Source organism: Pseudoalteromonas sp. '520P1 No. 423' (assembly GCF_001269985.1).
Taxonomy (GTDB): domain Bacteria; phylum Pseudomonadota; class Gammaproteobacteria; order Enterobacterales; family Alteromonadaceae; genus Pseudoalteromonas.
Genome location: NZ_BBZB01000001.1, coordinates 1211104 through 1268774, shown reverse-complemented (window position 1 = coordinate 1268774; position 57671 = coordinate 1211104). Strand labels below are relative to the sequence as shown.

Here is a 57671-nt window from a genome sequence, read left to right as displayed (position 1 = left end):
AAATAATCCTATTGATATTTTTGGTGACTCAGACCCATCGCGATATAAAAAAGCACTTGAAATTCTACTCAAAGCGCCTGAAGTTGAAAACTTATTAATTTTACATAGTCCGTCAGCACTGGCTCCAAGCGAAGATTATGCAAAAATAATTGTTGAAACTGTTAATAATATTCCAAAAATGCAGCGCCCTTATGTATTAACTAATTTTATGGGTGAAGAAGCCGCTTTTAAGGCAAGAAAAATATGTACACAAGGTGCTATACCCACTTATAGAACGCCAGAAGGTGCTGTAGGTGCATTTATGCACTTAATCCAATATCGCAGAAACCAAAAACATTTAACGCAAACACCAGAGTCTTTATTGGAATCATCTCATCACGATCCTATAAAAATTGAGGCAATAATAAATGATCACATCGCTAATAATGAACATTATTTATCTACTCATCAATCTAAGCATATTTTAGATCAATATGGGATCAATACCATAAATACAAAAGCCGCTTTAACACCTACTGATGCGAGAGAGCAAGCGATAGAAATAGGCTTTCCCATCGCTTTAAAACTCATTAGCCCAAGTATCTCATCTAAATCAGATGTGGGTGGTGTAGTCCTTAACCTTAATGACCCCGATGAAGTTGAACAAACCGCTTTTGCCATGTTATTAAGGATAAAAAATACCTATCCAGATGCCAAAATCGAAGGTTTTTCATTACAAAAAATGGCGCCCAGAGCAGGCTCACAAGAGTTACGTATCGCTGTAAAAACCGATCCTAACTTTGGCCCTGTAATCTTACTTGGCGAATCTGGTACAGGCTTAAATTATAAGCAAGCTGCCGTTGCATTACCGCCTCTCAATATGAACTTAGCCAAATACTTAATCGCAGCAGCACAAGATAAAGGTTTAATTAAAGAAAAGCACTTACCTGATAAAATAGACAAATATACTTTATGCGCCCTACTAACCCACGTATCACAACTGATTGTAGAACAAAGTAATATTAATAGTATTGAGCTTAATCCTGTACTGGCAAGTTGCGGAAAATTTTTAATACTAGATGCTGTGATTCAACTGAAAAAGTACCAACCTAAAATTGGCTTTAAACGTTTGTCTATTCGTCCATACCCAAAGGAGCTTGAGAGGCAGATCATACTTAAAAATGGCGAAACAGCGCTTTTAAGACCGATAAAACCAGAAGATGAAAAGTCTCATAGGGCTTTTGATCTGGCGCTAGATAAAGAGGATAGATACAAACGTTTTTTTGGTGAATTACCTGAATTCAGTCATGATCAATTAGCTAAAATGACACAAATAGATTATGACCGAGAAATGGCATTTATCGTCACACAAAAACTAGATGGTAAATCACATACTTTAGGCGTCTCTCGTGTATTAATGGATCCCGACAACCTTGAAGCAGAGTTTGCCATAGTGATCCGTTCAGATCAAAAAGGTTTAGGGTTAGGTCGCGTGCTATTACAAATTGCGATAGATCATTGTAAACATCAAGGTGTTGGTTTAGTTTCAGGTATTACCTTGCCTGAAAATACCGGCATGATTGAACTGGCTCGTAAACTGGGTTTTAAAATCGCCCGAGATTTTGAAGAAGGCACAGTGACAATGAATTTAAATTTAATGAAATAAATACTTCCAATCTTGTCCCCTTTGTCAAATAATGATGAGCGGTTTGATTCAAGTGAACAGCAATCTACTTGGACATTAAAGGGGAATGAGATGAAAAAAGTATTACTAACAGACTGCCCAGATGAAAAAGGTTTAATCGCCAAAATCACCGGGCTTTGTTATGAACATAAATTAAATATCATAAAAAATAACGAATTTGTTGATAATATCAATGAAAGATTTTTTATGCGCACCGAACTTCAAGGTGACTTTACCAAAGTTAATTTTCTTGAAGAGTTAAAAGCCCAACTACCAAACGATTGTAATCTAGAGTTGGTCGGCCAAGAAAAAATGCGTGTGGTCTTATTAGCAACTAAAGAAGCCCATTGCTTAGGCGGTGTTTTATTAAAGTATTTTGAAGATGCGCTCAACATTGAAATTGTTGCTGTTATCTCAAATTATGAAACACTAAAACCACTTGCTGTCGGGTTTAATGTGCCTTATCACTTTATTAGTCATCAAGATCTAACGCGAGTAGAACATGATGAAGCGGTTGCCAAACAAATAGAATTCTACCAACCTGATATTATAGGCTTAGCAAAATATATGCGTATTTTAAGCAGTGATTTTGTAAAACGTTTTAGCGGGAAAGTCATTAATATACACCACTCTTTTTTGCCTGCCTTTATTGGCGCCAAACCTTACCAGCAAGCCTACGAGCGCGGTGTTAAAATGATAGGTGCGACTGCCCATTATGTAACTGACGAGTTAGATGAAGGCCCTATTATTATGCAAGATGTCATTCATGTGACTCATGATGATGACGCTGAATCTTTAGCTAGATTAGGCCGAGATGTAGAAAAGACTGTGTTCTGTAAGGCGCTGCAATTAGCCAGTGAGCATAGACTGTTTGTTAATGGTAATAAAACAGTCGTCTTTAAGTAGGTTTTGATTAAAACTTTATAGATGTAGAAAAAACCAATATATTCCGTAAGGCGCTGCAATTAGCCAGTGAGCATAGACTGTTTGTTAATGGTAATAAAACAGTCGTCTTTAAGTAGGTTTTGATTAAAACTTTATAGATGTAGAAAAAACCAATATATTCCGTAAGGCGCTGCAATTAGCCAGTGAGCATAGACTGTTTGTTAATGGTAATAAAACGGTAGTGTTTAAGTAAGAGAATGTAATAAACATATCCCCGATTACAGTTCGGGGATAATTAAACTTTAGCACATTTTTAAGCCTCTACTGGCGATTCTAATTGTAACTTAGAGGCAATCAATACCGCTTGAGTGCGATTATAAACACCTAACTTTCTGAAAATAGCAGTAATATGCGCTTTAACCGTTGCTTCAGAGATATTTAATTCATATGCAATCTGTTTATTCAATAGACCTTCATGCAAATAACTCAACACTTTATATTGTTGTGGTGTTAAAGATGCAACTTGTGTCGCCACTTTAACTTCATCTCCTGATAATTGATTGACCTTATCTTTCATTGTTTCAGGTAACCAAGTTTCGCCTTCTAATATTTCATTAATTGCAACAGCAATCTCTACCGATGATAAGGATTTAGGGATAAAACCCAATGCGCCATATGCCATCACTTTAGATACAACACTGATTTCTTCACTGCCTGATACCACTGCAATAGGCAGTTCTGGGTGATCTTCACGGATCCTAATTAAGCCATATAAATCATCATTACCCGGCATATGTAGATCTAACAATAAGATATCTAGATCATCTTCTTTTGCTAAAATTTCAAGGGTGGATTTGAAGTTATCGGACTCAAATACAGCCAGCTCACTAAAAGCGTTCTGAAGCGCTCCTTTTAATGCTTCACGAAATAAAGGGTGATCATCCGCTATCAAAAACTTGCTCATAGTTTACTCCTAAAAAAATGGCTGTTATCTCAGTTAGACAACAGCCATTATACTACTCATTTAATTAATACTTAAGCAAGCTATTAACGATTAAGACGGTTTTCAATTAACTCTTCAACTACCGTAGGATCTGCAAGTGTTGAAGTATCACCTAATTGTTGATGTTCATTTGCAGCTATTTTACGTAAAATACGACGCATAATCTTACCTGAGCGGGTTTTTGGTAAACCAGGTGACCATTGGATCATATCTGGCGATGCAATTGGGCTCAGCTCTTTACGCACATGATTACGCACTTGCTTAGTTAGCTCATCTGTAATTGACACACCATCATTAGGCGTCAAATAAACATAGATGCCTTGACCTTTAATTTCATGTGGGTAACCAACAACTGCTGCTTCTGCGACCGCTTCATGTGCCACTAATGCGCTTTCAATTTCGGCCGTACCTAATCGATGACCTGATACATTTAATACATCATCAACGCGACCTGTGATCCAGTAATAACCATCTTCATCACGACGACAGCCATCACCTGTGAAATATACACCTGGATACGCAGAGAAATAAGTCTGTTCAAACCGTTCATGATCTCCGTATACAGTACGTGCTTGTGATGGCCAGCTGTCTAAAATCACTAAATTACCTTCAGCTTCGCCTTCTAATGCATTACCTTCAGCATCAAACAATGCAGGTGCGATACCAAAAAATGGCCTAGTAGCTGAACCTGGTTTCATTTGAGTTGCACCTGGTAATGGCGTGATCATCATGCCACCCGTTTCTGTTTGCCACCATGTATCAACGATTGGACACTGCCCATTACCAATATTTTCATAGTACCAACTCCAAGCCTCAGGATTAATTGGCTCACCAACAGAGCCTAAAATACGTAAACTGTCACGAGTCGAGCTCGCTGTCGGTTCATCACCTTTAGCCATGAGTGCACGGATAGCTGTAGGTGCAGTATATAAAATTGAGACTTTATGTTTATCGACCACTTCCCCCATACGACCCGCTGTAGGATATGTTGGTACGCCTTCAAATAAGACTTGTGTACAGCCATTAGCCAATGGACCATATGCAATATAACTATGACCTGTGATCCAACCTACATCAGCACTACACCAAAATATATCGTCTTCTTTTAAGTCAAATACATACTCATGAGTTAAAGAGGTATAAACTAAGTAACCACCTGTTGTATGTACCACACCTTTTGGCTGACCTGTTGAACCTGAGGTATATAAAATAAATAATGGATCTTCTGCATCCATCACTTCTGGCTCACAAGTTGCCGCTTCATCGGCAACTAAATCATGCCACCAAACATCTTTTTCATGCCAATCAACTTCTCCACCCGTTAATTGATGCACGATTACATGCTCAATAGAGGTAACAGACTCTTGTGATACTGCCTCGTCAACATTTGCTTTAAGCGGTACTTCATTACCTGCCCGTCGACCTTGATCTGACGTGATCACCACTTTGGCATTTGAATTATTAATGCGATCAGCAATGGCAGAAGGAGAGAAACCACCAAATACAACTGAATGCACAGCACCTATACGCGCACATGCTTGCATTGCATAAATTGCTTGTGGTGTCATTGGCATATATATGGCAACACAATCGCCTTTTTTAACACCTAGCTTTCTTAATCCATTTGCTAGCTTACACACTTCATCATGCAGTTTTTGATACGTAATATGTTCAACCGCTTCTGGATTATCACCTTCCCAAATAAGTGCCACTTTATCTGCTTTAGTTTCTAAATGGCGGTCAATACAGTTATAAGAAGCATTTAACTGACCATCTTGATACCATTTAATATCAATATGACCTTTATCAAAAGACGTGTTTTTAGCTTGTGTGTAAGGTTTAAACCAATCAAGTCTTTGACCTTGCTCTTTCCAAAAAGCTTCAGGGTCTTCAAGAGACCATTTATAAAGCTCTAAATACTTCTCTTCATTAATAATTGCAGACTCTTTTACTGAAGACGGTATCTGGTAAATACTCTGTGTCATAACTGTTTCCCTAATTTATTTGCTTCTTGCTTGCAGCAAGAATTACTCAGCTACCAAAGTTAAAACATTAGACTTTAGTATGAATCTCTAATTTATTCATTAAAGATCAAGTTGTTAAGTTATAATTGAACTCTAGACTCTATGCAATAATTACAAAATTCAGATATAAACCTTAACATTTAAATAACATTTTTTCTTTTTAAAAGTAAAAAATTAAGTTTCTGCCTGCAGCTTGTTACACCTTAGTCTTATAGACCAAAAGATAATTGAGCAATTACTGCTCACAAATGAATCTAGCGTTAACAAAAAGTGATATTTGTTTAAACGGGATACAACAATGAAAAATATAAAATTAATGAAATCTCTCACTGCTTTAGCGGTTTTATCTGCTATCTGTACATCTGCATATGCCGCTAACCTTGACAATACAGAAGTAAAATATGGTGGTTATGTAAAATTAGACTCTATGTGGACTGATTATTCTGATGCTTCTTCTGATGGCAGTGTATATGATGGTCTTGGCCGTGACTTTTATGTGCCAAGCACAACACCTGTAGGCGATGGTACTAATAGCCCAGATGCCGTTTTTGATATGCATGCTCGTCAATCTCGTTTTAACTTTGCGACACTGACTAAATTAGACAGCGGAAAAACAATCAAAACTAAAATCGAACTTGATTTTATTGTATCACCTGGTGGCAATGAGCGCGTTTCAAACTCTTATGCACCTAGAATACGACAAGCATTTGTAACTTATGATGGCTGGCTATTTGGTCAAGCTTGGTCGAATTTTCAAAATGTGAGCGCATTGCCTGAAACTTTAGATTTTGTAGGTCCAGCTGAGGGCACAATATTTGTGCGCCAACCGCAAATTAGATATACCACAGGTGGCTTATCTTTCGCTGTTGAAAACCCTCAAAGCACAGTGACTGTAAATGGCGCTCGTATGGAAACAGATGATACAAGTCTTCCTGATTTTAATGTTAAATATACTCATAAAACAGATTGGGGTCATATTACTGTAGCAGGCTTAGTAAGACAGTTAACCTACAAAGCAGCAAGTTATGATGCCGATCAAAGTGCTTATGGTATAAGTGTTTCTGGTCGATTAAATATGGGCAAAAATAACGTTAAATTTATGCTTAATCAAGGTGCCGGTTTAGGGCGCTATGTTGGTTTAAATATCGCTCATGGAGGCGTTTTAACTGAAGATAACAACATAGATACTATAGATTCAACATCTGGTTTTGCAGCTTATCAACATCATTGGAGCGACCAGTTTAGATCTACCCTAATGTACTCTTTTATTGATATAGATAATGATTCTGACTTACTTAATTTAACAGGTAATCCAACTAAATCAAGCATGAGCTACAGTGCTAATTTACTTTACTCTCCTGAGAAAAAACTCACATTTGGTATTGAACTAAAACATGCACAGCGTGAAGTTGAAAATGGAGTAAATGGTGATATGAACCGATTACAATTTTCAGCTAAATACGCTTTCTAATCATATTTAGCCCCCCTAAAGCGATCTATTTAGGTCGCTTTTACTATTATTCTGCCAACTTAACTTAGTTTGTATTTGTTTTTTTGTTGTATCTGCTGTATTTACTTTCAATATATCCGTTAATTTAAAGCTGCTACTAGTTTGAGTACGTGAATGAAACAAACTAAGCCGTTTGAAATCAACCTCCATTAAAAACTTTTGATTAAATAAAGCTGAATAAGTTGCAATATTATCACTTTCTATCAATTCTAATTCGAAAGTACTTTCATTTCCTTTTTTAAGTCTATCAATGCCAAAATCTTTATCATAAATAGCTAATAGCCCCCAAGCTCCCATCATAAAGTGACCTCCTACAGAAGCAGTCATTTCATTTTTTTTGATGCTGTTGATACCTTCTTTAATCCAGTCAAAACCGCCTACAAAAATATCTTTTCCTGGTATTAATCCCATTCTTTTTATTGCATTAATAGCCCCAAAAGCCATTTCATCTGATGCACACCAAAGAATAGATATATTTGGATACCTTTTTAATAATTAAAATGTTTTAGTATAAGCGTCTTATCTAGACCACTGTGCGTAGACGATTTGTTTTAATTCAGCTTGGTAAGAATCAACAACAGCAACTAAGCCACTATTTCGTATCGCTGATTCAGAACCAAAATGGCCACTGATCCCAGCTACAATTAAAGATTTACCTTTCTTTCTCGCCTTTTCAAACAGTCTACTAGCTAATAATTGCGAAGTTTTTTTATTATCATGAAATATTTCACCAACCCAATTCTTAAACTTTCCATTAGGATGTCCAATTGATTTTTTCTCTTTACCTGAGATAGTTTGTTCAAAAGTGATAATTTTAACTGGGTATTTCGTAAGAAAATCAAATGTATTTAAAGCGCCTCCAGGGTAATTGACTAACATGATATAGTCTGGGGTTTCATATTGAGACAAGTATTTTTAAATCACTTGTAGTTGAATAAACCGATTTCCATTACCGTAAATCACATCTAGTTTAATATCTAAATCTTCTGCAGTTTTTTGGTCAACGTTTCGACTTGATGCCAAAAAGGGTCATTTTCAATTGAAGGGTTTATAAGTAGCACATTTAAATTGTTTTTAGCTGCTAAGGCACTATTAAAAAAATAATACTGTTAAATAGAAATACTATTCTTAAATTCATACTCCTTCCCAGCTTTTTTTCATCTCATTTAATATTAGTCTTTAAAACAAAAAACGCAGACTGAGCTGCGTTTTATATTTACAAAGCTTTATTCAGCCATTTATTATACTTCTTCTTTAACATCAACCTCTTCATCATCAACCATAATTTCACCAGTTAATAATAAATTTCTAAGGTTAGTATCTAATTCATTTGCAGCTTCAGGATGTTCTACCATGTACTTCATTGCATTAGCCTTACCTTGACCAATACGCTCTGTACCATAGCTATACCAAGACCCCGCTTTTTGAACTAAGTTATGTTTCACACCTAAGTCAATTAGCTCACCTTCTCTTGAAATACCATTACCATAAACAATTTGGAATTCAGCCTGCTTAAACGGTGCTGATACTTTATTTTTAACAACTTTTACGCGAGTTTCATTACCAACAACTTCATCACCTTCTTTTATTGCACCTGTACGTCGGATATCCAATCTTACAGAGCTATAAAATTTAAGCGCATTACCACCCGTTGTTGTCTCTGGGTTACCAAACATAACACCAATTTTCATACGAATTTGGTTAATGAAAATCATCATGGTATTTGATTGTTTTAAGTTGCCTGTAATTTTACGTAGTGCTTGTGACATTAAACGTGCTTGTAGACCTACGTGATGGTCGCCCATATCACCTTCAATCTCAGCTTTAGGCGTTAATGCTGCTACTGAATCGACTACGATTAAATCTACTGCACCAGAACGTGTTAACATGTCACAAATTTCTAAAGCTTGCTCACCTGTATCAGGTTGAGAAATTAATAATTCGTTTGTATCTACACCTAGCGCACGAGCATAAATAGGGTCTAGTGCATGTTCAGCATCGATAAAAGCACATGTTTTTCCAGCTTTTTGTGCTTGTGCTATTACTTCTAGTGTTAAAGTTGTTTTACCACTAGATTCCGGTCCATAAATTTCAACAACACGGCCCATAGGTAAACCACCTACACCCAAAGCAACATCTAGTGCAAGAGAACCTGTAGAAACAGTTTCAACATCCATAGATTTAGTATCACCAAGCTTCATAATTGAACCTTTTCCGAATTGGCGTTCAATTTGGCTCATTGCTGCACTAAGTGCTTTTTGTTTGTTATCGTTCATTTAACTCTCCGAGATCTAGCGCATTTCTTAATCTTAATTGGGTTCAGTATACTGTATAGAATCACAGTATCAAGCGTATTTTAGAAATTTATATGTTTTATTAATTTTTTTAAAGCAAAAACAATAACTTGAAGTCTAACCTCAGCTCTTTCACCTGGGAATATTTCACAATATGTATAGTTTTCATCTAGATATCTAATACAAAACCATACAGTACCGACAGGTTTTGTCTCAGTCGCTCCACCGGGACCTGCAATGCCTGACACACTTATTGCTATATCTGCATTTGCAGCAATGCACGCGCCTTGCGCCATTTCCATTACTGTTTGCTCGCTTACAGCCCCATGAACTTGTAAAGTTGTTTCTCCTACATTTAATAATTCATTTTTTGCTGTATTACTATAAGTAACAAATGCACGATCTAAATAAGCTGAACTACCAGGTGTATCAGTTATTACATAACTAATGCCGCCCCCGGTACAAGATTCAGCAGTAGTGATCCAAAGTGATTTATCCGTTAGAATAGCCCCTAACTGAGCTGCGAGATCTATAATATCTTGTTGTAATTCCATATTTAGCCTAAATAGATAATTTTTATGTCAATCGATCTTTTTTCTGACCATACTATAAGCCAACAAACACCTATGATGCAGCAATATTTGCGAATTAAAAAAGATCATAGAGAGATCTTACTTTTTTATCGCATGGGTGATTTCTATGAATTATTTTTTGATGATGCTAAAAGGGCTGCACAATTACTAGATATATCACAAACTCATAGAGGCAAAGTCGGTGGTGACCCAATCCCAATGGCGGGTGTGCCCTACCACGCTGTTGAAAACTATTTAGCGCGCTTAGTACAAATGGGTGAGTCTGTCGCACTGTGTGAGCAAGTTGGTGATCCTGCCACCAGCAAAGGGCCTGTTGAACGTAAAGTTGTACGCATTGTTACGCCAGGTACTATTTCAGATGAAGCATTATTACAAGAAAGACAAGACAACTTACTCAGTGCTGTGTGGCAAAATGATAATGGTCATTTTGGTCTTGCATATTTAGATATCAACTCTGGTCGATTTAATATCCTAGAGGCTGACGATGAAGAAACGCTGAATTCTAGTTTACAACGTATTCAACCTGCTGAATTACTCTATCCAGAAGACTTTAAAGCATTTCATTTAATAGAAGGATTTAAAGGCTGCAGAAGACGTCCACTTTGGGAGTTTGATTTAGATACCGCCACTAAACTTTTATGCCAACAATTCGAAACTAAAGATTTAATAGGCTTTGGTGTTGATCAAGCTAAAACAGGCCTAATCGCTGCAGGCTGTTTAATACAGTATGTAAAAGATACTCAGAGAATTGCGCTACCACATATCAGATCCATCACTTTAGAGAAAAACGATCTTAATGTTGTACTAGACGCCGCCACAAGAAAAAACTTAGAGCTAACAATTAATTTATCTGGTTCTATTGAAAATACATTGGCTCAAGTACTTGATAAAACAGCTACAGCGATGGGATCACGTTTATTAAAACGTTGGATCCACACCCCTACACGATGCCATAAAACACTTAATAACCGCCTAGACAGCTTATCTGAATTAATTGATACTGGTTTAACGCCTGAGCTCCATCAATCACTGAGAAGTATTTCAGATATAGAGCGTATTGTTGCAAGACTTGCGTTACGTTCAGCACGTCCTAGAGATTTATCTCGCTTAAGAAATGCCTTACAAGAATTGCACCCACTACAGCAGCTGCTATCAGAGACTAGTAGTAAACGATTGCAAAAAATAAAACATAGCTCACCTGTTCTACCTGAATTACAAAGCCTATTAGAAAACGCGATTATTGATAACCCTCCTGTACTTATTCGTGATGGCGGTGTCATTGCTGAAGGTTATAATTCAGAACTTGATGAGTGGCGCGCTTTAAGTCAGGGTGCTACAGATACACTAGAAAAACTAGAGCAAAGAGAGCGTGAGCGCACAGGTATTGCCACACTTAAGATAGGTTATAATCGTGTTCATGGTTTTTATATCGAAGTCAGCCGCGCCTATTCTGAACAAGTTCCTGTTGAATATGTCAGACGACAAACGCTCAAAAATAATGAAAGATATATTATCCCTGAATTAAAAGAGCATGAAGACAAAGTGCTAGGCAGCCAAAGTAAAGCTTTAGCCCTAGAAAAAAAACTATATGAAGAGATATTTGATCTAATCGCGCCGGATCTTGAAAAGTTACAGATCATGTCTGCAGCACTCAGTGAACTTGATGTACTTAATAACTTTGCTGAACGTGCTGAAACGCTAAATTACAACAAACCGACATTAGTTGATGGACAAGTTATCGACATTCTACAAGGTCGTCATCCTGTTGTAGAGCAAGTGCTGAAAGACCCATTCATCTCAAATCCAATTCAGTTATCACCAGATCGTAAAATGCTGATCATTACAGGTCCAAATATGGGTGGTAAATCAACCTATATGCGTCAAACAGCTTTAATTGTATTAATGGCACATATAGGCTGTTTTGTACCTGCCTGCAAAGCTAAAATTGGCTTAGTGGATCGTATTTTTACGCGTATTGGTGCCAGTGATGACTTAGCCTCTGGGCGCTCAACTTTTATGGTTGAAATGACAGAAACCGCTAATATTTTAAATAATGCCACTAAACATTCTTTAGTTCTAATGGATGAAATTGGCCGTGGTACTAGTACTTACGATGGCTTATCTTTAGCATGGGCAACTGCTGAGTACCTAGCAAATAAAATTTCAGCTAAAACATTATTTGCAACGCATTATTTTGAATTAACTGAGTTACCAGAACATTTACCACAGCTAGCAAACGTACATTTAGACGCTGTTGAGCATAATGATACAATTGCCTTTATGCATAAGGTTTTAGATGGTGCTGCAAGTAAGAGCTTTGGCTTACAAGTCGCCTCGCTTGCCGGTGTGCCAAAATCAGTTATAAAACAAGCCAAACATAAATTACATATGTTAGAAAACCACCAAAGCATTAGTGAGATCCCAGCAGGATCAAATGAAAATCAAACTGTATTACCTTTTGAAGAGGTAACGCACCCTGCTATTGATGAATTATCTGGGTTAGATCTTGATAATTTAACGCCAAGAGAAGCGTTACAACAACTTTATAAGTTAAAAGATTTAATTTAATAACTAAAATACTTTCTCCTAGTTGCTAATTGTAGCTAGGAGGACTAATTTTAATGTAATTCAAAATATTAAACCTCAATTGCTTTACTTTATAATTATCTGAATTTTTGACACTTACACAAAACCTTACATCTTCAATCAAAATCATCATAAATAACTAACATTTTATTGATAAAAAAAATTACTTTCTTCTAAAGTTATATGCAAGTACACACTCACAGGAGAGGGAAAATGAAAAAATATTCACTAGTATTAACTTTAATGACAGTCTTAGGAGCATCAATCTCATTTGCTCATGCAGAAGCACCTATGACTGATTATATGAAAACAGCGTTAACTGAAACTTGTATAGCTGTTAAAAGTAATAGTATTTTGAAGCTAAGCGAAGAGCTTAGAGAATACAACTTAAAAATTGCCACTATCAGAGATAAACTTTGTGCAATGGCGAATCAGTACATCAATTTACTTTAACGCATAACGCAACTAAAACGGCAAATAAAATCAATAAAGGCTCAGTTTCTATTAAAGAAATAGCAAGTCTACCGCAAGAAAAGTAATGGTTTTGGGTAAACTAAACTTAATACAAGTATGTTTATTAACTAAAAAAAGTTTACTTAAAATAAGTAAACCTTTTTGTTTTACTAGTGACAGTAATTTAGCTGTTTATATGTCACATGATTTATTGTTGAAATAAAGATTCAATATTTAAACCTTGATGACTGAGTACTTCTTTTAGTCGTCTTAATGCTTCAACCTGAATTTGACGAACACGTTCACGTGTTAAACCTATTTCTTTACCAACATCTTCTATGGTTGAGGGTTCATAACCAAGCAGTCCGAAACGGCGTGCAAGTACTTCTCTTTGTTTCGAGTTTAGCTCTTCTAACCAATGAATTATATTGTCTTTAATATCATCTTCTTGAATACGTGTATCTGGACCACCGCTTTTTTCATCGGCAAGAATATCTAATAAAACTTTATCTGAATCTCCCCCTATTGGCGTATCAACAGAACCGATTCGCTCATTTAGACGGAGCATTTTATTAACGCTTTCTACGGGACGGTCAAGTTTTGCAGCTATCTCTTCAGCTGTGGGCTCATGATCTAAAGATTGTGTTAGTTCTCGCGCTGTTCTGAGGTAAACATTTAATTCTTTTACAACGTGAATTGGTAATCTAATCGTGCGTGTTTGATTCATAATTGCACGCTCAATGGTTTGCCTTATCCACCAAGTTGCATAAGTTGAAAATCTAAAACCACGTTCAGGATCAAATTTTTCAACAGCGCGGATCAGACCTAAATTTCCTTCTTCTATTAGATCTAACAATGCTAAACCACGATTATTATAACGACGGGCAATTTTTACGACTAGGCGTAGATTACTTTCAATCATACGTTTTCTTGAGGCTTCACAACCCTTAAGGGCTTTACGTGAAAAATATACTTCTTCTTTTGCTGATAATAAAGGGGAAAAGCCAATTTCACCTAAATATAGTTGAGTCGCGTCTAAATTTTTAACAACTTCAGTTTTTGACGCGCTCTCTTCTTTCGACTCTTCTTGCTCAACTTTTTCGAGAATCTCAGAACTTGGCTCGTTTTCAGTTATATCATCCATTTTGACGTCCATAGTTATCTCCTTAATAGTTTCAGTTATATCACCCATAAGCATTCTCCTAATCAGTGAATATACGTACAACACATTAAACTAACACTATGGCAAGTATTTCACAGGATTCACTGACTTACCGCGATAACGAATCTCAAATCTTAGCCCCGTCATTTTGGCATCACTACTACCCATCTCTGCTATTAATTGCCCAGCTTTTACTTCCTGTTTTTCCTTTACTAATAATCGTCTATTATGAGCATATGCACTTAGATAATCATCGTTATGTTTGACTATAATTAATTGCCCATAGCCTTTGAGCGCACTGCCTGCATATACTACAGTTCCATGAGATGCTGCATGTATTGCAGTACTACGTTTATTAGCTATCAGAATTCCTTTAAAGCCATTATCTTTATTCGAAAAACGTCTAATTACCTTACCTTTTGCTGGCCATTGCCATGCTACGTTTTTGGCATATTGCGTTTTTTTTGTTTTTGATAATTTATTGGCTTGTTTTTGAACATACTCCGGTTTTTTTGGCTGTACAAGATCTTTCTTTGATAACTTGTTACTTTTTTGTTTATAACTTGTAGTTAAGGCTGTTTTTTTAGCCTGTTTTGTTGTGTTTTTCTTGCTTGCTAACAAGCTCTTTAGTTTAAGTTTTTGCCCTGGATAGATCTTATACGGCTTAGAGATCCCGTTGATCTTAGCAAGATCTCTAAAATCCTTATTTGCTCGAAATGAGATCGAATAAAGGGTTTCACCTTTTTTTACAATATAGCTGCTACTTCTTATTTTAATTTTTTGCTTCGAAGTGGTCGGAGCAGTTGAAAGACTAGCAACAGGTGCAGGTGTAACTCTTTGAGTACAACCAATGGTTAATACGCATAAAAACGTCACAAAAATAATATGTATTATGCGAATCATAAAATAAATGTAATTCCCTATTTGGTGAATTTGTTGGTTAGCAAAAAGCTAATATTTATTATGCAAGGTCGCCAGGTATTAACGGAACAAACCTAACAGCTTCTAATGCTTGCTGTATAAAGTTATCACCTTGGCGTTTAAACATCACTAGCTTTTGCTCTCCAGCTCCAATAGGCGCGACTAAAATACCATTGTCAGATAATTGATAGAGTAACTCAGTGGGCACTTCAGATGCCGCAGCCGTTACAATAATGCCATTAAATGGCGCTTTACTTTTCCAGCCAAGCCAGCCATCACCATGTTTCATGGCTACATTATATAAATCTAGACTTTGTAATCGGCGCTTAGCTTGCCACTGTAACGATTTGATACGCTCAACAGAATAAACTTCACTAAATACCTTAGCTAAAACAGCACTTTGATAACCTGAACCAGTGCCTATTTCAAGCACTCTATCTGTAACGCCCTGCTCAATTAAGATTTGCGTCATCTTAGCTACAATATATGGTTGTGATATTGTTTGACCTAACCCAATAGGCAAAGCCGTATTTTCATAAGCTTTATGAGTTAATATGGAATCAACAAAATCATGCCTAGGTATTGAGGCTATGGCATCTAATACAGCTTGTTGGTTTATGCCTTCTTCATATAGTTTTTGGGCTAAAACATGGGCACTACGATTCACTGTTTGCTTATTTGTGTTCAACGCCTTTAAGCTCCATTTTATCGATCCATCCCTGCATTACTTGCAAACTACTTTTTGCTGTCATGTCTACATTTAGCGGTGTAATAGATGCAAAACCTTGGTTTACAGCAAAAAAATCCGTACCTTCTCCTGCATCCAATTCACCACCTAAAGTACCATACCAATATATATCCCTGCCCCAAGGATCTTTTTGTTTACTCATTGTTTCAGCTTTATGCCTTGAGCCCAGTCTAGTTACTTTTAACCCTTTTAGTTCTGACAGAGGAATATCTGGCACATTGATATTAATTATTTGATCACTTGGTAAAGGATGTGATGCCAATTCTGAGATCAAGTCAACCGTTACAGACGCAGCAGTTTCATAGTTATCTTCTTTTTTAGAACACAAAGACACCGCAATTGCAGGTAATCCCATATACCGGCCTTCAGTTGCAGCAGCAACTGTGCCTGAATATAAAGTATCATCACCTAAGTTTGCACCATTATTAATGCCTGCAACAACTAGGTCTGGTGTATGATCTAATAGCTCATTTAATGCTAAGTGAACACAGTCTGTTGGAGTGCCATTAACGGAAATAAAACCGTTATCTAAGGTTGTTGCTCTCAGTGGGTTCATTAAGGTTAATGAGTTACTGGCACCACTACAGTTGCGATCTGGCGCGACAACACTTACATCTGCAATTTTTGATAATGCCTGATATAAAGCAAGAATACCTTTTGCATGTACACCATCATCATTACTTAATAAAATTTTCATTGCTCATCCTTTTCAATATTTCTTCTTAAAGATGTATCCGTACAATTGGCTAATTCACGTAATACTGAAGTTGCAAAACATCCTTTATTAAGCTCAAACTCTAATACTAAATCAGTTTCATTTTCTTGTGTAACAGTCAGGCCTTTTGGAATCAATTTTAGCGTTCTTCTTTCTGTTTTTAAGCCTAGCTCAATTAAACCTTCTCGCCATTCTTTATAATCTTCAAGCCAGATCAACTCGAGATCTGTTAAACCTTTATCACCCATGCCAATTAAAGGCGCAGATAAACAAATATCACCACTCGCTAAACGGTCTATTGTTTGCGTATTAATATCTTCTTTGAAAAATGCATTACTACCACTGAGCATAAAAACTTCTTGTGGCAATGTTTTTGCTAATCCGTGTGCAGTTACTCTTAAGTCAACAATTTGATTAAAAACAAATGAACGTGCTGCTGAAATAATCAAACCTCTTAATTTTCGATCCCTGATCCTTTCACCAGCAAACATACGTTTTGCCATATCTAAGTTATGTCCACCATGTCCAAACCTTTGCGGGCCAAAATAATTAGGTACACCGCTTCTAACCGCATTGATCCGACATAAAACATCAAGTGGATCTGTGACGTTTCTCAGCCTAATTGTAAATTTATTACCTTTATGACAACCCGTTTTCAATTTCCGGCTATGCCTTTTTTGGGTTAATACAAATAAGCTTTCGCTATTTAGCTTAGAAAAGTCGATATCTTTTTTAATTGGTACCGGTACACTGAACCATTGACTACAAACACCATGCCTATCTTTTAAACCTGCATAGCTGACATTTTTTGGTGAAGTTTGGGCAAATTCAGCCAGTTTCTTAACAATAAACTGCGTATTTTCACCTTTTTTAACCACTTGCAAACACACATGTTCGCCTTCACCTGAAAGCTCAAAACCAAGTACTTCATCAACGATAAAGTCTTCAGCTTGTTGTTTAAAATCAGCTTGTGCTAATGGCTTTCCATATAAGTAATTTAGGTCGCAGAAATTTAACTCACTCATGATGTACTATTTAACTCTTTATCTATCTTTTGTAAAATCACAACAGCATGGCTTGAGATCCCTTCTTTACGACCTTCAAATCCTAGTTTTTCTGTTGTAGTTGCTTTGACATTAACTTGAGAAATATCAGCATTTAAATCACTCGCTAGAATTGAACGCATATTTTCTATATGAGGCAGCATCTTTGGTGCTTGTGCTACAATTGTAATATCAGCATTACCTAAACAATATCCTTTATTTTCAGCTAGATTAACTACATGGCGTAATAATATTCTACTATCTATATTTTCATATTCACTGGCAGTATCAGGAAAATGTTTACCAATATCACCTAATGCCAGTGAGCCTAAAATGGCATCACATAAGGCATGTATTGCCACATCACCGTCAGAGTGCGCTATAAAGCCTTGTGCATAATCAATTTTAACACCTGCAATTGTTAAAGGTCCTGTGCCACCAAATTTATGTACATCAAAACCATGTCCTATGCGTAGCATTGTTACTCCAATATATTATGTGTTTGTGATAAATAAAAACTCGCTAATTGCAAATCTTCGGGTGTTGTAATTTTGATATTGTCAGAACGGCCTGCCACTAGCATAACCTCAAACCCAGCCCATTCCATTGCAGAGGCTTCATCAGTAATTTCTATATTTTGTGCAAGAGCATCACTAAGTGATTTATGTAATACTTCAAATTTAAATATTTGCGGCGTCATAGCTTGCCATAAAGCATCTCGAGGCACAGTCTCTAATACCAAGTCTAGCGGCCTATTATTTTTAGATTTTTTGATAGTATCTTTAACTTTAGAAGCTAAAATTCCGCCATTTTGATTAATAATGGCCGTATCAATCAATTTATTTATATCATCAGGGGAAACCAATGGTCTTGCGGCATCATGAACTAAAACCCAATCAATTTTGTTGTTACTATTTTGTTTTAGATTATCCAACGCATTTAACACAGAGATAGCCCTAGAACTGCCACCTATTACAGTGCTAATTTTTACATTATTGATTTTAAGCTGATTATAAAATCCGTCATCAGGACTAATCGCAACACTTATTTGATTGATATCTTTAATTTGAGCGAGTTTATCTAAGGTATGTTCTAATACAGTTTTATGATTAATTTTTAAATACTGCTTAGGTAAGTCACTTTGCATTCTGCTACCAATACCAGCAGCAGGAACAATCGCGGCAATATTAAAATTCGCTTTATCAGTCATTTTTATTCTTTATATGTATTTTTATTCGGTAATAAACGGAAAAAAGTTTCGCCCGGTTTAATCAAGCCCAGTTCGTTACGAGCGCGTTCTTCTACGCCTTCTAAACCGGTTTTTAAATCCTTAATATCCGCTTCTAATAATTTATTACGTTTTATTAGCTGCTCATTCAATTTTTGGTGTTTAGTAACAGCAGTTTGTAAGCGGGTATAATCTTTTACGCCATTATGTGCAAACCATAATTTATACTGTAATAGAATAAGTAAACACAGTAACCCTATCTGAAATAGCCTCATTTGATTTGGGTTCTCCGATTATTTAGGGCTAGCCTAAGTGAGTGGTTTAGCAAAATTATGCCAATTAATTCGAGCTGCTAATAACATTTCTCGTAAAGATAACAAGCGTGGCGTCACTCTTTTACCTTCACGCCATCGGTGCCCACAACAAGCCGCCGTCATAACAGATTTTGTTGGTTTTAAAATATATGCGCTCTGGCTATCTAATTGTTGGCCTGATAAATCAAACCAACCATGTTCATTACAATGAATTTTATCTTTATAGACTTGATCTAAGCAATCTATTTTAACGACTAATTCACCTTTGTTTAGTACAGCTAAAGGTAAAATAAATCCAGGAAACGACTTTTTTGTATAAAACCGACTATTTTTCTCTTTATCAAGACATGGAAACTTTCTACTTTGCTTTGCAATCCAACAGCCATTTTGACCATCCAGTTGCAAGGGGCTATTTCCTTGTAAAATATGCTCAGACGCACGCTCAATATAATATGGCAAACTTGCTAATAGTCTTCTAAGCCGATTATGATCAGACTCGCGACTCAAGCGCACGACTTCTCGAGCATAAAATGCATTGCATAATTCTATATAGGCAAGATGATTTTCGCCCTTGACTAGCAAATCCGATTGCAATTTTAGCTGTTCTGACAATGAGTTAACCTCAGGTACTATTTAGTTATATCATAATAGCCTAAAAAAAGAACATTTATCAAAATCATACTAACAACGACTTAGATTAAGGTTTATTACCTAATTTGGCTTGCCCGTTCTCCAAAAACTGAACTGCTTCTTTACGCTTTTTGCCAATTAAAATACTACCGTCACTCATAAATAAGAAGTTTTTCCAGTATTTTTTGAAAATACTCCAGCTTGTTTCTATTACATCACGGCGACTGTTGCAAAAATATATAACGGTATTATTGTCCCAGTTTAAATGTGCAAGTATTTCTTCTGGTAAATGTTCTTCGTCATTTTCCCAAAGCTTTTCCCATTCAATGCTTTCAACCCAGTTATCATCATTACCAGGCCAGTCTGATGATTTAAAAAAATCGGGATGATCATTTTCATTGCTAAGAAAGCTTGCCCATAAATTCGCTGAACGCGATTCACTCATAGGTTTAATTTTTAGAAAATCATCAGGATCTATCGGTAAGTCTTTGTGACGAAAAACCCATGCTTTTTTGTAATCACTTAACGAAATATAGTTCATTGAATATATGCTTAATAGAGAAATAACAAACTTGACTAGTATACCGATTATTGACGTTCAGAAATAATTAAATTTATGATAGTCAGTATTTTTTCTACAACTATCTTCCAGAAGTTAAAACTGATGCATTAATCTAAGATCAACAGCTTACATCTGATAAGAGAAAGTCGATTATTAACTTTAATAATTTGTAAATCTATGATGTAATTTATTATAATTAATCATTAAGTTATATGGAATTAAAATGAAGACCCTTTTTCTTACTTTTCTTAGCTTTGCTATTATTGGCTGTACTAATATTCAATTTAACGATCGTTATGAAAACTTAAAGTGGCCAAAAGTAATCATTGCTCCTTTTAATGGAGAGGATGCAAGTATCGCTGAAGTAAAGTTTGAACACCACTTCGCAACCAGCTCACAAATAGAAGTTATTCCACCTAGCTTAATCATGATGTTATTGAAAGATAATGACTTAATTGAAGCATATGAAAATGATCAAACCAAAGCATTATTCATTCTAGCTGAAAAAATCGATGCTAAAGGTATACTGCTAGCTGAAGTAGACTCAAAACCTATGACTCGCTCTAGTTATGCCGAAGCTGATATTATGGCAAAATTAATCGATGTAAAAACAAAAACGCTTGTAGCAACAAGCCATCATGAAACAACCTCTATCATTTCTAATTCAGAATCTTTAATAAAGGACGTAGCTGAGGACTCGATTGACGATTTTGATCTTGTATTTGAAAGACTTCACGGCGTAGATTTTTGGACAAGCTTTCTTGGTAATTTCTAGCATTATAATTTAAATCAATTCCTAAATATTTGCAGCTAACTCTTAGTTTGTCTGTAAATATTTAAATCACTCCAGTACAACACTCAATGACCCGAATAAAAAGTTATCAACAAAAAAGTAAAAATATGGGATGATTACCTCATCTGACCACTTCAAGGTAATGACCATGCAATTTAATGGCACTGAAAACTATATCGCGAGTAACTCTTTAAAACTTGCCGTTAATGCGGCCATCCTGTTAGAAAAGCCTTTATTCATAAAAGGTGAGCCTGGCACAGGTAAAACCATGTTAGCTGAAGAACTTGCCGCTGCTTTAGGTACTGATTTAATTCAATGGCATATAAAATCAACCACTAAAGCCCAGCAAGGATTATATGAGTATGATGCTGTATCTCGCTTAAGAGATAGCCAACTTGGTGATGAGAAAGTAAATGATATTGGCAACTACATAGTTAAAGGTAAATTATGGCAAGCATTTGATGCCTCTAGACGCCCAGTTCTATTGATTGATGAGATAGATAAGGCTGATATAGAATTTCCAAATGACTTATTACTTGAGTTAGACAAGATGGAGTTCCATGTTTATGAAACACAAGAACGCATTGTCGCCAAGCAAAGACCTATCGTAATTATCACATCTAATAATGAAAAAGAACTTCCCGATGCTTTTTTACGCCGCTGTTTCTTTCACTATATTAATTTTCCAACAACCAGTGAAATGCAGCAAATCATAGATGTGCATCATCCTGATGTAAAACAAAACCTAGTCACAGCTGCACTTGAAACTTTTTTTAATTTACGTGAAGTTAACGGCCTTAAAAAGAAACCTTCTACAAGTGAATTACTTGATTGGCTTAAATTATTACTTGCTGAAGATATCTCACCTGAAGCACTGCAAGATAAAACAAATAAAGGTGGTTTAATGCCAATGTTTGGTGCTTTACTTAAAAATGAGCAAGACATCACTTTATTAGAAAAGCTTGCTTTTATGAGTAGAAGATGACCTTAAGAGTTAATAATTATGCTAATTGAGTTTTTCCTAACCTTAAAAAAATACCGGCTTGCTGTCAGCATGCGTGAACTATTAGATTTAATACGTGCCTTAGAAAAAGGTGCTGTTTTTGCCAATATTGATGATTTTTACTTTTTAGCGCGAACCATCATGGTAAAGGATGAAACTCAATTCGATAAATTTGATAAAGCATTTGCCCATTACTTTGAAGGTATTGAGAACATTGATTTATTTGAGCAGCTAAAACAACAAAATGAACTGCCAGCCGATTGGTTAAGAAAAGAGTTCGAAAAGCATTTAACTGAAGAAGAAAAACAGAAAATTCAGGCTATGGGCGGTCTTGATGAATTAATGAAAACGCTAAAAGAGCGTTTAGCCGAGCAACAAAAACGTCATGCAGGTGGTAATAAATGGGTTGGCACGGGTGGTACGTCACCATTTGGTGCTTATGGCTATAATCCCGAGGGGATCAGAATAGGGCAAGATGGTAATCGAAACCGGCAAGCTGTTAAAGTATGGGATAAAAGAGAATTTAAAAACTTTGATGCTGATGCGCAAATAAGCTCACGCACTATGAAACTTGCACTCAAAAAACTAAGAAAATTTGCTCGGGCAGGTGCCAGTGATGAATTAGATCTCAATGCAACGATTAGTGCAACCGCTGCTCAAGGCGGTATGTTAGATGTAAAAATGCAGCCCGAACGTCATAATGCAGTTAAAGTACTTATGTTTTTTGATGTGGGCGGATCAATGGATGACTATATTCAAACCTGTGAAGAGCTATTTAGTGCAGCCCATAACGAATTTAAATATTTAGAGTTTTTCTACTTTCATAATTGTTTGTATGAGCATGTTTGGCAAGACAATAACCGAAGACGTCAAGAAACGTTAAGCACTTTAGAGCTAATTAATCGTTTTGGCCGAGATTATAAGGTGATATTTGTAGGTGATGCCACTATGGGACCTTATGAAATAGCTTACCCGGGTGGCAGTGTTGAACATTGGAATGAACAACCTGGCTCTATGTGGATAAACCAAATCACAAACCATTTTGACAAAGCGGTATGGCTCAATCCACAACCCAAAGAGCATTGGAATTATTACCATTCAATCAATATGATAAAAGAGTTAATGGCAAACAGAATGTATCCTCTGACATTAGAAGGTATCAGTGAAAGTATAAATAATTTAACTTGATTAGCTAATCTAATGATTATGACTACCAAGTCATGATAAAACAGACTATTCTTAAAAGTATCAATTAAGTTATGTATTAACCATAACTTTAACCCTTTAATAAACTGAAATTAATATTTCAGTTTATATCCTTAAATTTTATGAGCTTTCACTATGCAAAATAGACGACACTTTACTCGAATTATATTTTCAACCACAGCCCATCTTTCAGATATGGGCAAAGTTTGGACTACCGAGCTTATAGATTTATCTTTAAAGGGTGCACTTGTAAAAAAACCTGATAATTGGAAAAGTGGCGATGCTAAGTCTGTTTTATTAACTTTTAAACTTGCACAAAGTGAAATCGAGCTCAATATGAATGCGAGCGTTGTTCACGAAAAAGAAGAATATTTAGGCTTGTTGTGTGAGCAAATTGATATCGATAGCGCCACGCATTTAAAACGTTTAATTGAACTGAATGTAGGTGATGATGAGCTGTTAAATAGAGAGTTAGATGCGCTTGCTCATCCTGAGTAACTCATTTATTTTGAATTTCACACTTTTTTAAAGATCCTTCCTAAATTTATTTTATCGTCTAAAATCCAAGCATGTTAAATAAGTTTTGATTAATATGCTTAGTAAACCAATTTATGAAAGTTTGCCCTATCTGTACTTAGCGATTGAATATGGACTGATTACTTTTGATCCTTCTTTTTTCACATCAATACAGCAGTAAATAAAAAAGCATCCTGATGGATGCTTTTTTATTTAGACAATTTAGATTGATTACATATTTATTGGAATTGGTATTAGTTATTATTTATTAATAACTCTTTTATTTCTTCTTTAGCGCCTAATATATGTTGCTTTAAAAGTTGGCAAGCACTTTCAACGTTACCTGATTTACAAAAATCAATTAACTGTCTATGTTCTGGGCCTGCTTTTTTTATTCCGCCAGCCAATAATAAATGCATGCGAATATAGCGGTCAGAGTTTTTATTTAAGGTGTTTACAATATCAATTGTTTGCGGGCGATCGCTACCTTTATATAAATAGGCGTGAAAGTGTGTATTTAAATCAGCCCAAATATTTGGCTCTATTTGCGTTAAGTGTTGAATAATTCCTTTTGTGGGAGAAAACGTGGAAATTACTGATTATTCCCACGCTATTTTGAAAAGTATTTTAAATATTATTCACATTGAAGTTTTGCTTGTTCAGCACACCTAGCTTTTGCTTCTTCTTCAGAGCTTCCGCCCATACAAAAATCTAAGCGTATTACCTTTTCTTCAGCTTGGCTTGGCTGGCCTGAAACATTTTCCCAGCGCCACTTTTTTATGACCTTTTTAGCAGGTTTGAAAATAACTTTCTTAGGAATAGACGAAACTAATTCTATATCTTGTGATTTACCGTCTTCATCTACGGTCAGCTTAAAGACTCCACAACCAGCTATACCTTTCATAGCTAGATCCATAGGGTATCTAGGAGTGACTTGTTTAGTTCTAACCCATGTAGCAGCAGACTTTTCTGGATCTAGGTGAGTAAGCTTAACGTCAGCATAGTTATTAGCTTGAGCTACAGCAGAAAACTGCAACCCTAATATTGAACTTAATATTGCGATTCTCTTTTTCATTTTTTCCTTCCTTAGTATTTTTATTATCAATATGTAAGTACACATTAATGTAACAAAATCGCCTTCATAATCAAATAAATATAAATCTAGGCAACGAGGCCATAAGCAAGATTTTCGTCAATTAAGTATGCAAGCCTTACCTCTTTGTACTTATCTTTCTTGCTATCCATCATTCTCATCCAACCCAAGTAATTTGGGAGATATTCTGTACCAACACCATTAAACCTTCGCATCCAGCCCCGTAAACGGCTCATATAGCCATTTACGTTCTGGATATGGAATTGACCACCGATCACTCGCTCACCTTTACTGACTATCGTGCGATAATGCTGGATATTTTCTTCCTTGGCGAAAGAACGATAGGCGTGTGCGCCATCGCTACAGAGAATACTGTCGTGATTTACTATTGGTCTCATTGCATTGTGAATTTCATCGCTTGAATGTTCTTCAAGTACGAAGTCTGTTAAACCTCCGCTTCTATCTACTACGATCAATACAGGGATTTTATCATCAACAGTACGTCTATCGCCCATGCCACCTCGTTTTCTAGGCTTACGATCATATATCGTTTGGTTGCCTTTAAAGCTCTCCATGAAAAACATTTCATCAGCTTCGATGATTCCCGCTACTTCTGATGGTTTGCGCTGTGCTGGAGCTTTAAGGAATCTGTGTCGCCATCGAAACGCTGTAGTCTCTGCAACTTCTAAGAGTTCCGCAACTCGTCTAATTGGCAAGCCATCTAACATGTACTCTAGGTTCTTTGCCCAGAGTTCACGCTTTCTCAATCGAGCTAGAGGTGTTTTAGTTAGAGCATTAAAAGTTTTTCCACATGAAGAGTTTTTACATTTGAAGCGTTGTAAGCCAGCAGCCATGCCCCATTTGCCAATTTCCTCATTACCACAGTGAGGGCAGATAACATCATCACCTTTACATTCATTGATCAAGTTATCAGTATCACCACGTTTGAGGTCTTCTACAACGTGATGGTGTAGCAATCGTTTTTGGTTATGTGTTAGCTTAGATAACGATTCAATTATTAGTGTGAATTGATTTTTCTTCAATGTCCCGACCTCTCTAGCTTTGGGACAATTAATTATAGTACAAATTCAGATATCAACAACTAACGCAAATAGAGCCAAATATTTGCACTATCTTCATGTTGCAATGCATCTTCTAGCTCTAATAAAATCTTTTCAGCTTGCTCAAAGTCTTCAGTAGTTAAATTTGGAATAGAACGTGCTAATAACTCAGCTTCAAGCATGGCTCTTAGTTCAAATAACTCATCAACATGTTCTGCATTGAGCTCAGTTACAATCGCACCCTTATGGGCTTGAAACTTAACTAAACCTTCAGCTTCTAATTGTAATAATGCTTCTCGTACAGGAATTCGACTCACATCAAGATCTTCGGCTAAAGCAGCTTGACGTAATGGCTGACCAGATTTCACTTCACCTTTTAGTATTTTTTCTCGAATTGCATCTACAACAAATTCGGTTCGTGTTTTATATGCCAGAGCCATATTAATTCATTTCTTTATTTTTAATAATTATTACTCTAGTTTAACGTCTTGAAAAAAAAAGGCCACTCTATGAGCAGCCTTTTTAATTACATTGCTGAGTTTTGATAACAAATAGGTCTTAAAAAGCGATTAATCGCTTGAGAGCCTACCGATGTACTACGTACATCTGTTGAAGAAGGGAAAGGTCCACCATGCATCATTGCATCGCTTACTTCGACGCCTGTTGGCATTTGATTGAAAATTAAACGACCTACTTTATATGATAATGCTTCAATAAGATCTTCATTTTCATTAATTACATCAGTTGAACCATGAACTGAAGCCGTTAACTGACCGCCTAAAATATCAATTAACTGCGCAGCTTGATCTAAGTCTTTATAAGTTACAATTAGTGAAGCTGGACCAAAGACTTCATCGTGTAATTTAGCATTATTGATAAAAGCATCGGCAGAAGTAACAAATAAGTGTGTTGTCGCTTTTTTATCTTGCTCTTGACCTTTAGCAACCAAAGTTGCTTCTTTAGATATGTTTTCACAACCTGATTGGTATGCATTCAACATAGCTGGAGTCAGCATAACTTGCGCAGGACTTGATTGAATTTTATCAGCTAATACACTTTCAAAAGTTGCTCTCTCAACTTCGCTTACTAACCATAAACCTGGATTTGTACAAAATTGGCCACAACCCATATTCATAGAAGCGACAAACTCCTGTGCAACCGAATCTGCTTTCTCAGAAATCAAACCTGGTAATAACAGCTGTGGGTTTACAGCACCTAATTCACCGTAAAAAGGAATTGGCTCTTTACGCTGGTATATGCTTTCTTGTAATGCCATACCCACACGATAAGAACCCGTAAAACCAACCGCTTTAATTTTAGGGTTTTTAACTAATGAATGACTGATCTCATATGCTTTGCTATGAATTAATGCAAATACACCTTTTGGCATATCACAGTTATCAATCGCAATTTCAATTGCTTTAGCAACAATCTCACAAGTACCTGGGTGGGCTGAGTGAGATTTAAAAATTACCGGACAACCAGCAGCTAAAGCTGACGCAGTATCACCACCGGCAGTACTAAATGCTAATGGGAAATTACTTGCACCAAATACAGCGACTGGACCTAAAGGTAATTGTGATAATTTCATATCAGGGCGCGGCATAGGTGCGCGATCTGGCATAGCTGTATCATGTGCAATAATAGATGCCTCTTTAATGATATTATTTGCAAACAATCTTAATTGATTAACTGTACGACCAAGCTCACCTTGAATTCTCGCTTGGGGTAAACCTGTTTCCAATGGTGTACGCTCAACAAGTTGTGTCTCAACTTTAACTAATTGCTCAGCAATTTCATTTAAAAAATCTGAACGCTGCTGTACTGTTTTTTTACGGTATGTAACAAAAGCTTGCTCAGCTAGTAAACACGCTTGATCCAATTGCTCAGAGCTACAGTTAGTAAAATCAGGTGCTAACCTAGTGTGCTCTGCTGCATTAATTGCATTAAAAGTAACTTCTGTATCAGCTTGCCATTGACCGCCAATAAAACATAAACCAGATAACATATTTATCTCCTAAACTAATTGAAAACCAAAGGCATACGGATCATCATCATCAATTGTGATGTGATTATTACCCGTAACTTGTGCCCATCCTTGAATTGAAGGCATGATTGCCGTAATTCCCTCTATCTCAGTTACACGTTCCACTCTTCCGACAAATTGACTGCCGATAATGCTTTCGTGAACAAAATCTTGCCCTTGCTCTAATAAACCTTTTGTATATAACTGTGCCATTCTTGCTGATGTACCTGTACCACATGGAGAGCGATCAATGGCTTTATCACCATAAAAGACCGCATTAGCAGCAGACGAACCTGCTTTTTGAGGCTCGCCAGTCCATAAAACATGTGAAAGACCATTCACGCTTGGATCTTCAGGGTGTACACATTCAACTGCTTTTCCCGCAATTTCACGAATTAGGGGGCTGTATTTTAAAATTTGATCTGGAGTGAAGCTTTCTAATCCTGGATAATTTCCTTGTGGTTCTACAATCGCGTAAAAGTTACCACCATAAGCAATATCAAGTTTAATTTTACCAAGCTCAGGCACATCAATTTCGATATCTTGATGTGCTAAGTACGATGCAATATTATAAATTTTAACCCAATCAACTTTCTTACCTGTCATTTGGTATTCAACATTAATTTGACCTGCAGGCACGTCAATAATTAACTTTTCTGGAACCTTACTATTTAATAATCCGCCCTCAAGCCCAGCGGTAATTGTACCGATAGTACCGTGGCCGCACATAGGTAAACAACCAGATGTTTCTATAAATAAAATTGAAGCATCAGCTTCCTCTGTACATGGAGGATACAAAAAAGCACCTGACATCATATCGTGGCCACGAGGTTCAAACATTAATCCTTTACGGATCCAGTCATATTCCTTTAAGAAATGGCTTCGCTTTTCACTCATTGTTTCACCCTTCAGGTTTGGGTGACCTGAAGTTACTAATCTAACTGGATTGCCACAGGTATGAGCGTCAATACAAAAAAATGTTCCTTTGTTCATTTTATTACCTTTTATCAAACTAAATTTGATTAAGTAAACATCTCAGTAGCTTACATAATCAAATTAAAATGCCAGCTTGAGTTTACTCAAGCTGGCTATGGTCATTTAGGGATGACTACTCCACGGGGAATTAAAATCCAAACTTAGAGGAATCTTTATTGAATTGCTTTGATACGCCTACCGAGTTTGGTTTCATTGCATTTTCCTAACAAATAATTAATAATAGTACATTGTATACAACACAAATTAATGTATATTGTATGCAATTACAACCTTTATTTGATATTTATTATGAAAAGTGACAATTCAAACTCGGAAACAGTTGCCGTCATAGGCGCTGGTATTATTGGTGTAACTGCAGCTTACAGATTACAGCAAGCTGGATTTCAAGTGACCTTGTTTGATAAAGAAGGTATTGCTGAAGGTTGCTCAAAAGGAAACGCAGGTCACTTTGCTACTGAGCAAGTTTTCCCGTTAGCTCAAAAATCACTTTTACCTCAAGTCCCTAAAATGCTTCTAGATCCATTAGGCCCCTTTAGTATTGCACCTCGTTATTTTCATAAAACAATACCTTGGTTTTTAAAGTTTATGAATAATATGAGATCTAAGCTGTTTAATGAAAATAAAGAAGCGCTGAAATCAATTAATGAAATTGCAATGGCATCATGGGACTCTTTAATAGCAGAAACAAGCCTACAATCACTATTTCATAAGCAAGGTAGCCTGTTAACATTTGAATCAATTTCAAGTAAAAGTGCAATTAAAGTTCAACAAGAATACCAGGCTGAAGGCATTTCAGTTGAACTTTTAAACAAAACACAGCTTAATAAACTTGAACCAGGGATATCTGAAAACGTTACATGGGCGCTATTATTTAATGATGTAGCACACACCTGTTGCCCAGAAACACTTACAAAAGAAATTTATCTTAAGGCAAAAAATATAGGTGTTGAATTTAAACAATGTGAAATATCAAAAATAGAATCTGATAATGTTCTTGTAACTATTACCTCTAAAGGCCAGGTTTATAAAACAGATAAAGCATTGTTAGCAACTGGTGCACACAGTAAATCATTCTGTAAGCAATTGGGATATAAAGTGCCATTAGATACAGAACGTGGCTATCACTATATGGTTGGAGCAGCTATGCAGCCTACCCGCCCTATCGTCTCTTATGAAAGAAAGTTTATCATGACCCCAATGAGAGGTGGGCTGCGTTTAGCTGGTACAGTAGAATTTGCTGGTTTAAACAAAGAAATGAATATAAAAAGAGCCGATGCACTACTTCCTTCCGGTAAAGCTATCTGGCCGAAAATTAATGATACTAAAACAGGAGAGTACCGTTGGATGGGTTTTAGGCCTAGCTTACCTGACTCAAAACCTGTCGTTGGCAGCTCACCGAGACATAACAATATATACTTTTCATTTGGGCATCAACATTTAGGGCTTACTTTAGCTGCAACTAATGCTGAACTGATAGCTGACTGTATATTAGGAAAAGAAACCGAAATCCCATTAATACCTTATTCTATTAGTAGATTTTAAAAATCTCAGAGTGTACCTTGCTGTTTCTATGTAGCGTGGAGATTTGTAGCAACTCGTTCTGATTGTTAAGCAAAGGAGCTCTTAGCTCTTTTTTTGAGCTTTATTATCCACATATTGTGTGGGTTAAACGCAAAAAGCCCCATAAAAATGAGGCTTCTTTTTTGAGTCTTTACAGAATTAGTCTAATAAATCTAGAGCTTCAAGTCTTTCTTTTGCTAGAGTATATCTTGCACGGACATCATCAATTTGTTCTTGAGTCAATTTTTTACCAAGAGTACGAAGTCCTCCATCGGCATCATTATGATGAATTCCCATAGCAAGCTTAAGGTATTCCATAAGCAAGGGTTGCGCATCAAGATATGATATAGAATTCATAGCCTGAGAAATTTTGTTTGCCTCAGCCCACTCACCTTTTAAAACATGCTCCTGCATAGTAACACTCGCTTTTGGGAAGATAGTACCTACACCTGTAATGCCACCACATGCTCCAGCAAGCCCTGCATGTACAGTTACAGTGTCAACTCCTGCTAAGATTTTTAAATCTTTATTCTCTACCATCAGAGTTTCAATAGTTGAAACATCCGTAGTTGATATTTTAAGCGCCGTTACCTCAGTTAGAGCAGAAAGTCTTCTTAGAAGCTCTGTTGAAATTGCATGATATCCGGCTGCATCAGGATTGTTATAAGGCATAATTGTTACGCCAGCCTCTTTTGCTGCTATTGCAGCAAGCGCATAGTACGCATACATTTCTTCATCAGAAGGAACTGCCTGAGTTTTTGGTGGCATTACCATAACGGTATCCACGCCAACGGTTGCTAGTCCTTCAACTATTTGAGCAATCTCTTCCTTAGTTTCTGCTGCAGCTCCACTGATCAATGGCACATTGTATTCTTTAGCAACCTCAGAAAGGGATTTAAGTAAAGAAAGGCGTTGATCGTTACTCAGGTAGCTATTCTCTCCCAGAGTACCAGAAGCGACAAGTCCACCCATTCTGCTTCCGCCCTTTCCTTGAGCTTTTAAAACAGCTGCAGCCTGTCTTTTTGTTTCATCAAAGTCAATTTCAAGAGCATCTGATTCTGACTCTTTGAACCATGTAAACACTGCCGGCATAACCGTATATCGCCAATCTGTACTATTTTTTTCCATCATATTACCTTTGGTTTTAAAATTATATCAATTACGTAATATAGTATACATTATACCATCAAAGTAAATTTTACCATTTAAATTACCTCAGGAAAAGAAGGAGACTTCATTCAAAGGGCTTAAGTTAACGAGCAATGATCCTTAGCCCCATTATTTTTATGTAAATTTCGTATATATTCAATCTCCATACTTTCATTCGAGCCTATTTCAGAAGTTTTTTGCTCATGATATATTGCAAATGAATTTAAAAATCTATCACTCAACTATTATCAGAGTATTCACCAAAACTGAATCCTGTAGAACAAGCATGGCAATGGATTCATCAAAGGGAATTATCAAATCGTCCATTTAGTGGTTATGAAAATATTGTTTATATCAATTCTATTAAGTTAGTGATCTAATATACATTAGGGTAAATTTTTAAGAGCACAGCTTTATAGCTCCAGGCTAAATCTAAATACCTACATCCATGTAGGCAAAGCACTTAATTGAGCAATAACTGGCTATTGGGATTGAAAGCACAAGTTTATAGTTCCAGACTAAACCTAAGTACCTGCATCCATGCAGGCAACGCAGCGATTGTATATTTAGACCATTTAGATTAATCACATATTTATTGGAATTGGTATTAATGCGAATGCGATAATCAGATCAATATCACTTAGGAAGTCTTAGACCATCATCAAGCACGCTCGATTGCTTATAATAGATTTTAGAAACCGAAAAAAGCAAAAAACCCGATACATTTCTGTATCGGGTTTCTTTAATTTAAATCCTGGCAATGTCCTACTTTCACATGGGAAACCCCACACTATCATCGGCGCTGTTTCGTTTCACTTCTGAGTTCGGCATGGGATCAGGTGGGTCCAAAACGCTATTGTTACCAAGAAAATTCTTTTTGTTTTTCTTGTTTTTATTTTTAGTATAAGTAATTAGGAGCCTGGCGATGTCCTACTTTCACATGGGAAACCCCACACTATCATCGGCGCTGTTTCGTTTCACTTCTGAGTTCGGCATGGGATCAGGTGGGTCCAAAACGCTATTGTCACCAAGCAAAATCTGTTGATTATGCTTTGTTTTGTTCTTTAATAAATTCGGTTCGCTGATATTCGTAAAAGTATTCTACTTTAGTTAACACTAACTTCTTGCTTGTTTCTATCACACACAAAACCACTTTGGCGTTGTATGGTTAAGCCTCACGGGTAATTAGTACAAGTTAGCTCAAGGCCTCACAACCCTTACACACCTTGCCTATCAACGTTGTAGTCTCCAACGGCCCTTCAGAGAGCTTATAGCTCTAGTGAGAAATCATCTCGAGGCCTGCTTCGCGCTTAGATGCTTTCAGCGCTTATCAGTTCCGAACGTAGCTACCGGGCAATGCCATTGGCATGACAACCCGAACACCAGCGGTTCGTTCACTCCGGTCCTCTCGTACTAGGAGCAACCCCTCTCAATTCTCAAACGCCCACGGCAGATAGGGACCGAACTGTCTCACGACGTTCTAAACCCAGCTCGCGTACCACTTTAAATGGCGAACAGCCATACCCTTGGGACCGACTTCAGCCCCAGGATGTGATGAGCCGACATCGAGGTGCCAAACACCGCCGTCGATATGAACTCTTGGGCGGTATCAGCCTGTTATCCCCGGAGTACCTTTTATCCGTTGAGCGATGGCCCTTCCATTCAGAACCACCGGATCACTATGACCTACTTTCGTACCTGCTCGACGTGTCTGTCTCGCAGTTAAGCTTGCTTCTACCATTACACTAACCGTACGATGTCCGACCGTACTTAGCAAACCTTCGTGCTCCTCCGTTACTCTTTGGGAGGAGACCGCCCCAGTCAAACTACCCACCAGGCACTGTCCGCAATCCCGCTTAGGGACCTACGTTAGAACATCAAAACTACAAGGGTGGTATTTCAAGGACGACTCCATAACATCTAGCGACGCTACTTCAAAGTCTCCCACCTATCCTACACATGTAGGTTCAATGTTCAGTGCCAAGCTGTAGTAAAGGTTCACGGGGTCTTTCCGTCTAGCCGCGGGTACACAGCATCTTCACTGCGATTTCAATTTCACTGAGTCTCGGGTGGAGACAGCGTGGCCATGGTTACACCATTCGTGCAGGTCGGAACTTACCCGACAAGGAATTTCGCTACCTTAGGACCGTTATAGTTACGGCCGCCGTTTACCGGGGCTTCGATCAAGAGCTTCTCCGAAGATAACCCCATCAATTAACCTTCCGGCACCGGGCAGGTGTCACACCGTATACGTCATCTTTCGATTTTGCACAGTGCTGTGTTTTTAATAAACAGTCCCAGCCACCTAGTTTCTGAGACCAACTTCAGCTCCACACGTAAAGCGCTTCACCTAATGTTGGCGTACCTTCTCCCGAAGTTACGGTACAATTTTGCCTAGTTCCTTCACCCGAGTTCTCTCAAGCGCCTTAGTATTCTCTACCTGACCACCTGTGTCGGTTTGGGGTACGATTCATTATAAACTGAAGCTTAGAGGCTTTTCCTGGAAGTATGGCACCAACAACTTCATCACCGTAGTGACTCGTCTCGTGTCTCAGCCTTAATGACAACCCGGATTTACCTAAGTCATCAGCCTACGCACTTTCACATGGACAACCAACGCCATGCTTGTTTAGCCTGCTCCGTCCCCCCTTCGCATTCATAATAAGTACGGGAATATTAACCCGTTTCCCATCGACTACGCCTTTCGGCCTCGCCTTAGGAGTCGACTCACCCTACCCTGATTAACATGGGATAGGAACCCTTGGTCTTCCGGCGTGGGGGTTTTTCACCCCCATTATCGTTACTCATGTCAGCATTCGCACTTCTGATACCTCCAGCATACCTCCCGGTACACCTTCAACGGCTTACAGAACGCTCCCCTACCCCGCATACAAAGTACGCAGGCGCATCTTCGGTGGTATGTTTAGCCCCGTTACATCTTCCGCGCAGACCGACTCGACCAGTGAGCTATTACGCTTTCTTTAAAGGGTGGCTGCTTCTAAGCCAACCTCCTGGCTGTCTGGGCCTTTCCACATCGTTTCCCACTTAACATACACTTTGGGACCTTAGATGGCGCTCTGGGTTGTTTCCCTCTTCACGACGGACGTTAGCACCCGCCGTGTGTCTCCCGGATATTACTTAACGGTATTCGGAGTTTGCATGGGGTTGGTAAGTCGGGATGACCCCCTAGCCCAAACAGTGCTCTACCCCCGTCAGTATTCATCCGAGGCTCTACCTAAATAGATTTCGGGGAGAACCAGCTATCTCCCGGTTTGATTAGCCTTTCACTCCTAGCCACAAGTCATCCCCTCACTTTTCAACGTAAGTGGGTTCGGTCCTCCAGTTGATGTTACTCAACCTTCAACCTGCCCATGGCTAGATCACCGGGTTTCGGGTCTATACCCTGCAACTAGTCGCCCAGTTAAGACTCGGTTTCCCTACGGCTCCCCTATTCGGTTAACCTCGCTACAAAATATAAGTCGCTGACCCATTATACAAAAGGTACGCAGTCACAAAGCAAAGCTTTGCTCCTACTGCTTGTACGTACACGGTTTCAGGTTCTATTTCACTCCCCTCACAGGGGTTCTTTTCGCCTTTCCCTCACGGTACTGGTTCACTATCGGTCAGTTGGGAGTATTTAGCCTTGGAGGATGGTCCCCCCATATTCAGTCAGGATATCACGTGTCCCGACCTACTCGATTTCACTTTATATAAGCTTTCGTATACAGGACTATCACCTTGTATCGTTGCACTTTCCAGAGCATTCTACTAACTACAATAAAGCTTAAGGGCTGTTTCGATTTCGCTCGCCGCTACTTTCGAAATCTCGGTTGATTTCTGTTCCTACGGGTACTTAGATGTTTCAGTTCTCCGCGTTCGCCTCGTTAACCTATGTATTCAGTTAACGATACCTATAAATAGGTGGGTTTCCCCATTCGGAAATCTAAGTCTCAAGTGCTTTTTACTAGCTCGACTTAGCTTATCGCAAGTTAATACGTCCTTCATCGCCTCCAACTGCCAAGGCATCCACCGTGTACGCTTATTCACTTAACCATACAACCCAAAATAGTTTTACAACTACAATGCGCTGTATTATTTCGTGACAGTTAACTTCGCCAGAAGTTAATGTTTTGAATACTAAAGTAGATGCCAATCATTAATTACTTATAAATAAGTAAACAATAAATTGGCATGAATGCATCACCATATAACATGGCTATCATTCGTTTCTTTTACTTTTTGAAAACTCTTAATAAATGTTTAATAAACATTTATTAGAATTTTTATATCAGCTTTCCAAATTTTTAAAGAGCACATAAACAAATCATTCCGAAGAACAAAGTGTTTAATAATCATCTGTGTGGACACTGGCATGCAAACCAGTTCTTTCGTATAAGGAGGTGATCCAGCCCCAGGTTCCCCTAGGGCTACCTTGTTACGACTTCACCCCAGTCATGAATCACTCCGTGGTGACCGTCCTCTGCAAGCAGTTAGACTAGCCACTTCTGGAGCAACCCACTCCCATGGTGTGACGGGCGGTGTGTACAAGGCCCGGGAACGTATTCACCGCGGCATTCTGATCCGCGATTACTAGCGATTCCGACTTCATGGAGTCGAGTTGCAGACTCCAATCCGGACTACGACAGGCTTTAAGTGATTCGCTTACCCTCGCGAGCTCGCAGCACTCTGTACCTGCCATTGTAGCACGTGTGTAGCCCTACACGTAAGGGCCATGATGACTTGACGTCGTCCCCACCTTCCTCCGGTTTATCACCGGCAGTCTCCCTAGAGTTCTCAGCATTACCTGCTAGCAACTAAGGATAGGGGTTGCGCTCGTTGCGGGACTTAACCCAACATCTCACAACACGAGCTGACGACAGCCATGCAGCACCTGTCTCAGAGTTCCCGAAGGCACAAGTCTATCTCTAGTCTCTTCTCTGGATGTCAAGTGTAGGTAAGGTTCTTCGCGTTGCATCGAATTAAACCACATGCTCCACCGCTTGTGCGGGCCCCCGTCAATTCATTTGAGTTTTAACCTTGCGGCCGTACTCCCCAGGCGGTCTACTTAATGCGTTAGCTTTGGAAAAGTCATCCGAAGATTCCAGCTCCTAGTAGACATCGTTTACGGCGTGGACTACCGGGGTATCTAATCCCGTTTGCTCCCCACGCTTTCGTACATGAGCGTCAGTATTGACCCAGGTGGCTGCCTTCGCCATCGGTATTCCTTCAGATCTCTACGCATTTCACCGCTACACCTGAAATTCTACCACCCTCTATCATACTCTAGTCTGCCAGTTCGAAATGCAGTTCCCAGGTTGAGCCCGGGGCTTTCACATCTCGCTTAACAAACCGCCTGCGTACGCTTTACGCCCAGTAATTCCGATTAACGCTTGCACCCCTCGTATTACCGCGGCTGCTGGCACGAAGTTAGCCGGTGCTTCTTCTGTAAGTAACGTCACAGATGCAATCTATTAAATTACACCCTTTCCTCCTTACTGAAAGTGCTTTACAACCCTAGGGCCTTCTTCACACACGCGGCATGGCTGCATCAGGCTTGCGCCCATTGTGCAATATTCCCCACTGCTGCCTCCCGTAGGAGTCTGGACCGTGTCTCAGTTCCAGTGTGGCTGATCATCCTCTCAAACCAGCTAGGGATCGTTGCCTTGGTGAGCCTTTACCTCAACCAACTAGCTAATCCCACTTGGGCTAATCTTTAGGCGTGAGGCCCGAAGGTCCCCCACTTTGGTCCGTAGACATCATGCGGTATTAGCAGTCGTTTCCAACTGTTGTCCCCCACCTAAAGGCATATTCCCAAGCATTACTCACCCGTCCGCCGCTCGTCAGCAGATAGCAAGCTATCTCTGTTACCGCTCGACTTGCATGTGTTAGGCCTGCCGCCAGCGTTCAATCTGAGCCATGATCAAACTCTTCAATTAAAAAGTTTTTTGTCTTTGCCTATAAAATAGATGAGACAGCTCAATGAATTCTGTTTTTGATGTTAAATTTAACAAAGTTAAACTTAACGTCGCATATGACTGTGTAGTCACTCGCTCTTTCCTAAAAGGATTAAGTGAACAGATTTTAATGAGACTCTAATTTTGTGTCACTTCGAAAAGTGACTTTAGAACTCAATCTGCAAGAGTGTCCACACAGATGATTACTTATTGTTAAAGAACGTTGCTTTGAAGCTGTGCTTCGAAGCGGAGGTGCATAATACACCTTAAAAATTTTGAGTCAATGGTTAATTTAAAATTAATTTTTTAACTTTAAATCTGATTCAAACTTTTTGGAGATAAATCTCCTTCCAACATCATTCGATATCGCTACATCCCTTTAGTCTCTTACCTTAAAGTCTGTTGCTTGCCGTCTGTGTCGGTGGAGGCGCAGTATAGGCATTTTTAAATTCTGCGCAAGTGTTTTTTTAAATTAAATTGTAAAAAACTCACTTAATGTGCTTTTTGATCATTTAACCAACAAAAAGTCTAGTTAACTTAATAGAATATGACTTAATTCCCACTTTAAACTTAATCTAAAGCGGAATTTAAGTATTAATCAAAAAGACTATATAGCAAGGCGATTTGTTTATTTATTTTCTAACGATTAAGCTTTTATATTAAAAATCAATTAATACAACATACTATACAATTTACGTCTGTATTTAAGCGCTAACGCATCACCATCAGGTAAAGTTGTAATCACATCTAAATACATTTTTTTAGCCTCACCAAATGCTAAATCTTTTTTCAATACACTATATAAAGCCTCTAAAGCCTCTTCTTTTCTACCAACTTGATTATATTGCACCGCTAATTGCGTTTTTAGCTCTAGGTTATCAGGTTCTTGCTCAACCTGATCTTGCAATACTTTTATTTCTGGAGAATCTAATGCCTCTAATGCTAATTCTAACTTAGCTTTTAAATTAGTGTAGTAGGCATCTTGCTCTATCATTGGAATACTTGCTAATAACGCTTTAGCATCTTCTAGCTTTTGTATTTTTAAACAGATATCAGCAAAAACGAGCTTAATGCGTGCATTTTCTGGGTTTATCTCATAAGCCTGTTTAGCAAAGTTATATGCTTTATCCATTTCACCATTTATTAAAGCTTGTTTAGCCTGCTCTAACACTAAATCATCTGGTGATGGTAAATGTTTACTTAAAGTCTCTCTAATTTGAGCATCTGTTTGTGGACCAGATAACATATCAACTGGTGCAGAAGCTTTAATCATAACTAAAGCCGGTATCGCTTGAATACCAATTTGTTGTGCTAATTGTTGTGCTAATGTTTGCTGCGCTTCACAATTTAGCCTTGCTAATAATAAATGTTCTGGATACTCACCAGCAATAGCAGATACTAAAGGTGCTTGTTGTTGGCTTTCTGGGCTATTTGGTGAGTAAAACTCAATGATAACCAGTTTATTTTGTGAATCTTCACCTAAAATTTTCTGAAAGTTTTCAGATGTTAAATCTAGAATGTTGCTCATAAAGCTTCTGCATCAATTAGTAATTAGCTTATATATTTGGGTCTAAACTATTATTTACAAGTTTAACTTTGTATTTCTTTAACAATTGATAAAATGAGTCAATATGAAAATTTAAACTTATCCTCTTTATAAACAGTTAGATATCTATGAAATCTTTTATATTCTCAAGTCTCGCTTTTGCCCTTAGCACTCAAGCATTAGCTGATAATACTTCAAATTCATTTATAGAAAAATCTCTTAAAAATAACTTACCTGAACTTGAAGCGCTTTAATTAAAATTACATCAAGCACCTGAACTTTCTTACACCAATCAGATTAAATTTATGATCTAATAGGTGAATGAAATATATTTCCCAAAAACAATTTCAAGAGAAGATGAAATCAATAGGCTTTAAATCTCCTATCCCCACAGAAACTAATGGTAGAGTGCGTATTCGCTTATTAGCTCTCTCACACATCAAAGATGGTGCAGACCGAACACAAGCCGCTATATATTTAAAGCTCAGTCGTAAAGCTTTAAATGATTGAGCTAAAAAACTCTATGCAAACGGACTTGATGGACTAAAAGAACAACCCCGACCAGGGCGTCCTTGCTATTTGACCACAGAGCAACTTACAAAATTCAAAGAATATGTAATACAAAATAGCATCAAGCCAAATGGTGGTCGCCATACAGATAAATCACTTGTCTATTATATTCAAGACGATTTTAAAAAATTCAAAACTGAAATGATCCCTGAGGATCATGATAGTTCCAACATAGATATTTGGGTTCAAGACGAAGCAAGGTTTGGCCAACAGAATACAACGACAAGATTATGGGCTGAAAAAGGCTCACGGCCAAGGACTGTGAAACAGCAACAATTTCAATATGCTTATCTTTTTGGTGCTATTTGTCCTGCGAATGGAGCAACAGAGGCAATAGTAACGCCTTATGTCAATAAAGACGAATGAGACAGCATATAAAAAAATCGGCCGCAAGCGACCGAGTTTAAAAGAGTCCTAACTGATTTCCGTGAGCTTCTTTTTTATCCAATTCAACCAATTGGTTTTGCAAATATTTTCGAATTGTATCTTCCGTTGCATTTCCAATTGTCTCAACGAAATAACTCTGAGTCCAAAGTTTACCTCCCCAGAAATAACGTTTTTTGATATCTGGGTATAATTTGAAAAACTCTCTGGCTAAAATACTTTTTATCTCCTGCATGATCTGACTTGTTGACATCTTTGGCTCACTTCTTACCACCATATGAATATGGTCTTCAGGTATTTATAATTCGACTATATCTATATCGTAGTCATAGCCAATTTTTTAGTTATAACTTTCATCGCTTCACGGTAAGGCTAAGAAAAGACTTTACGTTGATACTTAGGTATCAACACAAAGTGATACATTAGTCTGAAAACATGATGAGAATTTCTTTTAATTTCCATGAAGTGGATACTAAAGACTGAGGCAAGCTCAGTCTACACTATCCAGCACAGGGGCAAGCCCCCGAGATTTTCGCTACGCTCTGTTAAAAAGTAATATGAATATATAAAAGCCAAAGTCACGACAAAAATTAAAGAGTTTAAAATAAATAACTTAAAAAAATAAATTTAAAATGTAATATTTACCATCCCGAAATAGTGATGGCTTTTATAAAACGCATTTACTTTAAAATATCGCGCGAATAAATTCTCGCGTACAAACCATCGCATCAACCATAATCGAGTGTATTCAAAAATATCTTTAAGACGCTTTTTTATAGGTTTTACGTTTTCGCTTGAACTTCTTATTCGTTTTTTGTTCTGGCAAGCTTTTAAAGGCAGAGCTATCGCAGGTTTTTGACAGATCTATTATTTCATTTAATTGTTGTAGAAGTGGCTGCATAAAATGTTGATAGCTTAACTCTTTTTGAGCAATTGACCCTAAGCTTGATTCCCAAATAGCTGTTAAATCTGGCTTAGATACTTGCTCTGGTAATACTTGAATTAACGCAATACCCGATTCAGTTGCCAAAATTTGTTTACCTTGGCGCTTTAAAAAATTTCGCCTAAATAATAGTTCTATGATCCCAGCTCTAGTTGCTTCAGTACCTAAACCATCCGTTTCCTTTAGTACCTTTTTAACTTCAGGATCTTTTACAAATCGCGCGATCCCAGTCATAGCTGCTAATAGTGTTGCATCGGTGAAATGCGCAGGCGGTTGTGTTTGTTTTTCAATTAACTCGCCTTGTACACATAATAATTGCTGGCCTTTAACTAGGGCTGGTAACTTTTCTTCATTATCTAATTCGCTTTTACCCATTAAGACTTTAAAACCTAACTGTACTTCTTGTTTTGCTTTAGTTTTAAATCTGCCTTTGGCGATTTCAATTTCTACTTGGGTTTCGTTGTAAATATACTCAGAATAAAACTGTGCTAAATAATGACGAGATACAAGCTGATAAATATTTTTTTCATATTGCGATAAACTCGCTGATTGCAGCTTTTTAGATGTAGGAATAATCGCATGGTGAGCTTCAACTTTTTTATCATTCCAACATTTAGATTTGATACTGGTATTAGCACAATCAACTTTTTTTGCATCTTGCCCTTGGTTATTTTTTATCGCAGCTAATACTTGAGCAGCTTCTTTATGGTGCTCTTTAGGTAAATAACGATTATCTGATCTTGGGTAAGTAATTAACTTATGTCTTTCATACAAGTTTTGACAAGTATCTAATACTTGCTGTGCAGCCATGCCAAATGCTTTTGCTGCATCTATTTGTAAAGCTGATAAATTATAAGGTAAAGGCGCATTTTGCTTTTTTTGTTTTTTATCAATATTTAAAACTGTGCCCGTTTGATTAGTAATACGAGAAACCACATTTTGTGCTAAACCTTTATGTAAAACACGACCTTCATCATCCATATAAGGTTCACATGCTTCACTAGGTTGCCATTTAGCGCTAAAAGTTGATGATGTCTTACTTTCTATAACAGGTTCGAGATCTGGGTTTAAATGAGCAAGTACCTCATAAAACGCATGAGGTACAAAATTTAATATCTCTAAATCTCTTCTTACCACTAAACCTAAAATAGGCGTTTGCACTCGCCCTACTGATAATACTCCTTTAAATCCTACTTTTTGCCCAGCCAAAGTATAAGCACGTGTTAAATTCATACCATAAAGCCAATCTGCACGTGAGCGCGCTAATGCCGAAACACTCAAAGGAATAAATTCACTATTAGGTTTTAAGTTAGATAATGATTTTTTAACCGCTGAAACATTTAAATCACTTACTAATAATCGTTGGGCATTTTGTTTTTTAGTTTTACTAGGTTTTGCATGTTCTATTACTTCATCAACCAGTAACTGCCCTTCTCTATCGGGATCACCCGCATTAACTAATACATCTGCCTGTTTAATTAATTTTTTTAAAACCGTTAATTGTTTACGGGTTTGTGCTTTAGGTTTTAGTTGCCATGTTTCTGGCACGATAGGTAAATCGGCTGCATGCCATTTTTTATATTTATCATCATAGCTATCAGGCTCAGCTTGCTCTAATAAATGACCTATGCACCAACTTACAATATCGCCACCAGCTACTTCTATATAGCCATCTTGTTTTTTATGAGGCTTAGGCAAGGCATCGGCAATTGCACGGGCAAGAGATGGTTTTTCAGCAATATACAATTTCATATTATTAGTCTTAGATATCTGCATTTAAGATACTGGTTACTTATACAGTTATCATAATCGCTGCTTGCTTGTATTGCTAATTTTTATTGTATTTTTTATTTCGCATCTGACATGTTAAAAACCGCTAGTTTAGCTTTTTCAACCAAATAGAATAGTAATCGCCAAACACACAATAAAACAACTACGCTATTAGAAAGCGGAATAATGGTTTGATATAAAACAGAGATAAATTGAATATTGAGTATTTGCACATCAACAATACGTAGCAGCTGAACCAACATAGCGGGAATAACACATACTTGTGCGCTAACACACAAACTGAGACTTATTTTATCTTTTAAGCCTAAATAAGCAATGATTGCCATCCAAGCAATGTCATTGCTGATCCAAAATACATAACGATATATGCGATTTGGATCATATTCAAAAATATAAGGCGTTAATAGATAGCTGAGTAAAAAAGAAAGCAAAGTAACACAGGTAAATAAAAATGCAGATCTATCTTTATTTGCAAAATAAAACAATGCGCAGCAGGCAATGATTATCATTTGCCAATCAAGTATGAGTTGTAATAACTCTTTTATCGTCATAATTTTTATAGTCGTAAAACAATAAAAGGAAATCACATGATTTCCTTTTCATATATTCTATTTTGGTGGGTCAGGTGGGTCATCATTTCCACCACCGCCGCCGGGCATTAAAGCGTATTTATCAAGTAATGTCATATCCATGCTCCTTATCCATTTGCTCAAATAAGTTTAAGCACTTTTAATAATAGAAAAGATTCCATTTAAATAAAGGGAAAGAAAGAAAAAATCAGAGATAGATTTTAGTCAAAGCAGCAAATAACAATAAATTTAATAAGAGTAAAACTAAGCTTCGACTTCTACTTCAGCCTTTTTATTTTTTAAATATTGGATAAAAATCACAAATAAAGGGGCAAAACATAAAGCAACAGTAGCCATATTAATAATAGGTAACAAAGTCTTATAAAGGTAAGTTGTATAACTTAAATCAAAATAATGACGATCAACTATACGAACCAATTGCAGTAAAGGGGCTGGTAAAACAATTAATTGCCCAAGAATAGATTGCCAAATTGGAATTTTATCCTTGATAGTCAGATAAGCTATAAATCCCATCCAAGTAATATCATTCAATGCCCAAAATAAATACCTATAGATAAACTCTGTATCAAATCTTACTAATAGTTCATATGATGTTGAACCAATTAAGAAAAATATAAAAGTAATAATACTAAATAGGAATGGACTTCTTTGTTTAAGATAAAAATAAATAAGGGCTGACAATAAAGGAAGCCCCGTTAGATTTGTGTTAATAAATAATAATAACTGATCTAATGTCGTAATAATCACTTTTATTAAACTTAGTCTTTAGTTTTACCATCACCCGTTGAGTCATCAGCGCCACCGCCATTACCTGGCATATACGAATATTTATCAATTGTAATCATAATATTTTCCTTAATTTTAGTTATTTCTTTTAATAAAAACTTTAAAAACTCACCCCTACGAAAGAGTGAGTTTTAAAATATAACAATTGACATTAATTGCCAAGGGGCTTTTGATATTAATCAGAATTATTTTCCAACTTGAATTGGATCAGACTCTTTTGCTTTACCTTGCATAATTGATATTTCAACTCTGCGGTTACGTTTACGCGAATCTATATCTGTATTTGGCACTAAAGGTCGCGTTTCTGCATGACCTATTACAACCATACGATTTTTATCAAACCCACGTACTTTTTGCATTTCACTGGCAACCGCTACCGCACGTTTAGCCGATAAATCCCAGTTATTGAAATATAATTCGTTACTTACCTGATAATCATCAGTATGGCCTGATACTTCAATCTCACCCGGTACATCTTTTAATAAAGCGGCTATTTCTTGAATAATAGGTTTAAATTGTGGTTGTAAAAAAGCACTACCCGACGGAAAAGAGCCATTTTCCCGAATACGAATGATGATTTGCTGCCCTAAAGATTCCAACTCTATTGCGCCATCTATTATTTGTTGCTCAAGCTGTTGCGCTATCTTCTTAACCAGTTCATTCACTTGTTCTTGATCGGCTGTTTTTTCTGCTTTAGCCGCAGACTCTTGTTTAGCGGTACTTTGTGATTCGCCACCCCGTTTATTACCACGCTGCTCTTGACGACCACCAGCAGATGCTTCATCACCGGCCTGAAACTCTAACATTTGTTGTGTCATTTCAGTTGTTTGCTGCTGAATGGTTTCTATCGGAGTCGGCTCAGGTTTACCTGGGGTAAATTCCTGGGCTATTACACTTGTACCCTTTGGGATATCTTTTACTTCTAATTTATTTTGTACACCAAAAGCAAATTTCATTGAACCTGCTATTTGTTTAAACTTAAGTACATCCATTTCAGACATGGCTAGAAGCAATACAAAGAAACACATTAACAATGCCATCATATCAGCAAATGTGCCCATCCACTGAGGTAACCCAACCGGCGGACATTTACATTTTTCAGCTTCATCAGACATTAAAAGACAGCCCTTCTATACAATAACTCAGAAAAATCTACCTTAACACTAAACCCCAGTAATCCAACAGGAGGACATTTACATTCTTCTTTTTCGTCAGACATAGCTATTCCTCAGTATTGACTTCACGTTTAGATTCTGCGATATAATTTTTCAATATACCTTCAATTACTTTGGGGTTTTGTCCATCTTGAATACCTAATATAGCATCTAAAATCAGTTTTTGGTTTAGCTCTTCTTCATCTCTGCGGTTTTCTAATTTTGACTGGATTGGAATGGCAATTACATTTGCTAAAAATGCACCATAAAGTGTTGTTAATAGTGCTACCGCCATTGCAGGACCAATTGCTTTTGGGTCATCCATGTTAGATAACATCGCAACTAAACCGATCAAGGTACCTATCATGCCCATAGCAGGTGCTATATCACCTAAGGATTTAAATAGACTAGCACCTTGATCATGACGATTTGTGGTTAAAGTTATGTCTTTTTGTAGAGTTGCTCTCACAACATCTGCATCATGACCATCAACCAGCATATCTATGCCTTTTTGCATAAATGCATTGGGGATTTCAGCTTCTTCTAATGCTAAAAAGCCACCTTTTCTGGCTGCATCAGCTAATTCTACCGATTTTTCAATTAACACATCAGGTGTTTCAAGCTTAAACATAAAAGCTTTAACACCCACTTTACCGATAGAAAAAAACTGACCCATAGTAAAGTTAGACAGCACCACAAAAAATGATCCACAAAATACGATTAATACCGACGGTACATCTATAAACATACCTAACTCGCCACCTAGTAGCATCGCCATCACGATAAAACCTATGGCACCAACCATACCTATTATTGTTGCTAAATCCACAAACCCTCCAAGGGCACTTCAAACTTGTTGTTTATATTAAGTTAGTTTTAACTATCGGCAAATATTTTTTTTTCTAAAGGCCATTTATTTTCAATAAATTTAGCATCAATTAACTGCCTATATAGTCAATCCTAGTCATAAAAAATTAAAAAACCTATGTAAATGGTTAATTGTTATTTGTATTCGATGCTGATCCCCCATAAAATTGACATCCTCACTCGTATGTATAATAAAAAGAGAATCAAAATATGGCTGTAAAAAAACCAGAAAATCTCAGTTTTGAACAAGCAATGTCAGAACTCGGTAACATAGTCACAGAAATGGAAAATGGTGAACTTACTCTGGAGCAGTCTTTAAAACAGTTCGAACGTGGTGTTCAATTAGCAAATGCTTCTTCATCAAAGCTCAGCCAAGCAGAACAAAAAGTTAAGATTTTAATGGGTAATAATGAAAATAGCCCATTAACCAATTTTGATTCTGATCCGGAATAACCCAGTGAATGACTCTCCAAAGAATATCAAGCCTGAGCTAATAGTAGCTCAAGAGCGCATTGCTTGCGTTTTAAATAATTTAATTGATAAACAAAATAATACTGATGAAACTTTAAAATCTGCTACCAGATATAGTTTATTAAATGGTGGTAAACGATTAAGACCTTTTTTAGTGTATACCACAGGAAAAATGCTTAACGCACATGATTCTGACTTAGATGCAGCAGCCAGTGCCATTGAATGTATCCATAGTTATTCTTTAGTACATGATGACTTACCTGCTATGGACGATGATGACTTACGCCGAGGAAAACCCACTTGTCATATAGAATTTGATGAAGCAACTGCTATTTTAGCGGGTGATTCGTTGCAAACCTTAGCCTTTGAAACTTTATCTACACATAATTTTGTTGGAATTAGCTATAACCAGCAAGTTGCATTAATATCTGTTTTAGCACAAGCCTCTGGATTAACAGGCATGTGTGGTGGTCAGTCATTAGATTTAGCAGCAACTGATAAAGCGGTATCGCTTGAGCAGTTAGAACAAATTCATAATTTAAAAACGGGTGCACTGCTAAGAGCTGCGATTAAATTAGGTGCTTTGTGTTCACCTAATTGCACCTCTGATATACTCAATAAATTAGATGACTTTGGAAAAGCAATCGGATTAGCTTTTCAAGTACAAGACGATATTTTAGATATAGAAGCCGATACTGAAACTTTAGGTAAACCTCAAGGGTCAGATGTAGCAGCAAATAAGTCGACATATCCGGCATTATTAGGTTTACAAGGCGCAAAAGACAAAGCAAGGCAATTATATCAAGACGCACTAAAAGCGCTTGATGATATCAATGCTGATACCAGCGAATTACAAGCCCTTGCCACGTATATAATAGAAAGAGATCATTAGGATAACGAATAAATATCATGACATTTGATAGTAGCAAGTATCCCTTATTAAGCATAGCTGACAAGCCTGAAAAACTAAGACAGTTGCCACATAATAAATTAGTACCTCTTAGCAATGAGCTAAGAGAATATTTATTAAACTCAGTTTCACAAAGCAGTGGCCACTTAGCTTCAGGACTTGGCACCGTTGAGCTAACCGTTGCATTACATTATGTATTTAATACACCAGTTGATAGATTAATTTGGGATGTAGGCCATCAAGCTTACCCGCATAAAATATTGACCGAACGAAAAGATAAAATGCATACCATACGTCAAAAAGATGGTTTGCACCCTTTCCCATACCGTGGTGAAAGTGAATACGACACATTCAGTGTTGGTCATTCTAGTACATCTATTTCGGCTGCGCTTGGCATGTCGATAGCAGCTAAAAAAGAAGGCAAAGATCGTAAAGTCGTTGCTGTAATTGGCGATGGCGCAATGACTGCGGGTATGGCGTTTGAAGCAATGAACCACGCAGGTAATTTAGATTCAGATATGCTCGTTATCTTAAATGATAATGAGATGTCAATTTCTGAACCTGTTGGCGCATTAAATAACCATTTTGCCCGTATTTTGTCTGGTAGTTTTTATAGTAATATCAGAGAAGGCAGTAAAAAAATATTATCGGGTATGCCACCTGTAAAAGAACTTGCCAGCAGAATGGAAGAGCATTTAAAGGGCATGGTGATCCCTGGTACTTTCTTTGAAGAGTTAGGCTTTAACTATATTGGTCCAATTGATGGTCATGATGTTGATATGCTAACTGATACTTTACGTAATATGCGCAACTTAAAAGGTCCGCAGTTATTACATGTTCGCACTAAAAAAGGTAAAGGTTACAAGCCTGCAGAGGCCGATCCTATTGGTTATCATGGCGTGCCTAAGTTCGATCCTGCGACAACAAGCTTGCCAAAATCAAAACAAAGTGCGCCCACTTTTTCCAAAATATTTGGTGATTGGCTATGTGATATGGCTGCCACTGATGACAAATTAGTTGCCATTACACCAGCTATGCGTGAAGGCTCTGGTATGGTGCGTTTTTCTAAAGAATTTCCTGATAAATACTTTGATGTTGCAATAGCTGAACAACATGCTGTTACGCTTGCGGCAGGCTTTGCATGTGAAGATCAAAAACCTGTTGTCGCTATTTATTCTAGTTTTTTACAACGTGCATACGATCAACTTATTCATGACGTTGCTTTACAAAACTTAGATGTGCTATTCGCGATTGATCGTGCTGGTATTGTTGGTGCTGATGGTGAAACCCATCATGGTTCTTATGATTTGAGCTTTATGCGCTGCATACCTAATATGGTTATTATGGCCCCTTCTGATACTAATGTATGTCGTCAAATGCTTTATACAGGTTATCACCTAAATGGACCTGTCGCAGTAAGATACCCTCGTGGTACAGCAGGCGATGCCCAAGTTGAAAAAGACATGATACAACTTGAATTAGGTAAAGCTAAACACATTCGTGAAGGTCAAAAAATTGCGATTCTATCTTTTGGTACTCTTTTAGGTAATGCTAAATCAGTAGCTGATGAACTCAATGCGACTTTAATTGATATGCGATTTATCAAACCATTAGATACCGACCTATTAGCGAATCTTGCTCAAGAGCACACTTTATTTGTGACCTTAGAAGATAATGCAATTATGGGTGGAGCAGGCTCAGCTGTTAACGAGTATATACAAGCTAATAAGCTAGATGTAAAAGTACTTAACTTAGGTATACCAGACGAATTCATTAAACATGGTACACAACAAGAAATGTATGAAGTCATGGGGCTAGATAGCCAAGGGATTTTGAATAGCATTAAAAACTGGTAAGTTTTTATTTCTTATTTAAAAAGGTGGCTAAGCCACCTTTTTTGTTTTTATTAGCCTTCTATTAGCCCTGTTTAGATTTCCATTTATCAAAGTTTGCATAAGGATAATCAGCCCCACCTTGCATAATGCTCGCTAATAATGTGTACGCCGCTACCCAAGCTTCTTCTACCTCAGGTATGTATTCATGCTATAAGCCTTGTTGTAAAGTCCATAATAAAACCGATGATGCTGAATCAAAATCGCCTTTTTTAACACCGTAAACCTCATGACGACGCCCCAATTGCCAAACTGCCATTTCTACTTTATCAAATTATTTTAAGCTTCTGACAACTGTGGTGAGGATTTGCATTAACTTTTTACCTTGCTCTTCGATATCATCAGAAAACATAGATTTTAAAGTGGGATTTATTTCAAATAAACGACCATAAAAGAGACCTGCGGCTTGTTTTGCGATCGGGACTACCTTTTCCAAGAGGCTTGCACTAACTCCAATTGCTGAGGTGTCATAAAAATCCTATTTAGTAAGTCATGACTATTCAAAGGTTAGTATAAAAATAGGATTTTTGAATTTCTTATAAAACGTTATTTTATGCTGTTGCCTTTAACCGAGTCTTAATACGACTGAGTGCCACTGGTGTTATACCTAAAAATAATGCCAACTCAGCTTGGCTAATACGTTTAAATATATGAGGATAGCCAGATTTAAAACTTTTATACCTTTCTTCTGGTGTTAAGCATAAAAATTGATATTCTCGCTCTTCTTTTCGAGCGGTCAATTGTTGCATATACTCCAGCTCAACATCTTTAAGCTGCGGTGTTTTTTCAGACCATTCTCTTACTTTAGAGTATGGCATCGCAATCACTTCACAGGGTTCAATACAATAACACGCATAAGGTGATGGCTTTTCAAAAATGACACTCATTAAACTACCTGATATATCATTTTCAGCTAAAAAGGCTTTCACAAATTCTTTACCATCTGGTTGTATAAAAACCAATTTAACTAAACCTGATTTGATCCAAAATAGCCTTGGCTCTAAAACCCCTTGATGAAATAAAATATCTCCCGCTTTATAGCTTAAAGTAGGTAAATTATTTCGTTCTGCCACATTCGATAATAATTGCTGATATTTATCCATAATAATCATCCGTAATTAACCTAAGTTAATGCCCCTTTAGTTAAAGCCAATTAAAATCTCGTTAACTATCTTACTAAGGAAAGTAAAATGATATTAAATGAGAAAAGTTTTTTGTTTATAGATGAACCTTCATTTCCTTCACGCCAATTTTGTCATTATTTAACAGAAAAGAATTCGAAAGTAATCGGTACAGGTGAGAATACACGAAACTTATTAAGAATGATGTACGACCACTTAGTAGAAGATTATTGCTATTGCGATTTTAGTGATGAACTGAGCATTTCACAGATGTCAGTTTACCTAAAAAACCATCATGCTTTTGATGGGGTCTTTATTTGTCAAAATATGTTTAAAGAGGCGAGTCCTCAAAAACAAAAAATAATTAAAAGCTTACATAAAAATATATATTTAGTGGATGAGCCTGAAATTAATAACTTCAAAATATCCAAACTTAAAAAGTCTCCTGAAACAACTTATAGTTATTTATTTAACCAAGTCGATGAACTTAACTCTTTATTTAACGAACAATTTTTGACGAATGCAACTTAGGCATCTAAATAATTAATCAGTTAAAATCAAAAAAGCCATCTAATAGTGATGGCTTTATTTTTTGTTCTATCTAGCCTGCCCTTGCCACCTAAACAATAAAGAGCCACTTATTAAAAACGTAGCTGTCATTAGCAATAAGGCTACAATATGACTTTTAACTTGCCATAAAGAAGCACCATCTAACATAATTGCTCTGGCAGCTTCTAGCATATGGGTAAGAGGAATAAAGTTAGCTAAAGTCTGAATAAATTCAGGGCTACCTTCTAATGAAAACCACACACCTGATAACATCATCATTGGCCAGGATGCGACATTTAACATGCCTCCTGTGAACTCTTCTGATTCTGAACGCGCAGCGATTAACAGGCCTAAAGAAATTAAACTCACAGTGCCTAACAAAGCGATTATAAATAAATCAATTAAGCTTCCAAGAATATAAAAATCAAAAATCCAGTTACACCCAGTAAATATAACAGTACTGAGCGCAATCACAATTAATAATCGAGAACATACTTGTGCTGTTAAAAACTCAATAGGTCTTAGCGGAGTTGCATGAAGCCTTTTCAACACAGAGTTTTTACGATATCGAACAATCACATATCCCACTCCAAATAAACATGAAAACATCATATTCATACCTAAAATACCAGGTACAACCCAATCTAAATATCGTATTTCTTTGCCCTCTATTGCCTTTCTTTGGTAGTTAAAACTCGACGCTAATAATAACTGCTCAGCAATATAACCCGAATTTGAAGATTGGTTAACCCAATAAATTTCATTGTTAAAATCCACTAATAAGTCTATTTTATGTTGCCTAAGCTTGTTCATCGCAATTAGTTTTTCATCATAGCTTACAAATTCTATATGCTTTAACGCCATTAACTTATGATCATTTGACGTTTGGCTTATATCGGGTAGTACGCCTATTTTATAAAGCGTTTTTCCATCTCCGGAAAATATAAAGGCAAAACCAACAACGAGTAAGACAGGAAAAATTAAATTCCAACCAAGTGCAGCACGATCACGAAAAAATTCATAATTGCGCGCAATTAATACCGCTAAAAATCTCTTAAACATGATTCACCCCCTCTAAGCCATGACCTGTTAACTTTAAAAACAAATCATCTAAGTTGGCTGATTTAACCTGTAACCCCTCAAGTGAAACCCCTTGTTCAATCAGTGTGACTAAAGTAGTTTGAATATCTACACTTTGAACTAGTGCACTTTGTTGCACAAACTGAATATTAAAATGTTGTAATATATTTTGCTTATTATCATGTTCGTCAACATTCTTTTTAGGTAACTTAATTAAAGCACCACTAAAGTTCTGCTGTAATAAGGCTTCGGGAGTATCTAGTGCGATAATTTTACCTTTATCCATAATCGCAATTTCATCACATAAATATTCAGCCTCATCCATATAATGGGTTGTCAGTAAGATTGTTTTTCCTTGAGATTTAATCTTATTAACTAAGTCCCAAAATAATCTGCGACTATGGGGATCTAATCCGGTTGTAGGTTCATCTAAAAAAACTAACTGAGGATCATTTATTAAAGCTAAAGCTAATAACAATCTTTGTTTTTGACCACCAGAGAGTTTTCGATGATCTTGATTAATAAATTCATTTAACTGACAAAGTGAAATAAGCTCTTTTATAGGTAAAGTTTTTTCGTAAAATGCAGAAAACATTTTTAATGTTTCGATAACAGTAAGATGATCTTGCAAAGCAGTATGCTGAAATTGAATACCTAACTCATGATAAATATGTTTATCTATTGCCTTGCCTTGGTATAGGATTTTTCCCGATGTTGGCTCCACAATGCCTTCGAGCATTTCAATCGTGGTTGTTTTACCTGCACCATTTGGCCCTAATAAGCCAAAACAAATACCTTTTTTAACTTTAAAGCTCACACCATCCACAGCTTTATTTTTTGAAAAATACCTTTTAAGATCTTCAACCTCAAGAATTTCCGACATTAATCCCTCAAATATAAAATATGACTATAGCTATTTTATATAGGAGAAAGTCAGATAAAGGAATATATAAATTAAAAGGGTGCTTTATTAAAAAATAAGAAAGGAAGCTGAACTATATAATAAAGAGTTAAAAATAAGGGTATAAAAGAAAATAACGGGCAATAAAACCCGCTTTTGTGCAGATCAGGTTAATTAAGCGACTTCTTTTTCTAAGAAGCTAATAATATCATTTGATTCATATAACCAAGTGACATCATTACCATTTACGATACGTAAACAAGGTACTTTTACACGACCACCTTGCTCTAATAAAGTTTGACGATGTAATTCATCTTTTTTAGCATCTCTTGTTTCGATGTTTAAGCCATTGCGCTTCATTGAACGGCGTACCTTTACACAAAACGGACATGCTTTAAATTGATATAAAACAAGGTCTTTTGTTTTTTGATTAACAAGTTCTTGCTCTTGCGGAGCACGTTTTATACTTTTAGGTGTGAAGATAAAGTCCAACAATAAAATAATACGACCTAAAACCCAACGAACTAACTTCATTACAACGCTCCTAATGCAAAATTAAGCGCGCATTTTAACCGTATTATAATAAATTGCAAAGAACATGTGAAATTCTTAGCAAATTAAAATAACTCAGGATCATTTCCCTTTATAATTTTATTAACTCCAGAATCTGAAATATCTTTAAAGTCAGCTACTTTATTTCTACCAGTATTTTTTGAGAGGTATAAAGCTATATCCGCTTTTTGCACTAGAGCTGGCACCATTTCATAATTTAATAAACAGTTAAAACAGACACTTACCGTGAGCTTACCAACTTAGGGGAATTCAAATTATTCTATTTCAGTGCGTAATCTTTCCAACGCTTGTAATGCACCTTCAGATTTAACACATTGGAATAATACCGCAAATTCCTCTCTGCCATATCTAAAGATATAATCTTCAGCTCGTCACCAATAACATGACCATAAACATCATCTCCTCCTTTAAGCTCAATTTAAGCTTTTTTTAATAAAAAGATTTTTTGTAAAAACAAAATCGTATTATTTATAAAGTTCTAAATAAATATCATGGTACTGTTTATTAATACCAATTTAGCACTTATCATCGCCACCTTTTTATGGCCTTAGGTAAAAAAGTTTGATTATCAAAAAGGTGATTGGAAGTTTTTACTGAGTATGTATTTAGCTGAACCTTGTTTGTATTTTTATTTGAGGGCCATGCAATGCAATATACATCGGCTTCTCAAGCGGGAATTTTAGTATCCTGTTTCTGCTTATATTATGCTTAAAGAAAAGCTCACAAAAACAATTATGGTTTGGTTTTTGTATTATAGGTGGTATCGCTTTAACATTACTTTCACCTGAATCAGAGCATGCTCCTAATCCTGAATTTGGAAATGTTTTAGAACTTTTGGCTATATTGTGTGCAGCTTATTATGCCGTAAGCGTTAAACATTTATCTACCAGATACTCACCACTGTCATTAATTGCTTTACAGGGACTTACTGGAACTATATTTTTTGCACCCTTCCTATTTTTTATTGAACTTGCCTGTCAATATGATGAAAAAGCGGTTTTAAGCATTTTTACTTAGGTACTTTTGTTTCTTTAGGCGCCTATGGTATGTATAACTATGCAATCTCAAAAGTACCTGTATTGACAGCTGCGGCATTTTCTAATTTGATCCCCGTATTTACCCTAATCTTATCCGCTAGTATTTTCGGCGAGTTTTTAAGCTTTGAACAGTGGTTGAGTGTGATTGTGATATTTTTCGGCGTGATGATCAGCCAAAAACATAAAGCGGTAGATAATGATAAATCTTCGAATAATCAAATAACAACAGATTCAACTAAATAACGCTGTTTCGTACCTGAAGTTAAGCTATTAAACGGATAACAAGTCATAAGATATAAACGATTAACTGAGCCCGTATTAGTTTGTAAAAATGCCGTATCAAATTGATGAATAATGCTTATATTACTCACCTGATACTGCATGGATAAACCATTACCTAAAGTTAACTTATAGCTATCACCAAGCTTTAACTGAGATAAAAAAGCAAAGTTTGTATCATTATGTCCGGCAATCAAACTGGACTGGCCATTTTCATTTTTAACCAGATCTTCAAGTTTTGCAGAAGGTAAGAAGTGAGCTGCACCAAAAGCCAAGTTTCGACCTGATGCATGCCAAAGAATATGCTCTTCAATATTGAGTCTTGGTACAGTTAACTTTGCAATAGGCCAAGTATCAGCATAAAACCAAGGTCGAACCTGCTTGCTTCCTCCTTGCGCAATATTAGATTGCCAAGCTTGCGCAATCAAATGTTGCGCAAGCTTGGCTTTAGCCTGCATATAAATACCAGAACCTAACTGCCATATCCCTAAACTAAAAAAAGTTATGACTAGCAGCTTTTTAAGGTTCACTTTACTTAGCTGCTTCATGGGATTGGTATTTCCAATAAACAGTAACTAATAAAAGTAGCATTAAACCAAGTAGAATTTTCATTGTGCTTTGACCATCAGTTTGTGGCAAAACAATGCCTTTACTCGCCATAGTCCAACCAGCAGGTCGCATGCCTTCAACTCTATGTGTTTCTTTTACTTTATTAGCGATGTCTTTTTCATTAATGGGCCCAGAGTCTACGGCAACAAATGCGGTATATGGGCTTAGAATATGATGTTTCAAAGCTAAATCTAATACCTGTTGCTTAGTGTCTTGTTCTCTTTTATTTGGAATATTTTTATATAACAATAATGACTTTATTTTTTGCCTTGCCCATATACGAGAAATTGAATCCCCCTCTTTAATTCCCACAACATTGAGTTCAGCTTTAAATTCACCATTTGCACTTTGACCTATCACATTTATTTTTTTTTGCCCTTTATTTAACTTAATGGTTACCATTAAAGGCTCTGAAAAATATAAGTCAGGGATAGGTTTAGGCCAAAAATCCATTGCTAGCGCATTTTCATCTACAATGTTTAGTCCTTTTAAAGCGGGATTTTTTAATTGCTTTAATAACAACTGCATTTTGCTTCTGATCTCAGTCGTATTGCCAATAAATGTAAAACTGCCTCGGCCTATGTCTGCAGCACGTCTCATAAAGTGACTATTAGGTGCTGAGCCGATCCCCACAGTAAACACTCTATTTGTGCCTAATGTACTATTTATTTGCTCAAAAATTTGCTGCTCATTACCGATGCTGCCATCAGTCATAAAAATAACTTGTCTTAAATAATCTGTTTGCACCTCGCCTTGCAATACTCGGGAAAACGCTTTTGCTATTTCAGTGCCGCCATCAGCATCTAAATTATAAACGTATTTTTTTGCATGCCTTAAATTAAAATCTGTTGCTGGAATAGCATGCTCGCTTAAAGCACTGACATTCGTATTAAATTCAACAATATTAAAAGTGTCTTCAGGTCGTAAATCAGCAAGCGCTAAAAACAATGCCTGTTTAGCTTGCTCCATTGAACTACCATGCATTGAACCTGATGTATCAACTACAAATATCAACTCTCTCGGTAGTCTTTGTTGCCCTTGAAACTCGCTTGCCGGTGGCATTAACATGACTAATGCATACTCTTCACCTTGCTGTTTAAGTTGTTCAGTAAACATAGCAGCTTGAACTTCATTACCTTGCTCAGGTTTCCAGCGTAATAAAAAATCTCTATTGGCTAATGTTGTATTACTAGCAAGCGAAATTTTATATTTACCAATATCACGATTTTCTACATCGATTTGATGATAAGTCGATTTAATATCAGCTAAATCAAAACCTGCATCTAAGGCAATATTTAAAGATATTTTATTAACTGGTTCAGCATTTTTTTGTCCCTCTCTCATTTCCACTTCTTCTGGCTTTAAGTTTTTTTGAAATAGCCAGTTAGAAGTTAAATCACTATCAAATTGCATGGTTTTTGGCTGATATCTAGGTGCAACAACCATAGGAAACCTTAATGAAAACTCATGATTTTTATAACTTAAAACTTGCTGATAACTTATTTTAATTGTGACTTGCTCACCAGGTGGGATATTAGCTACCTGACTCACAAAAACATTAGCGCGTTTTTGTGTGATCAAGCTAGCTTTTTTTCCCTGATTTTGTGCCTGCTTATATATTTTTTTTGCTATTTGTTTTTCTTTAATGTCTCCTAAAATTGTTCTTTCGCCTATTGTCATTTCTAGTTTATAAACTGCTGACTCATCGGGCAAAGGGAATACATAACGTGCATTTACGCCTTCAAAATGATCATTTTTAAAGGTTTGAATTACATCAACTTGATTTATTAAACCTGATATTTTCATATCTGCATGACTGCTTAATAAAATAGCTGAGTTAACTTTTTTACCGCTGAGATCTTTTAGCTCAAGCCTAGGCTTTTCAAAGTCAGATGCATTAGCTGACTGGCTTATTATAAGGGTTAGT

General features: G+C 36.8%; 55 protein-coding genes, 4 rRNA genes and 3 pseudogenes (2 of these 62 only partly in view). 19 read left to right on the top strand and 43 right to left on the bottom strand.

Annotation, left to right across the window (positions count from 1 at the left end; genetic code table 11):
* Positions 1 to 1645: the 3' portion of a bifunctional acetate--CoA ligase family protein/GNAT family N-acetyltransferase gene (locus tag PSA_RS05840; RefSeq protein ID WP_042146443.1), read on the top strand. It extends 1028 nt beyond the left edge of the window; the window shows 1645 of its 2673 coding nt (coding positions 1029-2673); the start codon falls outside the window, past its left edge; it ends in the stop codon at positions 1643 to 1645.
* A 90-nt stretch (positions 1646 to 1735) separates the two neighbouring features.
* Complete coding sequence (purU, locus tag PSA_RS05835; RefSeq protein ID WP_059364790.1) at positions 1736 to 2569, top strand: formyltetrahydrofolate deformylase; 834 nt, start codon at positions 1736 to 1738, stop codon at positions 2567 to 2569.
* Positions 2570 to 2861: 292 nt separating this feature from the next.
* On the opposite strand, the gene PSA_RS05830 is transcribed toward purU, so the two are convergent.
* Both PSA_RS05830 and acs read right to left on the bottom strand, forming a co-directional pair.
* Positions 2862 to 3512, bottom strand: a complete 651-nt coding sequence (locus tag PSA_RS05830) for a response regulator transcription factor (RefSeq protein WP_042146433.1) — start codon at positions 3510 to 3512, stop codon at positions 2862 to 2864.
* An 83-nt stretch (positions 3513 to 3595) separates the two neighbouring features.
* Entirely contained in the window at positions 3596 to 5536 is a 1941-nt protein-coding gene (gene acs / locus PSA_RS05825; protein WP_042146431.1) for an acetate--CoA ligase, read from the bottom strand.
* Between the two features lie 316 nt (positions 5537 to 5852).
* Here acs and PSA_RS05820 point away from each other — a divergent pair, with 316 nt between their 5' ends.
* A complete protein-coding gene (locus PSA_RS05820; RefSeq protein WP_305777618.1) occupies positions 5853 to 7046 on the top strand; it encodes a DcaP family trimeric outer membrane transporter in 1194 nt (397 codons plus the stop codon).
* A gap of 15 nt (positions 7047 to 7061) precedes the next feature.
* Here PSA_RS05820 and PSA_RS05815 read toward each other — a convergent pair whose 3' ends face one another.
* From PSA_RS05815 to PSA_RS05800, 4 genes are all read right to left on the bottom strand, one after another.
* The gene (locus PSA_RS05815; RefSeq protein ID WP_052380033.1) at positions 7062 to 7529 is read right to left on the bottom strand and encodes a hypothetical protein; all 468 of its coding nucleotides are present in this window, start codon (positions 7527 to 7529) and stop codon (positions 7062 to 7064) included.
* Positions 7530 to 7604: 75 nt separating this feature from the next.
* Positions 7605 to 7964 carry a hypothetical protein gene (locus PSA_RS05810; protein ID WP_127924139.1) on the bottom strand — a complete coding sequence of 120 codons (360 nt, stop codon included), beginning with the start codon at positions 7962 to 7964 and terminating at the stop codon, positions 7605 to 7607.
* A 362-nt stretch (positions 7965 to 8326) separates the two neighbouring features.
* The gene (recA, locus tag PSA_RS05805) at positions 8327 to 9361 is read right to left on the bottom strand and encodes a recombinase RecA (RefSeq protein WP_042146427.1); all 1035 of its coding nucleotides are present in this window, start codon (positions 9359 to 9361) and stop codon (positions 8327 to 8329) included.
* Positions 9362 to 9441: 80 nt separating this feature from the next.
* Positions 9442 to 9933, bottom strand: coding sequence for a CinA family protein (locus tag PSA_RS05800; RefSeq protein WP_042146425.1), 492 nt, complete (start codon positions 9931 to 9933; stop codon positions 9442 to 9444).
* Between the two features lie 24 nt (positions 9934 to 9957).
* On the opposite strand from PSA_RS05800, the gene mutS reads away from it, so the two are divergent.
* The 3 genes from mutS to PSA_RS27085 all read left to right on the top strand — a co-directional run bounded on the left by mutS (position 9958) and on the right by PSA_RS27085 (position 13097).
* Entirely contained in the window at positions 9958 to 12540 is a 2583-nt protein-coding gene (gene mutS / locus PSA_RS05795; RefSeq protein ID WP_042146424.1) for a DNA mismatch repair protein MutS, read from the top strand.
* Between the two features lie 231 nt (positions 12541 to 12771).
* Positions 12772 to 13011 (top strand): hypothetical protein, encoded by a 240-nt coding sequence (locus tag PSA_RS05790; protein ID WP_042146422.1) that lies wholly within the window; start codon positions 12772 to 12774, stop codon positions 13009 to 13011.
* Entirely contained in the window at positions 12975 to 13097 is a 123-nt protein-coding gene (locus PSA_RS27085; protein WP_082305638.1) for a DUF3718 domain-containing protein, read from the top strand. Before PSA_RS05790 ends, PSA_RS27085 begins: the two co-directional genes overlap by 37 nt.
* 122 nt (positions 13098 to 13219) lie before the next feature.
* Here PSA_RS27085 and rpoS read toward each other — a convergent pair whose 3' ends face one another.
* The 10 genes from rpoS to PSA_RS05740 form a co-directional block, all read right to left on the bottom strand.
* Positions 13220 to 14167, bottom strand: coding sequence for an RNA polymerase sigma factor RpoS (gene rpoS, locus PSA_RS05785; protein WP_231665325.1), 948 nt, complete (start codon positions 14165 to 14167; stop codon positions 13220 to 13222).
* 84 nt (positions 14168 to 14251) lie between these two features.
* Positions 14252 to 15076 carry a peptidoglycan DD-metalloendopeptidase family protein gene (locus PSA_RS05780; protein ID WP_042146418.1) on the bottom strand — a complete coding sequence of 275 codons (825 nt, stop codon included), beginning with the start codon at positions 15074 to 15076 and terminating at the stop codon, positions 14252 to 14254.
* A gap of 58 nt (positions 15077 to 15134) precedes the next feature.
* Complete coding sequence (locus tag PSA_RS05775; protein ID WP_042146416.1) at positions 15135 to 15782, bottom strand: protein-L-isoaspartate(D-aspartate) O-methyltransferase; 648 nt, start codon at positions 15780 to 15782, stop codon at positions 15135 to 15137.
* A complete protein-coding gene (gene surE / locus PSA_RS05770; RefSeq protein ID WP_042146414.1) occupies positions 15769 to 16539 on the bottom strand; it encodes a 5'/3'-nucleotidase SurE in 771 nt (256 codons plus the stop codon). Before surE ends, PSA_RS05775 begins: the two co-directional genes overlap by 14 nt.
* Entirely contained in the window at positions 16536 to 17582 is a 1047-nt protein-coding gene (gene truD / locus PSA_RS05765) for a tRNA pseudouridine(13) synthase TruD (RefSeq protein WP_042146412.1), read from the bottom strand. Before truD ends, surE begins: the two co-directional genes overlap by 4 nt.
* Positions 17579 to 18079 (bottom strand): 2-C-methyl-D-erythritol 2,4-cyclodiphosphate synthase, encoded by a 501-nt coding sequence (ispF, locus tag PSA_RS05760; RefSeq protein ID WP_042146409.1) that lies wholly within the window; start codon positions 18077 to 18079, stop codon positions 17579 to 17581. The genes truD and ispF overlap by 4 nt, the downstream gene beginning before the upstream one ends.
* Before the next feature lie 2 nt (positions 18080 to 18081).
* On the bottom strand, positions 18082 to 18810 hold the full coding sequence (ispD, locus tag PSA_RS05755; protein ID WP_042146407.1) for a 2-C-methyl-D-erythritol 4-phosphate cytidylyltransferase: 729 nt from the start codon (positions 18808 to 18810) through the stop codon (positions 18082 to 18084).
* 2 nt (positions 18811 to 18812) lie between these two features.
* Positions 18813 to 19103 carry a cell division protein FtsB gene (gene ftsB, locus PSA_RS05750; RefSeq protein WP_042146405.1) on the bottom strand — a complete coding sequence of 97 codons (291 nt, stop codon included), beginning with the start codon at positions 19101 to 19103 and terminating at the stop codon, positions 18813 to 18815.
* 33 nt (positions 19104 to 19136) lie between these two features.
* Positions 19137 to 19754, bottom strand: coding sequence for a hypothetical protein (locus tag PSA_RS05745; RefSeq protein WP_042146403.1), 618 nt, complete (start codon positions 19752 to 19754; stop codon positions 19137 to 19139).
* Between the two features lie 85 nt (positions 19755 to 19839).
* Positions 19840 to 20313, bottom strand: a complete 474-nt coding sequence (locus tag PSA_RS05740; protein ID WP_042146401.1) for a DUF2947 domain-containing protein — start codon at positions 20311 to 20313, stop codon at positions 19840 to 19842.
* 244 nt (positions 20314 to 20557) lie between these two features.
* Between PSA_RS05740 and PSA_RS05735 the strand changes: the two genes are divergently transcribed.
* The 4 genes from PSA_RS05735 to PSA_RS05720 all read left to right on the top strand — a co-directional run bounded on the left by PSA_RS05735 (position 20558) and on the right by PSA_RS05720 (position 23834).
* A complete protein-coding gene (locus PSA_RS05735; RefSeq protein ID WP_042146399.1) occupies positions 20558 to 21109 on the top strand; it encodes a hypothetical protein in 552 nt (183 codons plus the stop codon).
* Positions 21110 to 21275: 166 nt separating this feature from the next.
* Positions 21276 to 22112, top strand: a complete 837-nt coding sequence (locus tag PSA_RS05730) for a MoxR family ATPase (protein ID WP_042146397.1) — start codon at positions 21276 to 21278, stop codon at positions 22110 to 22112.
* 18 nt (positions 22113 to 22130) lie between these two features.
* Positions 22131 to 23318, top strand: a complete 1188-nt coding sequence (locus PSA_RS05725; protein ID WP_042146395.1) for a VWA domain-containing protein — start codon at positions 22131 to 22133, stop codon at positions 23316 to 23318.
* 153 nt (positions 23319 to 23471) lie between these two features.
* A complete protein-coding gene (locus PSA_RS05720) occupies positions 23472 to 23834 on the top strand; it encodes a PilZ domain-containing protein (protein WP_042146393.1) in 363 nt (120 codons plus the stop codon).
* A 272-nt stretch (positions 23835 to 24106) separates the two neighbouring features.
* Here the strand turns inward: PSA_RS05720 and PSA_RS05715 are convergent, their stop codons facing one another.
* The 6 genes and pseudogenes from PSA_RS05715 to PSA_RS05690 form a co-directional block, all read right to left on the bottom strand.
* Positions 24107 to 24415, bottom strand: a complete 309-nt coding sequence (locus PSA_RS05715; RefSeq protein ID WP_269432820.1) for an FCD domain-containing protein — start codon at positions 24413 to 24415, stop codon at positions 24107 to 24109.
* A gap of 71 nt (positions 24416 to 24486) precedes the next feature.
* A complete protein-coding gene (locus PSA_RS05710) occupies positions 24487 to 24927 on the bottom strand; it encodes an energy transducer TonB (RefSeq protein ID WP_042153776.1) in 441 nt (146 codons plus the stop codon).
* An 86-nt stretch (positions 24928 to 25013) separates the two neighbouring features.
* Positions 25014 to 25988 carry an IS1595-like element ISPesp2 family transposase gene (locus PSA_RS05705; RefSeq protein ID WP_042153779.1) on the bottom strand — a complete coding sequence of 325 codons (975 nt, stop codon included), beginning with the start codon at positions 25986 to 25988 and terminating at the stop codon, positions 25014 to 25016.
* Between the two features lie 74 nt (positions 25989 to 26062).
* Positions 26063 to 26446 (bottom strand): annotated as a pseudogene (locus PSA_RS05700) (GntR family transcriptional regulator); the annotation flags it as partial.
* An 86-nt stretch (positions 26447 to 26532) separates the two neighbouring features.
* Positions 26533 to 28014 (bottom strand): aldehyde dehydrogenase (NADP(+)), encoded by a 1482-nt coding sequence (locus tag PSA_RS05695; RefSeq protein ID WP_042153601.1) that lies wholly within the window; start codon positions 28012 to 28014, stop codon positions 26533 to 26535.
* A gap of 9 nt (positions 28015 to 28023) precedes the next feature.
* On the bottom strand, positions 28024 to 29025 hold the full coding sequence (locus tag PSA_RS05690) for a 4-hydroxyproline epimerase (RefSeq protein WP_042153599.1): 1002 nt from the start codon (positions 29023 to 29025) through the stop codon (positions 28024 to 28026).
* 291 nt (positions 29026 to 29316) lie between these two features.
* Here PSA_RS05690 and PSA_RS05685 point away from each other — a divergent pair, with 291 nt between their 5' ends.
* A complete protein-coding gene (locus PSA_RS05685) occupies positions 29317 to 30570 on the top strand; it encodes an FAD-binding oxidoreductase (protein WP_042153596.1) in 1254 nt (417 codons plus the stop codon).
* Positions 30571 to 30747: 177 nt separating this feature from the next.
* Here the strand turns inward: PSA_RS05685 and PSA_RS05680 are convergent, their stop codons facing one another.
* The 6 genes from PSA_RS05680 to PSA_RS05655 all read right to left on the bottom strand — a co-directional run bounded on the left by PSA_RS05680 (position 30748) and on the right by PSA_RS05655 (position 39219).
* Complete coding sequence (locus tag PSA_RS05680) at positions 30748 to 31716, bottom strand: dihydrodipicolinate synthase family protein (protein WP_042153593.1); 969 nt, start codon at positions 31714 to 31716, stop codon at positions 30748 to 30750.
* Positions 31717 to 32489: 773 nt separating this feature from the next.
* Positions 32490 to 32604, bottom strand: a 5S ribosomal RNA gene (gene rrf / locus PSA_RS05675).
* Positions 32605 to 32654: 50 nt separating this feature from the next.
* A 5S ribosomal RNA gene (gene rrf / locus PSA_RS05670) occupies positions 32655 to 32769 on the bottom strand.
* Positions 32770 to 32901: 132 nt separating this feature from the next.
* Positions 32902 to 35790: ribosomal RNA gene (locus PSA_RS05665) — 23S ribosomal RNA — on the bottom strand.
* A gap of 340 nt (positions 35791 to 36130) precedes the next feature.
* Positions 36131 to 37673, bottom strand: a 16S ribosomal RNA gene (locus tag PSA_RS05660).
* Together the 16S, 23S and 5S rRNA genes form the textbook arrangement of a ribosomal RNA operon.
* Positions 37674 to 38361: 688 nt before the next feature.
* Complete coding sequence (locus PSA_RS05655) at positions 38362 to 39219, bottom strand: tetratricopeptide repeat protein (protein WP_042147569.1); 858 nt, start codon at positions 39217 to 39219, stop codon at positions 38362 to 38364.
* A gap of 146 nt (positions 39220 to 39365) precedes the next feature.
* Between PSA_RS05655 and PSA_RS26805 the strand changes: the two genes are divergently transcribed.
* The 3 genes from PSA_RS26805 to PSA_RS24365 all read left to right on the top strand — a co-directional run bounded on the left by PSA_RS26805 (position 39366) and on the right by PSA_RS24365 (position 40173).
* Entirely contained in the window at positions 39366 to 39491 is a 126-nt protein-coding gene (locus PSA_RS26805) for a hypothetical protein (RefSeq protein ID WP_269432773.1), read from the top strand.
* A 67-nt stretch (positions 39492 to 39558) separates the two neighbouring features.
* Positions 39559 to 39747 (top strand): hypothetical protein, encoded by a 189-nt coding sequence (locus PSA_RS05650; protein WP_059364787.1) that lies wholly within the window; start codon positions 39559 to 39561, stop codon positions 39745 to 39747.
* A 69-nt stretch (positions 39748 to 39816) separates the two neighbouring features.
* Entirely contained in the window at positions 39817 to 40173 is a 357-nt protein-coding gene (locus tag PSA_RS24365) for a hypothetical protein (protein WP_082305635.1), read from the top strand.
* A gap of 37 nt (positions 40174 to 40210) precedes the next feature.
* Here PSA_RS24365 and tnpA read toward each other — a convergent pair whose 3' ends face one another.
* The 6 genes from tnpA to pomA form a co-directional block, all read right to left on the bottom strand.
* Complete coding sequence (tnpA, locus tag PSA_RS25745) at positions 40211 to 40444, bottom strand: IS200/IS605 family transposase (protein ID WP_197276808.1); 234 nt, start codon at positions 40442 to 40444, stop codon at positions 40211 to 40213.
* A 507-nt stretch (positions 40445 to 40951) separates the two neighbouring features.
* Positions 40952 to 42886, bottom strand: coding sequence for a DNA topoisomerase III (locus PSA_RS05635; protein ID WP_042147566.1), 1935 nt, complete (start codon positions 42884 to 42886; stop codon positions 40952 to 40954).
* Positions 42887 to 42981: 95 nt separating this feature from the next.
* Complete coding sequence (locus tag PSA_RS05630) at positions 42982 to 43512, bottom strand: hypothetical protein (protein ID WP_059364784.1); 531 nt, start codon at positions 43510 to 43512, stop codon at positions 42982 to 42984.
* Positions 43513 to 43758: 246 nt separating this feature from the next.
* A complete protein-coding gene (locus PSA_RS05625) occupies positions 43759 to 44262 on the bottom strand; it encodes a hypothetical protein (protein WP_231665224.1) in 504 nt (167 codons plus the stop codon).
* A 224-nt stretch (positions 44263 to 44486) separates the two neighbouring features.
* Positions 44487 to 45416, bottom strand: a complete 930-nt coding sequence (locus PSA_RS05620) for a flagellar motor protein MotB (protein WP_042147563.1) — start codon at positions 45414 to 45416, stop codon at positions 44487 to 44489.
* 106 nt (positions 45417 to 45522) lie between these two features.
* Complete coding sequence (pomA, locus tag PSA_RS05615; protein ID WP_042147560.1) at positions 45523 to 46284, bottom strand: flagellar motor protein PomA; 762 nt, start codon at positions 46282 to 46284, stop codon at positions 45523 to 45525.
* Positions 46285 to 46532: 248 nt separating this feature from the next.
* On the opposite strand from pomA, the gene xseB reads away from it, so the two are divergent.
* Genes xseB through dxs form a run of 3 tightly spaced genes read left to right on the top strand, consistent with a single transcriptional unit; the run spans position 46533 to position 49559 of the window.
* Positions 46533 to 46775: an exodeoxyribonuclease VII small subunit gene (gene xseB / locus PSA_RS05610; RefSeq protein WP_042147557.1), complete on the top strand. Its 243-nt coding sequence runs from the start codon at positions 46533 to 46535 to the stop codon at positions 46773 to 46775.
* A gap of 4 nt (positions 46776 to 46779) precedes the next feature.
* Positions 46780 to 47685 (top strand): (2E,6E)-farnesyl diphosphate synthase, encoded by a 906-nt coding sequence (ispA, locus tag PSA_RS05605; protein ID WP_042147554.1) that lies wholly within the window; start codon positions 46780 to 46782, stop codon positions 47683 to 47685.
* Between the two features lie 17 nt (positions 47686 to 47702).
* On the top strand, positions 47703 to 49559 hold the full coding sequence (gene dxs / locus PSA_RS05600) for a 1-deoxy-D-xylulose-5-phosphate synthase (RefSeq protein ID WP_042147551.1): 1857 nt from the start codon (positions 47703 to 47705) through the stop codon (positions 49557 to 49559).
* A 310-nt stretch (positions 49560 to 49869) separates the two neighbouring features.
* Here the strand turns inward: dxs and PSA_RS25740 are convergent, their stop codons facing one another.
* Together PSA_RS25740 and PSA_RS05590 are read right to left on the bottom strand one after the other, a co-directional pair.
* Positions 49870 to 50031: a hypothetical protein gene (locus PSA_RS25740; RefSeq protein WP_197276807.1), complete on the bottom strand. Its 162-nt coding sequence runs from the start codon at positions 50029 to 50031 to the stop codon at positions 49870 to 49872.
* A gap of 115 nt (positions 50032 to 50146) precedes the next feature.
* Positions 50147 to 50698, bottom strand: a complete 552-nt coding sequence (locus PSA_RS05590) for a Crp/Fnr family transcriptional regulator (protein ID WP_059364782.1) — start codon at positions 50696 to 50698, stop codon at positions 50147 to 50149.
* Between the two features lie 87 nt (positions 50699 to 50785).
* Between PSA_RS05590 and PSA_RS05585 the strand changes: the two genes are divergently transcribed.
* Positions 50786 to 51247, top strand: coding sequence for a hypothetical protein (locus PSA_RS05585; protein ID WP_042147548.1), 462 nt, complete (start codon positions 50786 to 50788; stop codon positions 51245 to 51247).
* Positions 51248 to 51313: 66 nt separating this feature from the next.
* Here PSA_RS05585 and PSA_RS05580 read toward each other — a convergent pair whose 3' ends face one another.
* From PSA_RS05580 to PSA_RS27080, 5 genes and pseudogenes are all read right to left on the bottom strand, one after another.
* Positions 51314 to 52327 (bottom strand): ABC transporter permease, encoded by a 1014-nt coding sequence (locus tag PSA_RS05580; RefSeq protein WP_042147546.1) that lies wholly within the window; start codon positions 52325 to 52327, stop codon positions 51314 to 51316.
* Positions 52320 to 53228, bottom strand: a complete 909-nt coding sequence (locus tag PSA_RS05575) for an ABC transporter ATP-binding protein (protein ID WP_042147543.1) — start codon at positions 53226 to 53228, stop codon at positions 52320 to 52322. The genes PSA_RS05580 and PSA_RS05575 overlap by 8 nt, the downstream gene beginning before the upstream one ends.
* A gap of 192 nt (positions 53229 to 53420) precedes the next feature.
* On the bottom strand, positions 53421 to 53780 hold the full coding sequence (locus PSA_RS05570; RefSeq protein ID WP_042147540.1) for a glutaredoxin: 360 nt from the start codon (positions 53778 to 53780) through the stop codon (positions 53421 to 53423).
* Positions 53781 to 53863: 83 nt separating this feature from the next.
* Positions 53864 to 53992, bottom strand: coding sequence for a hypothetical protein (locus tag PSA_RS26800; RefSeq protein WP_269432772.1), 129 nt, complete (start codon positions 53990 to 53992; stop codon positions 53864 to 53866).
* Between the two features lie 81 nt (positions 53993 to 54073).
* Positions 54074 to 54178 (bottom strand): annotated as a pseudogene (locus tag PSA_RS27080) (GGDEF domain-containing protein); the annotation flags it as partial.
* 132 nt (positions 54179 to 54310) lie between these two features.
* On the opposite strand from PSA_RS27080, the pseudogene PSA_RS24360 reads away from it, so the two are divergent.
* Positions 54311 to 55099 (top strand): annotated as a pseudogene (locus PSA_RS24360) (DMT family transporter); the annotation flags it as partial.
* Here the strand turns inward: PSA_RS24360 and PSA_RS05560 are convergent.
* Together PSA_RS05560 and PSA_RS05555 are read right to left on the bottom strand one after the other, a co-directional pair.
* On the bottom strand, positions 55072 to 55683 hold the full coding sequence (locus PSA_RS05560) for a class GN sortase (RefSeq protein ID WP_052380069.1): 612 nt from the start codon (positions 55681 to 55683) through the stop codon (positions 55072 to 55074). The pseudogene PSA_RS24360 and the gene PSA_RS05560 overlap by 28 nt on opposite strands.
* Positions 55667 to 57671, bottom strand: the 3' portion of a protein-coding gene (locus PSA_RS05555; RefSeq protein WP_059364779.1) for a marine proteobacterial sortase target protein. Its footprint extends 59 nt past the window's final position; the window shows 2005 of its 2064 coding nt (coding positions 60-2064); its start codon lies off the right edge, out of view; it ends in the stop codon at positions 55667 to 55669. The genes PSA_RS05560 and PSA_RS05555 overlap by 17 nt, the downstream gene beginning before the upstream one ends.

Coding starts and splice junctions, on each gene's coding strand:
- purU (WP_059364790.1), top strand. CDS start 1,736: ATGAAAAAAGTATTACTAACAGACTGCCCAGATGAAAAAGGTTTAATC.
- PSA_RS05830 (WP_042146433.1), bottom strand. CDS start 3,512: ATGAGCAAGTTTTTGATAGCGGATGATCACCCTTTATTTCGTGAAGCA.
- acs (WP_042146431.1), bottom strand. CDS start 5,536: ATGACACAGAGTATTTACCAGATACCGTCTTCAGTAAAAGAGTCTGCA.
- PSA_RS05815 (WP_052380033.1), bottom strand. CDS start 7,529: ATGGCTTTTGGGGCTATTAATGCAATAAAAAGAATGGGATTAATACCA.
- PSA_RS05810 (WP_127924139.1), bottom strand. CDS start 7,964: ATGTTAGTCAATTACCCTGGAGGCGCTTTAAATACATTTGATTTTCTT.
- recA (WP_042146427.1), bottom strand. CDS start 9,361: ATGAACGATAACAAACAAAAAGCACTTAGTGCAGCAATGAGCCAAATT.
- PSA_RS05800 (WP_042146425.1), bottom strand. CDS start 9,933: ATGGAATTACAACAAGATATTATAGATCTCGCAGCTCAGTTAGGGGCT.
- mutS (WP_042146424.1), top strand. CDS start 9,958: ATGTCAATCGATCTTTTTTCTGACCATACTATAAGCCAACAAACACCT.
- PSA_RS05790 (WP_042146422.1), top strand. CDS start 12,772: ATGAAAAAATATTCACTAGTATTAACTTTAATGACAGTCTTAGGAGCA.
- rpoS (WP_231665325.1), bottom strand. CDS start 14,167: ATGGACGTCAAAATGGATGATATAACTGAAAACGAGCCAAGTTCTGAG.
- PSA_RS05780 (WP_042146418.1), bottom strand. CDS start 15,076: ATGATTCGCATAATACATATTATTTTTGTGACGTTTTTATGCGTATTA.
- surE (WP_042146414.1), bottom strand. CDS start 16,539: ATGAAAATTTTATTAAGTAATGATGATGGTGTACATGCAAAAGGTATT.
- truD (WP_042146412.1), bottom strand. CDS start 17,582: ATGAGTGAGTTAAATTTCTGCGACCTAAATTACTTATATGGAAAGCCA.
- ispF (WP_042146409.1), bottom strand. CDS start 18,079: ATGCTACGCATAGGACATGGTTTTGATGTACATAAATTTGGTGGCACA.
- ispD (WP_042146407.1), bottom strand. CDS start 18,810: ATGACTGATAAAGCGAATTTTAATATTGCCGCGATTGTTCCTGCTGCT.
- ftsB (WP_042146405.1), bottom strand. CDS start 19,103: ATGAGGCTATTTCAGATAGGGTTACTGTGTTTACTTATTCTATTACAG.
- PSA_RS05740 (WP_042146401.1), bottom strand. CDS start 20,313: ATGAACTATATTTCGTTAAGTGATTACAAAAAAGCATGGGTTTTTCGT.
- PSA_RS05735 (WP_042146399.1), top strand. CDS start 20,558: ATGAAGACCCTTTTTCTTACTTTTCTTAGCTTTGCTATTATTGGCTGT.
- PSA_RS05730 (WP_042146397.1), top strand. CDS start 21,276: ATGCAATTTAATGGCACTGAAAACTATATCGCGAGTAACTCTTTAAAA.
- PSA_RS05725 (WP_042146395.1), top strand. CDS start 22,131: ATGCTAATTGAGTTTTTCCTAACCTTAAAAAAATACCGGCTTGCTGTC.
- PSA_RS05720 (WP_042146393.1), top strand. CDS start 23,472: ATGCAAAATAGACGACACTTTACTCGAATTATATTTTCAACCACAGCC.
- PSA_RS05710 (WP_042153776.1), bottom strand. CDS start 24,927: ATGAAAAAGAGAATCGCAATATTAAGTTCAATATTAGGGTTGCAGTTT.
- PSA_RS05695 (WP_042153601.1), bottom strand. CDS start 28,014: ATGTTATCTGGTTTATGTTTTATTGGCGGTCAATGGCAAGCTGATACA.
- PSA_RS05690 (WP_042153599.1), bottom strand. CDS start 29,025: ATGAACAAAGGAACATTTTTTTGTATTGACGCTCATACCTGTGGCAAT.
- PSA_RS05685 (WP_042153596.1), top strand. CDS start 29,317: ATGAAAAGTGACAATTCAAACTCGGAAACAGTTGCCGTCATAGGCGCT.
- PSA_RS05680 (WP_042153593.1), bottom strand. CDS start 31,716: ATGGAAAAAAATAGTACAGATTGGCGATATACGGTTATGCCGGCAGTG.
- PSA_RS05655 (WP_042147569.1), bottom strand. CDS start 39,219: ATGAGCAACATTCTAGATTTAACATCTGAAAACTTTCAGAAAATTTTA.
- PSA_RS26805 (WP_269432773.1), top strand. CDS start 39,366: ATGAAATCTTTTATATTCTCAAGTCTCGCTTTTGCCCTTAGCACTCAA.
- PSA_RS05650 (WP_059364787.1), top strand. CDS start 39,559: ATGAAATATATTTCCCAAAAACAATTTCAAGAGAAGATGAAATCAATA.
- tnpA (WP_197276808.1), bottom strand. CDS start 40,444: ATGTCAACAAGTCAGATCATGCAGGAGATAAAAAGTATTTTAGCCAGA.
- PSA_RS05635 (WP_042147566.1), bottom strand. CDS start 42,886: ATGAAATTGTATATTGCTGAAAAACCATCTCTTGCCCGTGCAATTGCC.
- PSA_RS05620 (WP_042147563.1), bottom strand. CDS start 45,416: ATGTCTGATGAAGCTGAAAAATGTAAATGTCCGCCGGTTGGGTTACCT.
- xseB (WP_042147557.1), top strand. CDS start 46,533: ATGGCTGTAAAAAAACCAGAAAATCTCAGTTTTGAACAAGCAATGTCA.
- dxs (WP_042147551.1), top strand. CDS start 47,703: ATGACATTTGATAGTAGCAAGTATCCCTTATTAAGCATAGCTGACAAG.
- PSA_RS05590 (WP_059364782.1), bottom strand. CDS start 50,698: ATGGATAAATATCAGCAATTATTATCGAATGTGGCAGAACGAAATAAT.
- PSA_RS05585 (WP_042147548.1), top strand. CDS start 50,786: ATGATATTAAATGAGAAAAGTTTTTTGTTTATAGATGAACCTTCATTT.
- PSA_RS05580 (WP_042147546.1), bottom strand. CDS start 52,327: ATGTTTAAGAGATTTTTAGCGGTATTAATTGCGCGCAATTATGAATTT.
- PSA_RS05575 (WP_042147543.1), bottom strand. CDS start 53,228: ATGTCGGAAATTCTTGAGGTTGAAGATCTTAAAAGGTATTTTTCAAAA.
- PSA_RS05570 (WP_042147540.1), bottom strand. CDS start 53,780: ATGAAGTTAGTTCGTTGGGTTTTAGGTCGTATTATTTTATTGTTGGAC.
- PSA_RS05560 (WP_052380069.1), bottom strand. CDS start 55,683: ATGAAGCAGCTAAGTAAAGTGAACCTTAAAAAGCTGCTAGTCATAACT.